We start from the raw sequence: 57,671 nt of genomic DNA, 5'->3' as shown, positions 1-57,671 counted from the left end.
CCTCCGACTGCTGAAAAACCACCTGCGGGTGGTTTTTTTATGTCCGGCTCCCGTACAGTCATGACCTCCAGCCCACTCGGAGCACGCTGTCATGATGCGCCCTGCCAACGCCCATGATGTGGCCGCCATCGAAGCCATCGTTGAGGCCGCCTACTCGCCTTACATCACGCGTATCGGCCGCCAACCCGGTCCTATGCTGGAAAACTATCAGGCGCTTGTCGCGGCGGGAGGCGTACACGTGCTGGACAATGCCGGGCAGATACAGGGCTTCATTATCCTGCTGGATGCTCCCGACGCGCTGTTGCTGGACAACCTGGCCGTCGCCCCGCAAGCCCAGGGCCTGGGGTTGGGGCGCCAACTCATGGACTTTGCCGAACAACAGGCGCGCGACGCGGGCTACACGGCCATCCAGCTCTACACCAACGTGGCAATGACTGAAAACATTGCGCTGTACACCCGTCGAGGTTATGTCGAGACCCATCGGGCCGAAGCACACGGCCTGCACCGGGTGTACATGCGCAAACCCCTTTAGGAGCGTCCATGGAAAACACCTGGCTGGCCCAGGCCAAACGCTTGCAGGCGTTGGCCTCCACGGGGCTGCATTTTTGCACTGACGATTTTGAGCGCGAGCGCCTGGAGGAAATCGCCGAGATTGCCCACAGCATGCTGGCGCAATTGGGCAACGTGCCGCTGGAGCGCATCACCGGGTTGGTGCCGGACTTTGCCAAGCGCTATTCCACGCCGATGATCGACGTGCGGGGCGCGGTGATCGAGGGCGACCGAATACTGCTGGTGCGCGAATTGACCGATGGCTGCTGGGCACTGCCGGGCGGCTATGCCGATATTGGCCTGTCGGCGGCGGAAAACATCGTCAAGGAGATCCGCGAAGAGGCCGGGTTGACCGTCACGGCGCAGGCGCTGTACAGCGTCACCCACAAGGCCAAGGGCATGTATCGCCCGGATGTGCGGGATTTCTACAAGCTGTACTTTTTGTGTGAACGTGTCGATCAATTGGCGCCCATGGCCGGGTTCGAAACCACCGAAGTGGGCTTTTTCAGCCTGGATGACCTGCCGCCGCTTTCCCGTGGACGCACCATCGAAAGTGACCTGGAAGCCGCGTTCGCCTTTCATCGCGGCGAGACCACCCAGACACTGTTCGACTGACCCAGACTGAACGCCTGATTGCTTTTTGCCCAAGAGGAACTTGCCCATGCACATCATCAACGCCCGCCTGCGCAACCGTGAAGGCCTGCATGATCTGCACCTGGAACATGGCCGGATCGCCAGCATCACCGCGCAAACCACGGCGCCCGTACTGGCGGACGACGACCTGGACGCTGCCGGCAACCTGGTGATCCCGCCCTTTGTCGAGCCTCACATCCACCTCGATGCCACCCTCACGGCCGGCGAGCCGCGCTGGAACATGAGCGGCACGCTGTTCGAAGGCATCGAGTGCTGGGGCGAGCGCAAAGCCACCATCACCCAGGCAGACACCAAGGCCCGCGCCAAGAAAACCATCGAGGCCCTGGCGGCCCACGGTATCCAGCATGTACGCACCCACGTCGACGTCACCGACCCAGACCTCACCGCGCTTAAAGCGATGCTGGACGTGCGCGAAGAAAGCGCGCACCTGATCGACCTGCAAATTGTCGCGTTCCCCCAGGAGGGCATCGAGTCCTACCGCAATGGCCGCGAACTGATGGAAGAAGCCATTCGCCTGGGCGCCGATGTGGTCGGTGGCATTCCGCATTTCGAATACACCCGCGACCAGGGCGTTAGCTCGGTCAAGTTTCTGATGGACCTGGCCGAACGCACCGGTTGCCTGGTGGACGTGCACTGCGACGAAACCGACGACCCGCACTCACGCTTTCTCGAAGTGCTCGCCGAAGAGGCCCGCAGCCGTGGCATGGGCGCGCGCGTCACCGCCAGCCATACGACCGCCATGGGCTCCTACGACAATGCCTACTGCGCCAAGCTGTTCCGCCTGCTGGGGCATTCGGGCATCAGTTTTGTCTCCTGTCCCACCGAAAGCATCCACCTGCAGGGCCGCTTCGACAGTTTCCCGAAACGCCGGGGCGTCACCCGCGTCAACGAACTGCTGGAAGCGGGCATGAACGTCTGCTTCGGCCAGGACTCCATCGTCGACCCGTGGTACCCGCTGGGCAACGGCAACATCCTGCGCGTGCTAGAAGCCGGTTTGCACATCTGCCACATGCTCGGTTATCGCAACCTGCAAAGCGCGCTGGACCTGGTCACCGACAACAGCGCAAAGGCCATGGCCTTGGGCGACCGCTACGGCCTAGAGCCGGGGCGCCCGGCGAACCTGCTGATCCTGTCGGCAGACAGCGACTACGAGGTGATCCGCAGCCAGGGCCTGGCGCTGTATTCGATCCGCCATGGCAAAGTGCTGATGAAGCGGCAGCCAGCGCAGGTGACGTTTTTATAACGAGCCTGGATGCTGCTTCAGGTTTGTGGCCGCGCCGTGCCAAACAGGCTGACGCTCAGCAAGGTGTCGCCCTGTGTCAACAAGCGCACGGGGGCTGTGCCACCCGGCATCACCACCGCGACTTCGCCACCGCCCACCCAGCCTGCTCGCCACGCCGCGCAGGCCACGGCGCTGGCGCTGGTTCCCGAAGATGCCGTGGGCCCCTCCCCGCGTTCGAACACCCGCGCCAGCACTTGATTGCCCTGCCCACGGGCAGCCCACTGCAAATTGACACCCGCTGCACACGGGACACCACCGCCCACCGGTGGCGCGAATGCAATGGCTTTCAAGGGTTCGAACAGCGCAGGTTGATGCATGCGGGCATTATCCGGCAGCAGCGCAGGGTCTTCGACCAACGTGACGCAATGCGGGTTGCCCACACGCACGAACTGGCTGCACGACCATTGCGGCTCAAGCGCCGTCAGTGAGGCCACCTGGCTGAATTCACGGTTCGCTGCTTTCACGCTGTCCACGTCACGGGCGCCGACCGCCTGCGGCCCGAACTCAGGCAAACCCAGTGCCAGCCAGAACCCCGCCACGTCCTCGTAGAAAGCAGGCTCCACCCGGGTGCTGACCGGCGATTGCGCATCAGATTTGTCGTGATGCACCCGCAACTCGCCCCCCTGGCTCAGCAAGCCTTGGTCGGTCAGGGCCTGGGCGAAGATGGTCAGGCCATTGCCGCTGCGCTCGGCGAGGGAGCCATCGGTGTTGACGATCAGCACATCGAACGGTGCCTCGGCCTGGAACGGCCCGACCAATAGCCCGTCGCATCGATGGGCCTTGGCATCCGCAGGGTGTGGCAAGGAGCCCCAGCCACACTCGGCGGCGATGGCTGAAGACGCCCAAGCCTTACGGGTATTCGCAGCCTCGGCGGCGCTGTCAGGAAGATTGATGCCCTGGCGTCTTAATAGGGCCGGGCTGACCACGCCATAAATATTGCCGCGGGCATCGTAGAAGTGGGTCATAGCGTGATTCACCCCAGCAGTCGCAGGCTGTCCAAGAAAAAAGAGCCACGCGATTGTGTGGGAAACCACCTGCCGAGTTCAATTCAGAGGTGATCTGGAGGGTAGCAACTCGCGTAAAAGCTCTGGGGTTCATCAGCCCTCACGAGGATTACACACCGTCCAGACCACATCTGACAAAGCCTGTGTGGCCGGCAGGCCGCCTCAGGTTCCATGTTTGTAAAAATAAAATTCAAGACCGCCGCGCCAATCCGCTTTCCCATGGAACCCGGCTCGCTCGATGCGGCCTGATGTGCAAGGATATCGCGCCGGACATCGTTCTTTGAACGCAAAACCAAGGATTCTTCATGACTGCCATCCCCACCCCAGCGCCCGTGGTTCCCGGGCGGCTGGAACAAATGTCGACCCGCATCGCTTTCTTTATTGCAGGTTTCGGTATCGCCGCGTGGGCGCCACTGGTGCCTTATGCCAAGGCACGCGCGCAACTCAATGAGGGCACCCTGGGCCTGTTGTTGCTGTGCCTGGGCGTGGGGTCGATTATCGCCATGCCCGTGGCAGGCGCCCTGGCGTCGCGCTATGGCTGCCGACGCGTGTTGACCGCTGGGACGATCCTGATCTGCGTGGCGCTGCCGATGCTGGCAACCGTCAGTTCGATTCCCTTGCTGATAGCCGCGCTGTTCCTGTTTGGCGCAGGCCTGGGCACCGTGGATTCCACGGTCAACCTGCAAGCGGTGATCGTTGAACGCGCCAGCGGCAAGACCATGATGTCGGGCTTCCATGGGTTGTTCAGCCTGGGCGGCATCGTCGGTGCAGCCGGCGTGGCCGGGCTGTTGGGGCTGGGCCTTTCGCCGTTGCAGGCAACCCTCGTGGTGATCGCCGTGATGGCCGCAGCCTTGCTCAAGGCCGGGCCGCACCTGCTGCCCTATGGCAGTGAAAGTTCAGGGCCCGCCTTTGCGATCCCCCATGGTGTCGTGCTGTTTATCGGCTGCCTGTGTTTTATCGTGTTTCTGGCTGAAGGTGCGGTGCTTGACTGGAGCGCGGTGTTCCTCAGCGCCGAGCGCGGCCTTGACGAAGCCTACGCTGGCCTGGGCTATGCCGCTTTCGCCTTGACCATGACGGCCGGTCGCCTGACAGGTGACGCCATTGTGCGCAAGCTGGGTGCCACCCGCGTGATCATGATCGGCGGCGCACTCGCCACTGCCGGCATGCTATTGGCCACGCTGTCCCCCGCCTGGCAAACCGCGTTGCTGGGGTATGCACTGGTGGGCGCCGGTTGCTCCAACATCGTGCCGGTGCTGTACACCGCGGTGGGCAAACAAAAGGTCATGCCGGAACATATCGCGGTGCCGGCCATCACCACCCTGGGGTATGCCGGCATTCTGGCCGGCCCCGCCGTGATCGGTTTTATCGCCCATGGCAGCAGCCTGAGCACGGCCTTCGTACTGATCGCCACACTGCTGGCGGCGGTGGCTATCAGTGGCAAGATCCTCAAGGTCTAACCCCGTCACTTCGTTTTGTGAGCCTCATCCTGCTCCAGCCAGCGATCGAGGCTCTTGTTGCTCAGCCAGCCTTCCTGGTAAGGCGGGCCGAACAGCCGGGCGCCATTGGCGCGCTCCAGCGAACGCAACAGGCCCGGGCGTTCGATGATGTTCTTTGCGGTATAGACACACAGCTCGCTGTATTTCGGCCGGGGCATGCCAGTCGACGGTTCCAGCACGGCCTCGCCTTGTGGATCGACGTCGTAAGGGTCTTGCATCACTGCCTTGAGCGTGACAATTTCGACGAACTGGTGGGGCTCGAAAAAATAGGTGCGATCCTTGGTCTTGTCTCTCAACTGCTCGAACAAACCTTGAAACGCCTGGACCACCTGGGCATTCCCTTGGGCATGGAAGGGATCCTGGCTGTACACGCTTGGAGAGCTGTTACCTTGCAACGCGGTAGCGGCCCGAAGGCTGTCGCGGGTGATATCGCCCTCGCTGCTCAAGATTGCATCGCTCAACCGTGGGCGCTGGAGAATCTCCCTGGCGACCTGGATCACCCGATCCAACGCATCGTTGTCACCCAGGCTCAGGGCGGCAACCTGCTGCAGCGAAGACCGGGTCAAGCGCCCGTCTTTCAGAAACGGATGCAACATGTCATAGCCTTTTTCCAACGTGGCGGCCAATTGCTTGTCCGTCGAGAGGGCTCCAGGTTGCGAACAGTTCGCCCGCGCGACCGCAGGGTTCTGCAGCGCACGCAGGTGTCGAGTCGACAAGGCTGTGCGCAACAGCGCTGGCTTGCGAGGTGCGCTATCCCCGGCAAGGTCTTGAACCCAGGTGGCCCCGGCTGCGTCGTTCCAACTGCCAACTGGGGCCGTGGGGGGAGGCTCGGCAGGTCTTGGCACCGAACCGCCCAGGACGGCTGGCCAAACGTGAGGCAGTGAACCCTCGATAGTCATGCGGTTTCTCCAACTTTTCTCTTATGCGTACTGACCCGATGAGCGCCATCGAAATGGCTGGGATCAGGAAATCGGTCCCGTGGGTCGAGCTGCAATGTATGTGGTTGGCTAAACCCGACAGTTCCGGATAACGCACGAATACCAATTTCAATATGTAAAAAATCGGGCCGTGGGGTTAACCCCACCGGTGTCCACGCCACCAGGCCGCCAAGCCACTGATCAGCGTTGCCAACGCAAAACCTGCGGGTTTCGGCGGTTTGCTGCGAGACGTGCAAGGTTGCCCGGTGGGCAGCATGCCCCGGGAGAAGTCATCTGCGACCGGGGCCTGGAATTTGCGCTGCCCGACAAAGGCTTTCATTCGACGGGCCTGGGCAGCATGTTCACTGGGCAGCACCAGGGGCGCCGGCAGGGCGACATCTCCCTTGGCCGTGGGCGTGTCTGCTGCACCGACCCCGCACAAAGGCTCACGACAGATCCTCTGCGAGGATTGAAACGAGGTAGCAGTCATCGGTTGGACCTGACTCTGAGTCTGAAAGACAGCCGGCAGCATCAAGCCGGTGGATGTGACCTCTGTGGCATTTCGTCATAAACCGTTCCAAGGCCAAAAGACACGCAAAAAAAATCGCAGCCCCGAGGGCTGCGATTGTTCACGTCGATGACGGATCAGAACCCGACGCTGGCCTGCACAAAGAACGTGCGCGGCTGGCCCAGGTACAACCCGGCGTTGTTGTCGCTGGAACGGGTGTAGTGCTGCTGGTCGAAGACGTTTTTCACACCGACGCCCAGTTTCAGGTTCGACAGTTGCGCACCGAAGTCGTACCCACTGCGCACGTTGACCGAGACATAACCCGGGATATCACCGTACTGGCCATCGGCAGTGCCCTGGGTGATGTAGGTGGTGCCGGTGCCTGGCGCACGTTGGGCGGACTGGGCAAACACATCCAGGTTGTGGGTCCAGTGATTCACGTCATAACGCAGGCCCAGGGTTGCCACTTCACGGGAGTACAGCGGCAGGTCGCGGCCCTTGAACGGTACGTCGCCCTCGGAGGTGGCCTTGGTGTAGGTGAAACCGGCGCTGGCGGTGAGGCCGTCCAGGCGAGGGTCGAGGTTCGACAGGTCATAGTGGGCCGAGGTCTCGATCCCCTGGTGCTTGGTGGCGCCCAGGTTGGTCCAGCCCACGTCGTTGCTGACGTATTGCAGTTCATCCGAGAAGTCGATGTAGAACAGCGTCACTTCGCCGCCCCAGACGCTGTCGTTGTAGCGCGTGCCGATCTCGTAGGTCTTGGCTTTCTCCGGGTTCAGGCCGTTGGCGGTCTGGTCGCCGGTGCCGCCCTGCCCCAGCTGGAAGTACTGCAGGCTGCCAAACGAGGTTTCATAGTTGGCGAACAGTTTCCAGGCATCGGAGACGTGGTACATCACGCTCAGGGCCGGCAGCGGTTCGTTGTTGTGAACTTCGCGGCGTTTTTCCTGGGTGCGCGTGCCGTTCAGGGCCACCACCGGGCGGTCATGCCATTCGGTACGGATGTCTTCGAAGCGAATGCCCGGGGTGATGGTCCACTTGCCGATATCGACTTTGTTATCGATATAGAACGCGTTGGCTTCGGTGCCACCGGTGCGGTCCTGGTAGACATGGCCATCGCTCTGGCCGCCCGGGGTCGGCACATTGTTGACCAGGTTCAGGCTGCTGGCCTGCTCGTGCATGCCCTCCTTGAGGTAGCGATAACCGAGGCTGACTTCCTGGGTGCTCGGGCCCACGTCGAACACATGGGACACACGCGGCTCGATGCCGAAGGTGTAGTAGGTGCGCGGGTAGGAGCCGATGGTTTTCAGGTCGCGGTTGGCGATGTTGCTGCCACGGAAGCTGTCGGAGTAGTAGGTCAGCACTTCGGCCTGGGTACGGTCGTCGATCTGGCGGATGTACTTGAAGGACATGTCTTTGCGGCGGCCACTGAAGTTGTCCCAGTCACGCACCGATTGGTACGGGTTGGCGTCGAACTGCTTCTGGGTCAGGCCGCCGGGCATGTCGGCGCTGGCGTCGTAGTAGTGGAAGTTGAGCGAGAAATCGTCTTGATCGGTCGGCGCCCAGTGGGTCTTGAAGATCACGTCGTCGATGTCGTTGGAGTTGTTGCTGCTGCGATAACCGTTGCCCTTCACACCGGAGTAGAGCAACGCCGCGCCAATACCGTTATCGGCCGTGCCGCCAACGAAGGCATTTTCGATGTGCTTCCAGCCGCCGTGGGCCGAAGTTTCCAGGGTGGTGCCGACGTCGCCGGAGAATTTCTCGGGAATCGCACGGGTCACGAAGTTGATCACGCCACCGACGTTTTGCGGCCCATAACGCACGGAACCGGCGCCACGCACCACGTCGATGCTGTCCAGGTTGCCGGCAGAGATCGGCGCCATCGACAGTTGCGGCTGGCCATAGGGGGCAAACGCGGCCGGCACGCCGTCAATCAGCACGGTGGAACGTGGCGACAGGCGCGACGTCAGGCCACGCACACCGACGTTGAGGGAAATGTCGCTGCCGCCGGTGCCGTTGGACTCTTGCACCTGCACACCCGGTACACGACGCAACACGTCGCCGACGTTCATCGCGCCCTGCTCCACCATCGCCTCGCGACGGATCACGGTACGGGCGCCCGGGTGGTTCTGCACCACTTCGGCGTTGGCATCACCCAGCCAGTCGCCGACCACCTTGATGTCGGTGACGCCCAGCTCCAGGGGCGAGCCGGCTTCACCGGTGCCGCTGCTCAGCGGGCGCAGGGTCACGGAGCCCGCATCGATCTGGTAGTCCAGACCGCTGCCTTGCAGCAATTGGCGCAAGGCTTGTTCAGGCGAGAGGTTGCCGTCGACCGCAGGCGCTTGCTTGCCGGCGACCATGTCGGGGCTGAAGAACACTTGCAGGGAGGTTTGCTGGCCCAGTTGGCTCAGCGCTGCGCCCAGGGGTTGGGCGCGGATGTGAATCCCGTCATCGGCATAGGCTTCGGGCAACGCGGCACTGACGGCCAATGCAAGGGCCAGGGGCGCCCAGCGGGAGACTTTATTGTTTTTCACGGCGAGTTTTTTCACGTCGAACCTAGTCCTGTGATCGCAAGAGTGTGCGGCTGTTAATGCAAACCAGTTGCAGTTGCAGGAGAAGACGAAGAACTCGGAAAAAACCTGAATGTCAGCGTGAAATAATTTCCTGGCTGCCATCCGGCAAGGTGCGCAAGGCCACCGGCAGGATGTGCGGCAGGGCTTTGAGCAAGGCGTCGGTGTCGCTGGACTTGAACACGCTGGTCAAACGCAGGTTACTCACCGCGGCCGTGCTGACCCGCAATGGCTGCTCGCGATAGCGCGACACTTCCCGTGCCACCTCACCGAGGCTGGCGTTGTTGAACACCAGCTTGCCCGTACGCCAGGCGGTCAGCTCATCGGCATTTACGGCGTACGCTGCGGCGACTTGCCCTTGTGCATCGATATGCGTGCCCCGGCCTGCCGTCAGCGTCACGCTCTGGTCCGCAGAACGCCCCTGTACCTTGACCGTACCGGCCTCCACCACCACGCGGGTCTGGTCGTCATCCCGGCGCACGTCAAACCGCGTGCCGGTGACCGTCACCTGCCCTGCCCCGGCCGCCACGACGAATGGGCGGCTGGTGTCATGTTCAACGCTGAACATCGCTTCGCCCTGTTTGAGCTCCACACCGCGCCGGCCTTTTTCATAGTGCACGGCGACCACGCTGCGGCTGTTGAGGTCCATCACTGAGCCGTCGGGCAGCGCCACCTGGCGATGCTCGCCCAGGCGCGTGCTGAATTCGGCGCTGTAGGGTTTGGGATGATCCAGGCCGCTGAACAGGCCCAGCCCGAGGGCGACGGCCACCACACTCGCGGCCACCGCATAACGCAGGAGGGCACGGCGTTTGGGGCGCTCGACCGGCGCTTCGCACAGGGCCTGCAACCGGGCCTTGGGCAGCAAATCGGTGGCGCTCCACAGCCCTTGCAGCACATCGAATTCATATTGATGCGCAGGCTGCTCCGCGCGCCAGGCATCAAACCGTTGGCGCTCTTCACCGCTCAACGGGCCGTCTTGCAGGCGTACAAACCATTGCGCGGCTTCGTCGCGGGCACGGCTATCCATCATGGAAGGTCCTGTTTCAGGGCGAGCTGGGTTCATGGGGCGATCGCGTCCAGGCGGTCACGCAGATGCCGCAGGGTGCGGATCATATACTTTTCCACCATGTTCTTGGACAGGCCCAGGCGCACGGCGATTTCCTGCTGGGTGAGGCCCTCGATTTTCTGCCAAATGAAAATCTTGCGGCAGTTGAGCGGCAACTCGGCCAAGGCCCGCTCGATGGAGTCCGCCAACTGGATCGCGTGCATGAAATGCTCCGGGTCGCCGCTGTGGGGCGAACTCTGCTCTAGGGCTTCCAGCGCCAGCGTCTCGCGACGGTCTTCGCGGCGGTAGGCGTCAACGGCGATATTGCGCGCCGTCTGATGCAGATAGGCACGCGGTTGCTCAACCTCGGTCGAACGCGACTCGAGCACCCGCACAAAGGTGTCGTGGGCCAGGTCTTCGGCCTGCTGACGGTTTCTCAGGCGGCGCGTCCAGGTTCCGATCAACTCTTCGTAATGCTCGAAAAAGCCTGTTCTGCGGGGCGGCTGAGGAATCATCGCGGGTGCACTGGGAAGGCGGGGGCGTGAATAGTAATGCTTCCTATTAAGTTGAGCAATTGCTACCTGTCGCCCTACCAGAGTTCTCGTTTGGGGCCAGCTTCAGGAGGAACCGTCTGCCCGCCTGCACTCAGCCGCAGTTCATTCACCCAATGTTCCAACGCTTGATGAACTCACAAAGGCTTTCAATCCTTGCGTTCAAATCGAGCGGCGAATAGTCAGGTCGGTAAGCAGCTACATAAGTGGATGCGACCTTTACCTTGTTCGCGGACTGGCTCTTGCGAGCATTCGCTTTTTTGTAGTGAAGCCGATTTGCCCACATGCTCGCCCCACCTGTTCGTACAGCCGAAGGGTGAACGGCTCTGACAGTCGCCTCTAATTGCTGGGCATCCAAATAGTTTTCCACCTCACGCCCCTCAGTCACCCAGACAAACCGCTCCGGGTGATGACTGAATGCTGTGACTATGCGCTGCTTCGTTGCATTGATTTCTTTAAAGGGGCTGTCTTTATCACTGTCGAGCAAAATGGCCGAGTGACGATTCAACCTGACCAGACTTATCAAGTCCTCGATGTTGCCATCGTCGTCCTCATCGCCCGCGAGATGGCTGAGCAATCGCCCACCGTAAAACATAATTGAATAGTGAATGCCCTCACGCAACCCGGGCGACATGCCAGTAATCCAGTGGTTCAGATAAATGCGATCCGAAGGTCCTTCGACCCAAATCACACAGTTTGCCTGCAAGATATCCGACGCCATGTATCCCATGCGATCGAGCACCTCGCTCAGGTCAGGCTTACAGTCAATGTAAGTGCCGTAGCTCTGAAAAATCTTCAACCCTTCCTTGCTCGCACTATTGATGAGTGAGGCAGAGTGAGTACTGATAAACAGTTGCTGTGATCGCTCACGGGAAACCTGGATCAGCGTTTCCATCAAATAACGCATCAGGGTCGGGTGCAGATGGATCTCAGGCTCTTCTATCAAACACACGGCACCTTCCGGGCACTTCCTCAGCCAACTCACGATCCAGGCAAAGGTCTTCCAGCCAGACGGCAGCCAATGCCCCTGGAGTTCATTGGACATGCGATGGTCATCATCGAGCCAGACGCCGATGACGCCCTCTTTACTCAGGTGAAATGAAATGTCGTTGAGCATCTCATGCCCCATTTCGTCGGCTCGCGGGACCAACGCCAAGCCACAGAGGTACTGACGGATGTTATTCAGTTCCCGGACAAAATCCGCATCAAAAATCTCTGTCTGTTGGGGCACCCCTCGATAACAAATATTGGCGCAACTGAAAAAGCGCGGCAGCGGGCTGAAGGGAGCGTCTTTATAGAGCTCACCCAACACTGTCAGTTGCCGGAGCGAGCCTCTCCCCTGAGCAGATGACTGATACCACCTGCCGCTTAACATCCGAGGGGGAGTCAAGAGTTGCCTGCAACGCACATGACGCAAAGCCTCACTGGAATGGTCAGTTGCACCTGACGCGAAGAGATAACTCCAGCGCTCGCCATTGGAGAACTCGACACTAAACGTTGGAAAACTCTGCATGGGAGGATTCTCCCGGGGAAGCGACGCTAAAACCTCCGGATACCGCAACGCCCTGATCATGTCGATGATCGTTGATTTTCCAGCCCCGTTCTCACCCAGCATGACGTTTACGGACCCAGGCTCCAACGCAGGCGTCTCAAAGAGAACGGTGAGGTATTCCTCGACGGATAACCCTTGCGGCTGATGTTGCGAAGGTGTGTTGAGGGTGCGGATGCCGGAAAACCAAATACGAGAAATATTCATACGCCAAGGATATCGAGGGATTTCCCAACGTATCGGCCTTACCGACGAACACTGAAGATCCAGAAACTCAGGCGGGATATGCCGTTTGAACCGGGCGGTGAACTTCCACGGCGCCGCACCAGTCAGCTGAAAGGACTCTCATAAAACGGTGGGTGGGCGATGCAGATTTCGTTGCAGCAACAAGTGGCCCTGGTCACCGGCGCCAGTTCCGGCATCGGCGCAGGCGCGGCCAAGGCCCTGGCCGAAGCCGGCGCGGCGGTGGTGCTCAATTACAACTCCCAGGCAGCGCCGGCAGAAGCCCTGGCGGCGCAGATCAACGCCAGCGGCGGGCGGGCAATCGCCCTTGGTGGCGACGTGTCCAAAGAGGCCGACGTCGAACGCCTGTTCGCTCAAACCCTCGATGCCTTCGGCCACCTGGATATCCTGGTGGCCAATTCCGGCCTGCAGAAAGACGCCAACCTGGTCGACATGACGCTCGACGACTGGAACACCGTGATCGGCGTCAACCTCACCGGCCAGTTCCTGTGCGCCCGCGCCGCCGTGCGTATCTTCAATCGCCAGGGTGTGCGTGACGGTGTGTCGCGGGCGGCCGGCAAGATCATCCACATGAGTTCGGTGCACCAGGTGATCCCCTGGGCCGGGCACGTGAATTACGCGGCGTCCAAAGGCGGCGTGGAAATGTTGATGCGCACCCTCGCCCAGGAAGTCAGCGAACAACGTATCCGCATCAACGGCATTGCGCCCGGGGCGATCCGTACCGCAATCAACCGCGCCGCCACCGAAGGCGCAGCCGAAAAAGAACTGCTCAAGCTGATCCCCTACGGTCGTGTGGGCGATGTCGAAGACGTCGCCAACGCGGTGGTCTGGCTGGCCAGCGATGCTTCTGATTATGTGGTGGGCAGCACCCTGTTCATCGATGGCGGCATGAGCCTGTATCCGGAGTTCCGTGGCAATGGTTGATTTCAACAACGAACCTCAGAGTGCCATCGATGCCCACGGCATCATCGGCGACATGCGCAGTGCCGCGCTGGTCAACGACAAGGGCAGCATCGACTTCTTCTGCTGGCCGGAATTCGACAGCCCGTCGATCTTCTGTTCGCTGCTGGACACGCCTCAGGCCGGTGCCTTCCAGCTCACCCCTGACCTGCCCAACGCTCGCCGCGAGCAGATCTACCTGCCCGACACCAACGTGCTGCAAACCCGTTGGCTCAGCGATGCAGCCGTGGTGGAAATCACCGACTTGCTGGTGATCAGCGAGGACATCGACGACCTGCCGCTGCTGGTGCGGCGGGTACGGGTGGTCAGCGGCAAGGCGACGATCCACCTGCGTTGCGCCGTGCGTCATGACTATGCGCGCACGCCTACCCAAGCCAGCGCCGTGGACGCCAAGGTGCTGTTCACTGCCGACAGCCAACCCGGCCTCCTCCTCGCCAGCAGCCAGCCGTTGCAGATCGAAGACGACGCAGCCGTCGCCACCTTCACCCTGGCCCAGGACGAAGGCGCCGAGTTTGTGCTCGGCGGTGAAGACGACGAACGCGTCGACAGCCGCTGCACCGACCTCGCCCTGGCGCACACCTTGAAGTTCTGGCGCGGCTGGATCGCCCAATCCAACTACCGTGGGCGTTGGCGTGAAATGGTCAACCGCTCGGCCCTGGCGCTCAAGCTGCTGACCTCGCGCAAGCACGGCGCGATCATCGCCGCTGCCACGTTCGGCCTGCCCGAGACGCCCGGCGGCGAGCGCAATTGGGACTACCGCTACACCTGGATCCGCGACGCCTCATTCACGGTGTATGCGTTCATGCGCCTGGGCTTTGTCGAGGAAGCCAACGCCTATATGCGCTGGCTCAAGGGCCGGGTCAGCGACTGCTGTGGCCAGCCGACCAAAATCAACATCCTCTACGGCATCGACGGCCGCCAGGAGCTGCCCGAAGCCACGCTTGCGCACCTGAGTGGCCACGGCGGCGCCCAGCCGGTACGCATCGGCAATGAGGCGTTCGACCAGATCCAACTCGATATCTACGGCGAGCTGATGGACGCGGTGTACCTGGTCAACAAGTACGGCGAAGCCATCTCCCACCAGGGCTGGAAACACACGGTGGAAGTCGCCGACCAGGTCTGCGAGATCTGGAACACACAGGACGTGGGCATCTGGGAAATGCGCGGCGAACAGCATCACTTCCTGCACTCGCGACTGATGTGCTGGGTGGCGCTGGACCGTGCGATCCGCCTGGCGTCCAAACGCTCGCTGCCCGCCCCTTTCGCCCGCTGGGATGAAACGCGCCAAGCCATCTATGCCGACATTTGGAGCAATTTCTGGAATGAAGAACGCGGCCACTTCGTGCAGCACATCGGCAGCACGGCGCTAGACGGTTCGATGTTGCTGATGCCGTTGGTGCGCTTTGTCGCAGCCACCGACCCGCGTTGGTTGAGCACACTGGAAGCGATCCAGAAAAGCCTGGTGCGCGACGGCATGGTCTACCGCTACCGCAACGACGACAGCCAGATCGACGGCCTGCAAGGCACCGAAGGCGCGTTTGCCGCCTGCTCGTTCTGGTACGTCGAATGCCTGGCCCGCGCCGGGCAAGTGGAAAAGGCTCACCTGGAGTTCGAGCAGTTGCTGCGCTACGCCAACCCCTTGGGCTTGTACGCCGAAGAGTTCGACAGCCAGGCCCGGCACCTGGGCAACACGCCCCAGGCCTTGAGCCATTTGGCATTGATCAGCGCGGCGACCTTTCTGGACCGCAAACTCAGCGGGGAGAAGACCACCTGGCAACCCTGAGGCGGCCTGTGCACAATGGGCAGCCCCTCGGGCCGCCCTAAGGAGCTGCAATGCGCCAGGTACTGCTGATCATCGACGTGCAACCGTCCTTCAATCCGCCCGCGTGGCTAATCGACGGCATCAACGCCCTGCTCGGCCACTTGCCGTCGGTGGCCACCGTGGAACGTCACGACGAAAGCATCACCCCCTTCGCCCGCCAACTGGGCTGGCAGCCCGCACCGGACGACCACAGCCTGATTGCGGCGGATCGCATCTTCATCAAGCACGGTTATGCGCCCACACCCGAGACGATCGCCTACCTCAAAAGCCTGGCGCCTGAACGTGTGTTGGTGTGTGGCATCCAGACCGACACCTGTGTGCTGGCGGCGGGTTTTGCGTTGTTTGATGCCGGGTTGCAGCCGACGTTGATCAGTGATTTGACGGTGGGGTCGTCGCTGGATCGGTCGGGAAAATTGGGGGTGGATTTGTGGCGGCATCATTTTGGAAAGGTGGTGGATCGCGATCAGGTCATCGCAGCGATAACCCCATGAGCCCTTTTCCCACGCTTTCGACGCAACGCCTGTCTCTGCGGGAATTGGTGGCGAGCGACGCGCCAGCCTTGTTTGCCATTCACAGTGATAGCGACCACATGCGCTGGTTCGGCGCAGAGCCCATGACCCACCCTGCCCAAGCCCAGGCCCTGATCGAGACCTTTGCCCAATGGCGCACCCAGCCCACCCCCGGCACACGATGGGGAATCGAGCATGCGGGCAACTTGATCGGCAGCTGCGGCCTCTTCAAATGGAACCGCAGTTGGAACAGCTGCGCCCTGTCCTTCGAACTGGCGCCTGCAGCCCGTGGCCAGGGTTTGATGAGCGAAGCGCTGCGGGCGATCCTCGATTGGGGGGTCTCTCACCTGCAATTGCATCGTGTGGAAGCCCTGGTGCATCCACAAAACATAGCCTCCCTCGCCTTATTGCAAGGCCTGGGCTTCGCCCTTGAAGGAACATTGCGAGAAGCCGGTTTCTGGCAAGGCCAGCGACATGACCTCATGGTGTTGGGGCTGTTGGGGCGTGAGTGGCTAGACAAAAAATAGGCTGTACATAAGGATAGCGATGCCATTCACCGCGCCCGGCATTCGAAGGAAAGAACATGACCGCTCGAATTCAAGTAGATGTCCACCTACCCTTCCGGCCAACGCAGGCACTATTCGGTTGATGCCCATTATTTCTGTGCTGATCCATGTCCCTGACTGGAGTACGGCAACCGCGTGGTATGCAGGTGCCTTTCCCTCGGCCAAGCGTATTTATCACGAGCCCGATGACTTTGGTCATCTGGACGTGGAAGGCGTAGCGCTCGAGATTGTCAATGCCGACAGCAAGGTGGCGTGCGGAGCGGCGGGATCGGTGGTGTATTGGCAAGTGGAAGACCTGCCCCTGGCGGTACAACGGTTACAGGGCCTGGGCGCGACGCTGTATCGCGGCCCGCTTGCCATCGAGGGCGGCGATTGGATATGCCAAGTGCGCGACCCTTGGGGTAATTGCATCGGATTACGCCAAGTGGGCCTAGACAAGTAACCCCCCTGCCTTAAACCGCACCACGCGCCGTCATTGGTTTGGGCTAAAGTCTGTACACCTTCGGCTACTGCGTTCGAGCCCACCATGAGTCCAACTGCTTCGCGGCTTTATGTCCGTACCCCGATGCTCAATGTGGCGTATGAGGCCCACGGTCCCGCCAGTGGCGAGCCGGTGATCCTGCTGCATGGTTTTCCCTATGACCCGCGTGGCTATGACGAGATCACGCCGGTGCTGGCCGAGCGTGGCTACCGGGTGCTGGTGCCGTACTTGCGCGGGTATGGCCCGACGCGGTTTGTCAGTGAGCAGGTCATGCGCTCCGGGCAACAGGCGGCGCTGGCCACGGATTTGCTGGATTTCATGGATGCACTGTCGATCCCCCAAGCCACCCTTGTCGGCTTTGACTGGGGTGGGCGTGCGGCGTGCATCGTCGCGGCGCTGTGGCCGCAGCGGGTGCGTGCGCTGGTGACCGGGGACGGCTACAACATCCAGGACATTGCCAAGTCACTCAAGCCCAGGGCGCCGGAGACGGAGCATCGGCTGTGGTACCAGTTCTACTTTCATACACAGCGCGGCGTGGACGGCTTGACCGCCAACCGCCGCGAGTTGTGTGAGCTGTTGTGGCGCTTGTGGTCGCCGACCTGGGCCGAGGGCCCGGGGTTGTATGCCAAGACGGCGCCGTCGTTCGATAACCCGGATTTTGTCGAGGTGGTGATTCATTCGTACCGCCACCGTTTCATGTACGCCCCGGGCGACCCGGCCTTGGAGCCCATTGAACAAGCCCTGGCGCTGAAACCGCCGATTACGGTGCCAAGCATTTCCTTGTGCGGCGCCGACGATGGCGTGGGCCCTGCGCCGGTGGAAGATGACGACGTGGACCACTTCACCGGCTTTTATCGCCGCCAGGTGCTGCCCGGCGTTGGCCACAATGTGTTCCAGGAAGCGCCGCAGATCACCCTTGAAGCGCTGCAGGCATTACGTGCCTACGCCACCGGTGAAAAACGCTCGCGGTAGGCCTGGGGCGTCACCGACAAGGTCCGCAGAAAGCTGCGGCGCAAGGTTTCTTCACAGCCGAAACCGCACTGCACGGCGATGCGTTTGATCGAGGCGCTGCTGTCCGCCAATTGCCGGCGTGCAGTTTCCACGCGGATCAGCTCGACGGCCCGTGCCGGGGTCTGGCCGGTCTCGGCGCGGTAGTGGCGCACAAAGCTGCGCTCACTCATGCCCGCCTGGGCGGCCAGGGTGGCGATGTTGAGGTCGAGGGTGAGGTTTTCTGCCATCCAGGCGTGCAGCTGGGCAAAACGGCTGTCGCCCTTTTGCAGGGACAGCGCCACGCTGAATTGCGATTGGCCACCTGGGCGCTTGAGAAACACCACCAGGTGCCGCGCCACTTCCAGGGCGATGGCGCGTCCCATGTCCTCTTCCACCAGCGCCAGGCACAGGTCAATGCCTGCGGTGACACCGGCTGACGTCCAGATGGCGCCTTGCCGGATGAAGATCGGGTTGGACTCCACCGTCAGCAACGGAAACTTGCGCGCCAGTTCTTCGCAGCGCGTCCAGTGGGTGGCCACGCGGCAACCGTCGAGCAAACCACTGGCCGCCAGCAGGAACGCACCGGTGCACACCGACGCCATGCGCCGGGTATGCCGGGCCTTTTCGCGTACCCAGTCGACCAGCGCCGTGTCTTCGGCAGCGCCGTACACGCCCCAGCCACCGGCGATCACCAGGGTGTCACAAGGCTGGTCGACGGCGGGTAGCGGCTCGGCCACCAGGGCAAGGCCAGCCGAGGTTTTCACCGGCTCTGATTGAGCGGCGATCACCGACACCGCGTAGGGCAGCGGCAACCCGCGTTGGCGTGCCAGGTCATTGGTGGAGGCGAACACTTGCAGGGGCCCGGTTACGTCGAGCACCTGGGCATTGTCGAAAGCGAGTACGTGGATGAGTCGGGGCATGATTGGCGTGATTTGTGGGTTCAATGGCGTATTCGCCAAAGCCTAGGCCTCTACAGTAAAGCCGTCCACCCCTTTATCGGAGCTTCATTCATGACCTTGCAGATCGGCTTTCTGTTGTTTCCCGGTATCCAGCAACTCGACCTCACCGGCCCGTATGACGTGCTCGGCTCATTGCCCGACGTGAAGCTGCACCTGGTGTGGAAGGACCTGGCGCCCGTCACGTCCAGCACCGGGTTGGTGTTCACCCCGACGATGACCTATGCCGAGAGCCCAAACTTGGACGTGATCTGCGTACCGGGTGGTTCCGGCGTGGGTGCGCTGATGGAAGACCCGCACACCCTGGACTTCCTCAAGGCCCAGGCACAGACCGCGCGCTACGTGACTTCGGTGTGCACCGGTTCGCTGGTGCTGGGTGCAGCAGGTTTGCTGCGCGGTCGCAAAGCCACCACCCATTGGGCTTACCACGACCTGCTCGCCCCGCTCGGCGCGATCCCGGTGCAGGCGCGCGTGGTGCGTGACGGCAACCTGCTGACCGGCGGCGGCATCACCGCCGGGATCGATTTTGCCCTGACCCTGGCGGCCGAGCTGTACAGCGAAGCGGCCGCGCAACTGGTGCAATTGCAGATTGAATACGCACCGGCGCCGCCGTTCGATTCGGGCAGCCCTGAGACCGCGCCCAAGCATGTGCTGGAAGAAGCACGCAAACGCACCGCCGAATCGCGCAAGACCCGTGGCGAAATCGTCGCACGGGCCGCTGCGCGTCTGGGCTGACAACACCTGTAGGAGCCGGCTTGCCGGCGATGGCGTAACGTCAGCGAGCCTCTCTGAAACTGATATACCGCGATCGCCGGCAAGCCGGCTCCTACAGGGGGGTCGCGGCGGCCAGGTTTTGCCGGGTCAGGTTGGGCGGGACATCAACGCCAATCGCGCCGCGAGCACCATCAGCACGGTCGCCAGCCCCCATTTTTGCAGCCAGGCGCTTTGGGAGCGGCTGGAAAAGAACCGGCTCAACGCGCCACCGAACATGCCCAACACGCTGTGAAACACCGTGGCAATCAACGTCAGCACCCCGCCGAGCATCAACAATTGCAGGGCAATGGGCCCCGCCTGCGGTTGCACGAACTGGGGCAGGAACACCACAAAAAACAACAACGCCTTCGGGTTGAGCAGGCTGTTGAGCGTGGCGTGCATAAACACCCGCCCAAGTGGCACAGGGTTGACCTGATCAGTACCCGGCGCAGGGCTTTTCTGCAAGGTCTTGAACACCAGCCACAGCAAGTAGACCACTCCCGCATACCGGATCAGATCAAAGGACGGCGGCCAACTTGCCACCAGCGCCGTCACGCCCGTGGCGGTCAACGCCGTCAGCAGCAGGTCGGCCACGCTGATGCCCAGGGCCGCGGCCATGCCACCGCGCCAGCCGTGGGAAACACCGTGGCTGATCACAAAGGCCATGTTCGGCCCCGGCGATAACAGCAGCAACAAGACTGCACCGCAAAACACCGCCAGGGTCGCCAGGTCGATCATGCTCAAGCCCTCCACCGAGAAACCCCGGAGATTAATCCGCACACGTGGGGCAAACAAAAAATTGTGCTGGATACATTGTTCATGGCTGATTGCTCATTGCCATAAGTCACGCTTAGAATGCGAAACATTATCAATTAAGCCTGTTGTGCCAGGACCTCCATGTCGAGCGACCACCCTCTGGATCATGCCGCCATCGGCCAGCTCTACCATACCCACCACACCTGGCTGCGCGGATGGTTGAGTCGTCGCACCGGCTGCCGTGAACACGCCGCCGACCTGGCCCAGGAAACCTTCGTGCGCCTGCTTAACGCACGCAAACAACAGACGTTGCAGCAGCCGCGCGCCTACCTGAGCAGCATCGCGCGCTGCCTGATGATCGATCAGTATCGTCGTCGCGAGCTGGAACGAGCCTACCTCGAGAGCCTCGCCCACTTCCCGGAAGTCGAGGTGCCCTCGGAAGAAACCCGGTTGCTGATCCTCGACAGCCTGGAGCGCATCGACCGCCTGCTCGACCAGCTCAAGCCACGGGTGCGCGAAGCGTTTTTGCTGGCGCAACTGGACGGCCTGACCTGCGCGCAAATCTCCCTGCGCCTGGGCGTGTCCAGGGCGACGGTGGAACGTGACTTGTCCAAGGCACTGCACGCCTGCTATCGGTTGCGCTATGCCGAATGCTGACCCGCGCCTGGTAGACCAGGCTATCCAGTGGATGATCACGCTGCGTTTCAACATTGCCGATGACGCCAGCACCGCCGCATTCGAACAATGGCTGCAAACCAGCGTCGAGCACCAGCGGGTGTGGCAACGCGTGGCGACAATGAATGATGATTTCAGCCGTCTGCCCGCGCAGCTTGGTCGGCACACCCTCGATGGCGCACGCCAACGCATCAGCCGCCGCGAGGGCCTGAAGCTGCTGGGCCTGTTTGCCGGTGCGACGGGGCTGGCGTGGTTCGGTCGCGACTACACGCCCCTGCCCGCCCTGATGGCCGACCATCGCACCGCAACCGGCGAGCAACGCTGGGTAGCATTAAGCGATGGCAGCAATATCCTGCTCAACAGCGCCACGGCCATCGACACGACGTTCAACGCGCAACGGCGACAGGTACACCTGCGCCAGGGCGAGATGCTGGTACACACCGGCACCGATAGCCGACCGTTCTGGGTTCAGACACGCGACGGATACCTGCGCGCCCTCAGCAGTCGCTTCCTGGTGCGCGAGGAATCCAAAGGCACCCTGCTCGCCGTGCAACAGGGCGAGGTGGCGGTGTACGCCCACAGCAACAGCCCCCATGCCCGCCAACTACTCAAACCAGGCGAACACATCCTGTTCAACCCGAACGGCCTCTACGCCCCCCTCGCCAACGGCCTGGACCCTTGGGCCTGGAGCGATGGCGTGATCAGCGCACACAACATGCGCCTGGACGACTTCCTCACCGAACTGGCCCGCTACCGCAACGGCTTGGTGCGCTGCAGTGAGGCGGTCGCCGGGTTGCGGGTGTCGGGCACCTACCAACTGGCGGACACCGACCAAGTGCTGACACTGGTGGCGCAATCGCTGCCGGTGAGCCTCAACTATCGCAGCCGTTTCTGGGTCACCGTTACACCCCGGGTTTAATGTCCAAAAAATAAATGAGGTGAATTCGCATTGCCGTTCGACCTGTAAGGAAAGGCCGATTAACAGGCCGGTTCCATCCCCTTCTTTCAGGAGCACCCCGCGGTCATGCAAGCGTTCCCCTCCCCACGTTCCCCTCTCAAGCGCGCCGTGCAGGCCGCCTTGCTCGGCGCCTGCCTGGGCGCCTGCGCCCTGCCCCCGGCCGTAATGGCCCAGGCCTCGGCCACGGATAACCAGGCGCGCGATTGGCACATTGCCCCCGGCCCCTTGGCCAGCGCCCTTGACCAGTTCGCCCGCCAGGCCGGCATCAGCCTGTCGTATGACGCCACCAGCGTTGCCGGTAAAACCAGCCAGGGCCTCGACGGCAGCTTCGACCGCGAACAGGCCTTGGGCCAACTGCTGCGCGGCCAGGGGTTGCAAGCCCAGCGCCAAGGCAGCACCACCTGGCTGTTGTTGCCGCAACTGGCCGAATCCGGCGCCTTGAACCTGGGGGCCACCACCGTGACCGGCGACCGCTTGGGCGCCCTTACTGACGGCACCGGTTCCTACACCACGGGCGCCGTCACCCTCGGCAAAGGCGAACACAGCCTGCGGGAAACACCGCAGTCGGTGAGTGTGATGACCCGCCAGTTGATGGACGACCAAAACGTCACCACCATCGACGACGTGATGGAGCGCACCCCGGGTATCACCACTTATGAATCGCCCATGGGAGGGAAATATTTCTACTCCCGCGGTTTCAAGATGCTCGGCCAGTACCAGTACGACGGCGTGCCGCTGGACATCGGCAAGGACTACGTCCAAGCCGACAGTTTCACCGCCAACATGGCCATCTACGACCGGGTCGAAGTCCTCAAGGGCGCAGCCGGCATGCTCAAGGGTGCAGGCACCGCCAGTGGCGCGGTGAACTTCGTGCGCAAGCGCCCCCAGGCAAAACCCACCACCAGCCTGTCCCTGTCGGCCGGCACCTGGGACAACTATCGCGCCGACGTCGACACCGGTGGCCCGCTCAATGAAAGCGGTACCGTGCGCGGCCGCGCGGCGGTGAGCCAACAGAATCGCGGCTCTTATATGGACATCCACAAGCGCCAGGACCAGGCCTTCTACGGCGCCCTGGACATGGACCTCACCCCCGACACTACCCTGGGCCTGGGCGCCAGCTATGAAGATGTCGACGCCACACCCTGCTGGGGCGGCCTGCCCCGCTACAGCGACGGCAAGAGCGCCCACCTGAGCCGCTCCACCTGCCTGGGCCAGGCCTGGAACGACTGGCAAAGCCGGCGCGCCACGTTCTTCGCCGACCTCACCCATCACTTCAACGATGACTGGAAAATCAAAGTCGCTGCGGTGCACAGCCGCAACCTGCAAGACACCAAGTATGCCGCCAGCGAAGGCACGATCGCCTACGGCAACCCGGTCCCTACCGCCAACTCGTATGCGGCATTGATGGATTACGACCACCGGGATTTCGGCCTCGATGCCTATGTGGATGGCAAGTTCGAAGCCTTTGGCCTCGAGCACGAGTTGATCATCGGCGCCAACGGCAGCCGAGGCACCCAGGACGATGTGTACGCGATCCAGAACCTGCCCACCCGCCAGAGCATCTACCAGCCCGATCACCACTTCCCGGAACCGGCCAACGACACGTTCTGGCCCAACATGTACCGCGGCGGCACGGTTAAGGAAACCGCCACCCAATACGGTACCTACGCTACCTTGCGCCTGCGCCTGGCCGAACCGCTGATGGTGATCCTCGGCAGCCGCGTGAGCTGGTACGAGAACCGGCGCCAGTCCAATAACCTGGCCTGGGGCGAGTGGGCCGTGCAGGATGCGCGCACCCGGGAAACCGGTGAGGTCACCCCGTTCGGAGCGGTGATCTACGACCTCAACGAACACCTTTCGGTGTACGCCAGCTACGCGGATATCTTCCAGCCGCAAAGCTCCTATGCCACGGTCGATGGCGCGGCGCTCAAGCCGAAGATCGGTGACAACTATGAGCTGGGCATCAAGGGCGAATGGTTCGATGGGCGTCTCAACAGCTCCCTGGCGCTGTTCCGTGCCGTCGAGAAAAACGGCGCCGAAACCGACTACACCACCCAATGCGGCAGTTCGGCCGACGGCTTTTGCTACACCGATAAAGGCAAAGTACGTGCGCAGGGCGTCGAGGCCGAGGTCAGTGGCGAATTGCTCGATCGCCTGCAGGTTTCCGGTGGCTACACCTACACCCAGACCAAATCGCTGAAGAATATCGACAGCGCCGTGGAGGGTGGTGTGTCCAACAGCTACGTGCCACGGCACATGCTGCGGATGTGGGGCGACTACCAGCTCGACGGCGCCCTGTCGAAGTGGAGTGTCGGCACCGGTGTGAATGCCCAGAGCAGCAATTACCGCTTGCAGGGCATCAAGCTCGAACAGCCCGGCTACGCCATATGGAGTGCACGATTGGCCTACCGTGTGGACGACACTTGGACCTTGGCGTTGAATGGCAACAACCTGTTCGATAAAAATTATTACCAAACCGTGGGCACCGCTTCCTGGGGCAACTTCTACGGTGAACCGCGTAATTTCACCGTGAGTTTAAAAGGCAACTTCTGATCCCGCGAAAGCCCCAGTGGCAGGGCACTTAGTGCGCCCTGCCACCCCTTCTTTGTCCCCCTTTCCTACGTCTATTCGAAAAAGGTTTTCCGGTTAAACAGGAAAATTCTCACATTTGTTCCTACACTCAAAATCACACCCCATCACCGAGTGTCCGGACAAGGAAAGTCAATAAAATGCCGCAAAAAAGATTAATTAATGTGTCTAGCACGCCACCTCCGCACCATCGTCAATTCGTTGACTGAGCAATAAAAAGGAACACTCCTTAAGTCACTACCCCGCAGGTTTCCTCCGTCCAGGATGGAGTAATTGCGTTTTACCCAGAGTAGCCGTAGTTCGACTCGCGCTCTAAAGCAGTTCGCTGCCTTATTGAACAAACAGCCGAACAGAGAGCCTGGAGTGCAATGAGGGATGTTTTATGCGAGAGAAGTCGTCAGTCGATAGCCTGTTTTTGACGCGCGCCGGTTTTGTTGAGTTCTTTGTTGTTTTCGTCAAATTGATCCATGGCCTGACGGCCATCTTGCCACCGCTGGTCCTGGTGTATTTCCTCGACCCGATGGACCCCGAAATGCGCCCTCATTTCCTCGGTCTGCTGCTGTTTTTCGCGGTCATGACCATCATTATGTTCCAGGCCATGGGCATCTATTCCGAAGAGCTGTTCAGCAATCGCCTGCGCCTGCGCACCAAAGTGGTGGCCTGGACCGCGGCGTTTTGCATCCTGCTGTTCATGTACCAGATCCTGCAGATGTTCCCGCAACTCAACCCCCATAACCTGGCCGCCTGGTACTTCGCCAGTCTGGGTTTGCTGTGCGTTGAGCGCCTGGTGATGCTGCGCCTGTACCGCAACCTGATGCGCAAGGGCAAATACCTGCAACGCACGGTGATCCTGGGTTTCACCGACACCGCCGTGCACGTCGCCGACCACCTGCAACGCAACGGCGATATCCGCTCCGGCCTGATCGGCTTTATCGATGACCGCACCGAACGCATTCCCAAGGAGCTGAGCAACCTGCCGCTGCTGGGTAATACCCGCGACTTGGAAAAGCTGATCCGCTCCGAAGAGGTCAACCAGGTGATGATCTGCCTGCCCTGGGCCGCCGAGCAGCGCATCCATGGGCTGGTCAACCGCCTGCGGCAGATGTCGGTCAACGTGATGCTGGTGCCCGACATGGCGGCCCTGCGCTACGGCCACAGCCGTATCACCGACGTGGGCGGCATCCTGATGTTCAACACCTCGCAGTTGCCGCTGCGGGGTTGGTCGCCGTTTATCAAGCGTTGTGAAGACTTGCTGCTGGCCAGCCTGGCACTGGTGGCGCTGTCCCCGGTGATGCTGGCGACGGCGATCGCGATCAAGCTCGACTCCAAAGGCCCGGTGCTGTTCCGCCAGAACCGTTATGGCTACAACGACAACGAGATCCGCGTGTTCAAATTCCGCTCGATGTTCACCGACCAGAGCGACTTCACCGCCGAGCAGCAGACCACCCGCCAAGACCCGCGCATCACCCGCGTGGGCCGCATCATCCGCAAGACCAGCATCGACGAGCTGCCGCAGCTGTTCAACGTGCTGCTGGGCAACATGTCCATGGTCGGCCCGCGCCCCCATGCCACGGCGACCAAGGCCGCCGGCATTCCGTTCGAAGTGGCGGTGAGCGAGTACAGCTCGCGGCATCGGGTCAAGCCGGGCATCACCGGCTGGGCGCAGATCAACGGCTACCGGGGTGAGACCGATACCCTGTTCAAAATCCAGAAACGTGTCGAGTACGACCTGGAGTACATCTCCAAGTGGTCGGTGTGGTTTGACTTGTACATCGTCTTCATGACGGTCCCCGCCGTCCTGTCCACCAAGGAGGTCTATTGATGAATACCCTCAACGGATTGATTCCCTGCATTATTTCCGGTGGTTCGGGGACTCGGCTGTGGCCGGTGTCCCGGCAGAACATGCCCAAGCCGTTCATGCGCATGCGCGACGGCCAGAGCCTGCTGCAAAAGACTTTCCAGCGCGCCGCCAAGTTGCCGGGCGTGGAAAGCGTGCTCACGGTGACCAACCGCGACCTGCTGTTTCGCACCCTGGATGACTACCGTGGGGTGAACAAGGCCCACCTGCCCCTGGACCTGTTGCTGGAGCCGTTCGGCCGCAACACCGCGGCGGCCATCGCGGTTGCGGCGTTGCACGTGCAGGAGCATTTCGGCGACCAGGCCCAGCTGCTGGTGATGCCCGCCGACCACCTGATCCTCAATGAAGTGGCGTTCGCCCACGCCGTGACCCAGGCCCGCGACCTCGCCGAGGCTGGCTACCTGGTGACCTTCGGCATCCAGCCCGACCACCCGGAAACCGGCTTTGGCTACATCGAAAAAGGTGACGCGCTGGGCACCGGCAACCGGGTCAAGCGCTTTGTCGAAAAGCCCGACCTGGCCACCGCTCAGGCCTACCTCGACGGCGGCAAGCACCTGTGGAACGCCGGCATGTTCTGCTTCAAGGCCAGTACGCTGGTGGATGAACTGGCCACCCATGCGCCGGACGTGCTCAGTGCCGCAAAAGCAGCGCTGGAACACAGCCAGAGCCTGCAGAGCAAGACCTCGCGCCAGCGTGAGCTGGAGGCCGAAGCCTTTGGCAGCGCACCGGACATCTCCATCGACGTGGCACTGATGGAAAAATCCAAACAAGTGGCGGTAGTGCCGTGCGACATCGGCTGGAGCGACATTGGTTCCTGGGAAGCCCTGCGCCAGCTCACCCCGAGCGACGCCCATGGCAACCAGGTCAATGGCGAGGCGATTTTGCATGATGTGCACAACTGCTACATCGACTCGCCCAAGCGCGTACTCGGCGCCGTCGGTGTGCGTGACCTGATCATCGTCGACACCCCCGACGCCCTGCTCATCGCCGATGCCAACCGCAGCCAGGATGTGCGTTACATCGTGGCCGAACTCAAACGCCAGAACCACCCGGCGTTCAGCCTGCACCGCACCGTCACCCGGCCGTGGGGCACCTACACCGTGCTGGAGGAAAGCAGCCGCTTCAAGATCAAGCGCATCGTGGTCAAGCCCCAGGCGTCGTTGTCGCTGCAGATGCATCACCACCGCAGCGAACACTGGGTGGTGGTCAGCGGCGCTGCGCAGATCACCAATGGTGAGCGCGAATTCTTGATCAACGCCAACGAGTCCACCTACATCCCGGCCGGGCACAAGCACCGCCTGACCAACCCCGGCATCATCGACCTGGTGATGATCGAGGTGCAGAGCGGCGAGTACCTGGGCGAAGACGACATCGTGCGCTTCGATGACATCTACGGGCGTGCGCCCCTCGACGTGAAAAAATAATATGCGCACCTCGTTGATCATCCCGACCCGCAATGCGTCCAGTCACCTGGCGCGGCTGCTGCCTGCGCTGCACATGCAGCGCCTGCAACCGGACGAGATGCTGGTGGTCGACAGCGCCTCCAGCGATGACACCGTGGCGCGCTTTCGCGAATTTGGCGCGCGGGTCGAAGTGATCGATGCCCGTGACTTCAACCACGGCGGCACGCGGCGCTGGGCCAGCGAGCAGGTCGATGGCGAGGCCTTGATCGTGATGACCCAGGATGCGATCCCGGCCGACCCCGACACCTTCGCCAACCTGCTCGACGAACTGCAGCAAGACCCGCTCAACGGCGTGGCTTACGGCCGTCAGTTGCCGCACCCGGGTGCCGGGGTGCTGGGCGCGCAATCGCGGCACTTCAACTACCCGGACCAGAGCCGCAGCAAAAGCCTGGCCGACGCACCGGAACTGGGGATCAAGACCTGCTTCAGCTCTGACTCGTTTTCGGTGTACCGGCGCAGCGCCTTGCAGGCGGTGGGTGGTTTTCCTGCCGATGTGATCGGCAGCGAAGACGCCTACGTGGCCGCACGCATGCTGCTTGAAGGCTACAAGGTGCGCTACGCCGCTTCGGCGCGGGTGTACCACTCCCACGATTACCGACTCATGGATGAGTTTCACCGCTACTTCGACATTGGCGTGTTCTACGGTCGCGAGCCATGGATCCGCCAGGCCTTTGGCGACGCGGGCGGTGAAGGTAAACGCTATGTACTGGCTGAGCTCGCGGCGTTACGCGCAGCCGGTGCATTGCACCGCGTACCCGAAGTACTGGTGCGCAGCGCGTTCAAGTTGCTCGGCTACCGGCTGGGCCATCTGGAACGCCGGCTCCCCCTCGCCCTCAAGCGGCGCATCAGCATGTTCCCCGGTTATTGGAGGTGAGCATCATGACCAACAGGAAGTCCCAATTGATGAAACGAACCCTGCTCGTCCTGGCCATGATTGCCTTGGCCGCCTGCAATACCCCTGCGCGCATCGTCCGGCCGGATGGCCAGGCCGTCGAGGACGGCAAGCGCGCCCTCGAACAGTTGGCACAACTGCCCCAGGCCGTGGAGCGCATCCGCGTCGGCGACCAGCTGCGCATCGTGCGTGATGCCGGGGAGATGCCGACGCTGTCGGCGTTCAACGTCAGCACCATCTACGAGCTGACGCTGTACACGGTGCAAACCGACGGCAAGATCAACTACCCGTTCCTGGGGCCGATCCAGGTGGCCGGGCGCCAGCCTTCGGAGCTGGCGGCGGAGCTGAGCAACAAGCTTGCCCCGGTCTACCGCGAACCGCGGGTGACGGTAAACATCAACCAGGCACCGGGTAACTCGGTGATCGTCGGCGGCGCGGTGAACAACCCGACGGCGGTGCAGATCGGCACGGCCAACACCCTGGAGCAGGCCATCATTGGCGCCGGTGGGGTGAACCCTGCGGGCGATGCCAGCATGGTCGCCTTGCTGCGCGAAGATGCCCAGGGCGCCTACCACGCCTATTTCCTGGACTTCAGCCAGTACCTCAGGCCCGGCCCCAACGGGCGCAAACCGGTACGCCTGCAACGGGGCGACGTGGTGTTCGTGCCTAAATCCAATGTGGGCGAACGCATCCAGGGAGTGGATACCTACTTGAACCAATTGATCCCATTCACCAAGTCCATCGGGGTCGGCTACAACTACACCCGAACCAGCGGCGGCAATAACTAAAGGAGCGACATCCCATGATCGAGATCCGTTCTTTTCGTGATCTTCTGCGCTTGTTCTTCATCTTCCGGCACGAGTTCAAACTGGCGGCGATTGCCGCGCTGGTGATCATCCTGCTGGGGGCGTTCCTGCTGCCGGCCAAGTACGAATCCACCGCGCGCCTGCTGGTCAAGCCAGGCCGTGACTCGACCCTGCCGATCGAGATCAGCAACCGCCAGGCGCTGGTCATGCCCAGCACCCAGCGTGACCCGATTGTCGACGAAGAGCGCCTGCTGACCGGGCGCCCGATCGTGCGCGCAGTGGCCGAGCACTACCTGGAAATCATCGAAAACGCCCCACCACCCGAGGGCTTCTGGAAGCGCACCAAGTACTACGTCAAGGCCGGTATCGGTGGCGTGTTCGATGGCTTGCGCGTGGTGCTGGAAACCGTCGGCATCGTCGAGAAGACCACGCCCGTGGAACGCTTGGCCGCCAGCCTTGAGAAGAACTTCGAGGTCAGCCACGCCGCAGGCTCCACGGTGATGGACATCAGCTTCAAGTGGGGCGACCCGGAAATCGCCCAGGCCGTGGTCAAGAACTGGGTCGAAACCTACATCGCCGAACGCACCGAGGCGTTGGGCCGCAAGAGCCTGTACGCGTTCTACGAAGGCCAGGTGAACACCAGCGCCAACGAGATCAAGAGCTACAAGCAGCAGATCCTCACGCACCTCAATGAGATCGGCGCGGCGAGCATCACCGACCGCCTGGAAGACCTGTCCGAGCGCATCAACGTGCTGCGTGGCGAAACCTTCAACACCACGCGTTTGATCGCCTCCTCCGACAGCGCCATCGCCAGCACCCGCGAGCAGCTCAAGGGCCAGCCCAAGGAAGTGACCACGGTTCGCCAGATCGCCCTCAACCCGCAGCAGCAAGACCTGCGTCGCCTGCTCAACCAGAAGCTGCTGGAAAAGGCCGACATGATGCGCACCTACACGGATAACGCGCCGCCGGTCAAAGCCCTGGATGCGTCGATCCAGGCCATGCGGGTGCAGGTTGCCAGTGAAAGCAACACCGTGCAGAGCTCGGAAAACCGTGCGCCGAACACCCTGGAAATCCACTTGCAGCGCGTGCTGCTGGATGAAACCAGCAACAACCTGGCGCTGCGCACCCAGTTGGTTCAACAACAGAAACAACTGGTGAACCTGGAATCGCAACGCAAGGAGGCGCTGGAGATTGAACCGGAGCTGGCCCGCCTCTCCCGCGAGCTGAATACCACCGAGCGCAACTACGCGCTGTACGTGGACAACCTGGAAAAATCGCGCATCGACCGTGAGCTGGACAACAGCCAGATCAGCAACATCGCCGTGATCGAAGAAGCCACCCTGAACCCGGGCCGCATCTTCCCGAAAACCCTGGTGATGCTGGTGCTGGCGATCCCGTTTGCCATCGTCGTCGGGCTGCTGGTGATCTACCTGTGCTACCTGCTGGACCAGCGTATTCACGACGGTGGCCTGGTGGAGCGCAAGTTCGGCCTGCCGCTGTGGACCACCCTGCCGGAACTGGACACCACCACCGCGCAGAGCACCAACGCGTTCAACGCCAGCATCTATCGGCTGTACAGCCTGCTGCAGCCTGATCGCATTGCCGACCATGGCCTGACACTCGGGCTGACCTCAGCACGCCACGGCGAAGGCGTGACCTTCGTGGTCGAGCAACTGCGCCTGTTGCTGCAAGAGAACGGCATCAATGTGCGTGTTGGCGGCTCGGCGCCGGCCGAACCGGGTGAGGTGGTGCTGCTGGATGCTTCAGCGTTACTGGACAACCGCGAAGCGTTTATCACCCTGCGCCGTGCCGACCTGATCGGCCTGGTGGTGGAAGCCCAGAAGAGCACGGTGCCGGTGGTGGAACATGCGCTGTCGATCCTCAACACCGCGTTCGGCAAGGTGGACGGCATCATCATCAACCGTCGCAAATTCGAAGTACCGGCCAAGGTACTTCGGACCATCGCCAAGTACCGGGGGGCGTTCTGATGCGCATCGCCCTGCTCGCCCCTCTGCCGCCGGAAAAAAACGGGATCGCCGATTACGCGAACCATTTCAAGGCGGCCCTGGAGCAAGTGGGCGTGACGGTGGCGACACCGTTGACGGGCGTCGAAGGCAGCACCGAGGCGATCAAGCGCGCCATCGACGGGTTCGACTGGCAGAGCGTGGACCTGGTCCACGCCGAGCTAGGCGGCGGGCGGCTCGGCGAGTTCCTGGCCCTGCGCGAGCTGCGCAAGGCCTACCCCAACCTGCCGCTGACCGCCACCGTGCATGACCCGGAGCGCATTGTGTGGCGGCGCGAACACCTGCCCTTCCCGCTGAACCTGCTGGAACGCCTGCCCAGCCCGCTGCCCCAGGCAGCGGTGGTGTTGGCCGACCCGCTGACGTTGCGCGAAGAGCGCCAGGTCGCCAAAGGCCTCACGCGGCTGATCACCCTCACTCGCCTGGGCGCCGATTGCCTGAGCGAACGCATGCAACTGCCGGCCGGCAAGGTGGCGGTAATCAACCACGCCAACCTGGCCATTCCTCCGGCACCGCTGCCTTCGCTGGACACCTTGCACCTGCTGTATTTTGGTTTTATCTACCGTGGCAAAGGCATTGAAGACCTGTTGCAGGCATTGGCCGACGTCTTCAAGAGCGCCCCCGAATTGCGTGACCGTGTGCGCCTGACCCTGGCCGGGGGCACCGCCCCTGAAATGGCGTTCGGCGCGGGCGGCAACTACCTGGAGCAGCTGAACAGCCAGATCGCCGAATTGGGCCTGACGGGTGTGATCGACTGGCGTTTGAACCTGCCCGCCGATGAAATTGCCCAGACGATCCAGGCGCACCATGTGATGGTGCTGCCGTACCGTGAATCGAAAAAGCTCGGCCTGCTGGGCCGCCAGCGTGGCACCAGTGGCGCGTTGTCCTGGGCCACCGCCTGCGGGCGCGGCGCGATCACCTCCAACGCCCGCGCGTTTGCCGAAGAGGTGGCAAGCGGCAACGGTGCGATCTTCCCCGAGGGCGATGTGGCGGCATTGAGCGAACAGTTATTGCGCCTGGCGCGCACGCCGTTGCTGGCTCGGGACTGGGCGGAACGCGCCGGGGAAATCGGCCGCGAACGCCTGTGGCCCCTGACCGCGCAAAAGTTCAAGCAGCTGTTCGAGCAAGCGATTGCGGGAGTTCCCTATGGCGCGTAAACGCACCTATCTGGCCACCCTTGCCGTCATCGCCGCCCTGGGCCTGACCGCCTTCCTGTGGGGGCGCCAGGCCGACGCTGAGAACCATGTGCTCAAAGGCAGCAAGGTGGTGGTGTGGAAAGACTTCCTGGGGGTGAACGCGCAGTTCCTGTGGTTCAGCCCCACGCTCTACCAGAAGCAGATCGACCGTCTCAAGGCGCTGGGCCTGGAGTGGGTGCGCCTGGACCTGCATTGGGATCAGCTGGAACCTGCGCAGGGCCAGTACCAGATCGCCACGCTGGACCAACTGGTGGGCAACCTGCAAACCAACCAGCTCAAGTCGGTGTTCTACCTGGTGGGCTCGGCGCCCTTCGCCACCACCGCGCCGGTGGGTGCGCCCTATCAGGACCAGTACCCGCCCAAGGATCCGAACCTGTTTGCCAACCGCATGGCGTTGCTGTCCCAGCGCTACCCCAGCGTGAATGCCTGGCAGGTGTGGAACGAGCCCAATTTGCTCGGCTTCTGGCGCCCGGTGGCCGACCCGGCCGGTTACGCCACCCTGCTCACCGCCACTGCCGCCGCGTTGCGCGCCGTAGACGCAAACAAACCGGTGGTGGCGGCGGGCATGGCGTTTTTCAGCGAGATGCCCAACGGCCAGACGATGCTCAGCGCCCTCGGCGCGCTCGGTGTGGCGAGCCTGAATACCATCATCTCGTATCACCCCTACACCCAACTGCCCGAAGGCAACGACCCGTCCAACCTGGATTTCATCAGCAAGACCACCACGCTCAACCAGGAGTTGCGCAACGGCGGCGTGCAAACCCTGTGGAGCACCGAATGGGGCTGGTCGACCTACCCGGGGCCCAAGGACGCCCAGGACCTGATCACCCAGCAGGGCCAGGCCGACTACATCGTGCGGCGCGTGGCGCTTATGAGTGCGATGGATTACGACAAGATCTTCCTGTTCACCCTCAGCGACCTCGACCAGCGCGCCAGCGTGCGTGACCAGTATTACGGCTTGCTGGATATCGACGCGAACCCCAAGCCGGCCTACACCGCGCTGAAGAACTTCCTCGATGTGAGTGGCCCGCAACTCACCCCCGGCGACCCGCCCACCGCCGACAGCTTGCCCGACGGCCTGTTCAGCATTGGCTGGACCCGCGCCGATGGGCACAAGCTGTGGTTCTTCTGGTCGGCCGAAGGCGGCAGCGCGCACTTGCCCAACTTGACCAATGCCACCCTCTACGACCCGTTGCGCGGCACGCAAACCCCGGTGAGTGGCACCAGCGGCCTGACCGTACCGGTCAAGTCGAACCTGCAAATTCTGTTATGGGATTGAAGCCCGCCATGCGCATTCTATGGATCCTGCCCTATTCCCCCTGGCCCGCCACCAGCGGTGGCAAGACGCGCCAGTTCCACCTGCTGCGCAGCCTGGCCGCCCGTGGGCATCGGATCACCTTGCTGCTGCATGACAAACACCCGGTGTCGCTCACTGATCGCCAGGTGCTGGAAGCGTTTCTCGAACAACTGATCATCCTGCCGCGCCGCCCACTGCGCAGCTTCAAGACCCTGGTGGCCGGGTTGTTTGCGCCCTACCCGCTGCTGGCCAGCGTGAACGGTTTGTCGGGCCCCTTGCAGGACACCTTCAACCAGTTGCTCAACGAGCATTGGGACGTGGTGCAGATCGAACACAGCTACACCTTCCAGCCCTATGAAGACACGCTGCTGCGCAAATCCCAGCCGTTCGTGCTGACCGAACACAACGTGGAGTCGGCCCTCGGCGCCGCCACCTACGACCGTTTGCCGGGCTGGGCGTTGCCGTTCATTCGCTACGATCAATGGCGCTATGCCCGCTGGGAACGCCGGGTGATGCGCCAGGCGGCGCAGGTGGTGGCGGTCACCGACACGGACGCCCAGGTGCTGGAAAAGATCGCCGGCAAACCGGTGCCGGTGGTGGTCAATGGGGTGGATTGCGATCACTTTGCTGCGGCCCGTCCCGACCCGACGACACGCCGCGTATTGTTTCTGGGCAACTATGAATATGCGCCGAACGTGGATGCTATCGAATGGGCCCTGGACGAGATCCTACCCAAGGTCTGGGAGCGCTGCCCGGAGGCGCGCATGAGCGTGTGTGGTTTCGGCATGCCGGGCAGCTGGCGCGAGCGCTGGAAGGACCCGCGCATCGAGTGGCAAGGCTTTGTGCCGAACCTGCTGAACCTGCAATCGAGCTGCTCGGTGTTCCTGGCCCCGTTGCGCCATGGCGGCGGTTCCAAATTGAAAGTGCTGGAAGCCCTGGCCGCCGGCCTGCCGCTGGCGAGTACCGACCAAGGCGTGTCCGGCCTGGACCTGGTCGAAGGCCTGGACTACCTCGGCGGCCAGAGCGCCACCAGCCTCGCGGAATCGGTGGTGCGCCTGCTGCAATTTCCCGACGCCGCCGCGCCCATGGGCGAAGCCGGGCGCGCCTATGTGCGCCGGGCCCATGACTGGAGTGTGGCGGCCAGCCAGCTGGAACAGGTGTACGCCAGCCTGTCGCCGCTCGAGCAAAAGGAGCCCGCATGCGTGTAGGCCTGGATTACCGCACCGTCGGCACGTCGCCGCAATCAGGGATCAGCCGCCAGGTGTATGCCCTGGAGGATGCCCTGCGTGCGTTGCCAGAGATCGAGCTGGCGCGGTTCACCGTGGCGCCCCTGGGCGATGAAACCCGGTTGCAGGCCCATTGCCCGGCCTGGGGCTGCGCGAAGACTGCCATGCACCAACCGCACAATCGCCTGCGTTTCGAGGCAGGCTTCCTGCCGCGTGCGTTGCGCGAGCAGCACATCGACTTGTACATCAGCACCTTCAACATGGGCCTGCCGTTGCCGCCCAAGCCCAAAGGCTTGCGCACGGTGGTGCTGTTGCATGACCTGTTCCAGATCACGTTGAACAACTACCACGCCAACCGCTTGAAGGCGTTGATCTACAAGACCAGCGATCGCCTGTCGATTGCCTACGCGGTGCACAGCGCCGACCGGGTGTGGACACCGTCGCAGTACAGCGCCGATGAAACCGCGCGGTTGTTTCCCAAGGCCGCCGGCAAGATCCGTGTGCTGCCCAATCAGGTCGATGGCTTTGTCGAATTGGCAGCCGACCTCACCGCGCGCCAACTGCCCGAACGCTATTGGTTGCTGGTGGGCACCCGTGAATTACGCAAGAACGTGCCGTTCCTGGTGGACGCCTGGCAGCAGGCGCGTCGCCAATCGCCGGCGGTACCAGAGTTGGTGCTGGTGGGCAGCCTCGACCATTTGCCTGAAGCCCAGCGCAGCCTGCCGGGCATACGCGCCTTGAGCGGTGTGTCGGACGCCGAGCTGCACGCGCTCTACCGCCAGGCCTCACGCCTGTGGCAGCCCTCCTACGCCGAAGGTTTTGGCTTGCCGGTGATCGAGGCCCTCAGTGTCGGCACGCCGGTGGCGGTGGCCAGTGGCACGTCGTTGGATGAAATCACCCCACCGTCGGCACCGCGCTTTTCGCCCACCGACGGCCCGGCCCTGGTGCAACTGATGGTGGATGTGTGCGAGAGGCCTGATGAAGAGTCGCCCGAGCAACGACGCCAATGGGCCGAACGTTTCAACCGCCAGGCGTACCGTCGGCGCCTGGCCGAACTGATCGAGGAATTGAAGTGAGACTATCCCTGGCAAGCCTCGTCGCGATCCTGTTCGGCCTGCTGTTTGGCGGCCTCGCCCTGGCGCTGTCACCGGCCAAGGCGTTCCTGGCGGTGATCGGCCTGGCGGCAGCGGTGACCATCCTGCGCTTTCCATTGTGGGGCCTGTTGCTGTTTGCCGGGGTGGCCACCTTCATGCCCTATTCCACGGTCAACCTGGGCATTCGCAGTACGGTCAGCGAGGCGATCCTGGCCCTGACCTGGGGCGCGGTGCTGTGGCACAACTTCCTGGCGCGCCTGCCCGATACACCGAGCCTCACCCGTCGCCCCACCGACCAGATGCTGTTGTGGCTGATGCTGTTCAGCGTGTTCCCGTTCATCGTCGGCCAAGTAACCATCCACGCCGACACCAGCGGCGTGGCCAACTGGCTGCGTTGGCTGCTGAGCCTGTCGGCAGTGTTCCTCTGCGCGAAGTTGCTGACCGAGCACAAACAGCGCGAATCGTTGGTGATCGCCTTGTTGCTGGGTTCCCTGGCGATGCTGGTGCTGTCGATCGCCGTGTTCGTGCGCACGCGCTCAGGGGCGGGCATTGCGCCGATCCTGGCGGTGTTCAACTACGGCAACTTCGACATGCTCAAATTCGGCCTTGAAGCGATGTCATCGCGCATGGGCTCGCCGTGGATGCACCCGAACGCCATCGGCGGGATCATGGCGTTGCTGCTGCCGCTGGCGTTCTGCTTCGGCATGACCGAGCAGGGCTGGAAGCGCGCGCTGGGCCTGGGCGTGGCGTGCCTCGGTGCCGCCGCCTTGCTATTGGCCAGTAGTCGTGGCGCGATGGTCAGCCTGGCCTTGGTGCTGATGTGGATGGCCACGCGACGTGTGCCGTACACCGGGCGTTTGTTGATGATCGGCGCGGCGCTGACCGTGGCGCTGGTGATGGCGTATCCACCCTTGCAGGACCGGCTGGCGACGATTTTCTCCTCGAGCAACGCCAGTACCGAAGTGCGTTTTGACGAATACCGCATGTTCCCCCAAGCCATGGCGGCCTATCCGTTCGGCATTGGCTTCAAGGTCGACCCTCCGGTGCCCGGCACGCACTTTTTGGGGATCTCCAACCTCTGGCTGAACTTCATCTACAAGACCGGCATCGCCGGCATGCTGTTTTTTGTCGCGGTGACCGTGCGTTGGTGGCGTGAAGCGCGCCCGGAAAAAGGCCCGATCCGCCTGACCAAGGACAATGCGCTGTGGCTGGGCAGTACCGCAGGGATTCTGTCGGCGCTGGTCAGTGGGTTGTTCGACCACTACTTCAGTTTTGCCGTGGTGATGGTGGCGCTGTTCTGGCTGATGGTGGGCATCAATGTGCTGGAGGCTCGCCGGTTGTTTCCGGCACGCCTGCCGCAGGTCAAGACCGTGGTGCCGGGCAAATCACTTCTAGACGGCGTGCGGCCTTAGCCATGCTCGGCTCTGCCGTCTGGCTGACCCTGGCAACCCTGCTGGGCCTGTGCCTGGGGTTCGCCCGTGAATGGCTGCTGGTGGCGGCCTGGGGTGCGGGGGAGCGCAGCGATGCGTTCCTGATCGCGCTGTTCTTGCCCGAAGCGTTACGCATGTCATTGGCCGGTGGTGTGCTCAGCGCCGCCGCGTTGCCGTTGTACCTGGAACGCAAGGACGGCGATCGCCTGGATTGGCTGGCGGTGCTGTTCCCGGCGTTGATGCTGATTGCCCTGGTCACAGGCCTGCTGCTGACGGTGTTGGCGCCCTGGCTGGTGCAGTTACTCGGCCCCGGTTTGGCGGCCAGCGCCACGGCCCTGGCCAGTAGCAACCTGCAGATCGTGGCCTGGTGCGTGCCGGGGTTGATGCTGCATGCGCTGTTCAGTATTCCGTTGCAGGCCAGCGAACGCTTTGTGCTGGCGGGGTTGGGCTCGCTGCTCTTCAACCTGCCGCCGGTGACCTACCTCGCCCTGGCTGGCACCGCCACGCAACCGCACTCTCTGGCATTGGCGTGCCTGGCCGGCAGCGTGTTGATGCCCTTGGCACTGCTGCCGTCGATCTGGCGCCAGGGCTGGCGGCCGTGGCGCTGGCAGCTGTCCTTTACACCGCTGCGGGAGTTGGGCCAACGCATCGGCCCATTGTTGCTGAGCAACGGCGCCAGCCAGGGCTTGGCGTTGATCGAGCGGCTGGTGGCGTCGTTGCTCGGTGAAGGTGCGGTGACGTGGGTCAACCTGGCGCGCAAGCTGATGAACCTGCCGCTGATTGCGTTGATGAGCCTCAACCAAGTGCTGCTGGGCATGATGAGCCGGCGCCAGGGCGATGAGCGCCTGGCCCTGCTCAAGCGCGGCCTGGAAACCGCCAGCGTACTGACCCTGCCGGCCGGTGTGGGCCTGGTGGCCGCTGCGCCGAGCCTGGTGGCCTTGCTGCTGCCCAAGCAATCGGTGGATTCACCGCTGCCGTTGCTGCTGGCCTGGTTTGCGGTGCCGCTGGTGTTTGGTGCCTGGAACGCGCTGCTGGCGCGTTATGCCTACGCGGCCGGCGACACGCGCCAGCCATTGCGTTGCGAGCTGCTCGGCAGTTTGGTCAACGTGGTATTGCTGGGCGCCCTGCCCTTTGTGTTCGGCTTGCCGGGTATTCCGCTGGCGGCACTGGCCGGGGTGATCTGCACCGCGCTGCTGTTGATGCAGCGTCAATCGCTGCTCGGCGCCCTGCCCTGGGCGCGGCAATGGGGGCTCAGTGCGCTGGTGATGGGGTTGGCGGCGCTGGCGTTGTTTCGGATTGATGGCGTGTGGCTGCAACTGGGGCTGAGCACCCTGGCGGGGGCGGTGGTGTTGCTTGGGATGGGGCTGTGGTTGAAGCCGTGGCGCAAGGCGTGAGGCGCGCTACGGGGTTTATAGAGAGGGAGAGGTCACGTGAAGCATCGTTGGATTCAAATGGACATTGCCAAGGGCATCGGCATCTTGATGATCGTGTACGGTCACAGTTGGTTCGTGGCGAATTCGCTGGAACTGCAGTACCCGATTATTGCCTCGTTCATCTTGCCGCTGTTTTTTTTCCTGTCCGGTGTGTTCTTCAAGCCCGAGCAGCCGTTTGTGGAGATGGCGGTGCGCAAGGCCGACGGTCTGCTCAAGCCGTTTTTCTTCACCATGCTGGTGTATGTGATCGTACGCGACGTACTGCGCGGCCAACCCCTGCTGCCGGATATCGGCGGCGTTCTGTATGCCTCGGTGGACACCATTCCCTGGCAGGCACTGTGGTTTCTGCCGCACTTCTGGGTCGCGATCCTGTTCAGTTGGGTGATGCTGCGCCTGATCCAACGCCTGAAGCTGTCACTGCCGGTGAGCTGCCTGCTGATGGTGCCACAGCTGTTGATCGGCATCTGGGTACTGCCGTGGTTCTGGCAAGTACCGGTGAGCGTCGGCGGCCAGACCTGGGTGGTGCCCGGCCTGCCCTTCGGGCTTGAAATCACCCTGATCAGCAGCACCTACTTCATCTGCGGCTACCTGCTGCGCGACTGGCTGCGTCGGCACGAAGGATCGTGGCTGGCGCTGGTGATTTCGGTGGCGCTATTCGCCGCCGTGTTCATCGGCAGCCACGCCACCATGGACCTGGCGCAGCGGCGCTATGACCACTGGCTGTGGACCAGCCTGCTAGCGGTGCTCGGCGTGTACGCGTGCTGGTCACTGGCGCGGGTGCTGATGGTGTCGACCGTCATCACACGGGCGATGACTTACATTGGCCAGAACACTTTGATCCTGCTGATCTTCCACGGTGAGATCCAGCACAAGACGGTTGACCTGCTGGAGCGGCTGGGGCTGCACGCGTTTGTCGCGGCGTGCGTGGGTTTTGTGGTGGCGGTAGTGGTGCCGTTGTTGATCGGGGAAGTGATCAAGCGGGTGGCGTTCTTGCGGTTTTTCTACTTTCCGTTTCCGGTGCGTAAACCGGCCGGGAATAAGGCGACAAGTTAAGGAACACTGGAGACCCAATGTGGGAGCCGGGCTTGCCCGCGATGGCGGTGGTTCAGCTAAGTCTTTGGTAGCTGACACGACGTCATCGCGGGCAAGCCCGGCTCCCACAGGGTGTTATGTGTTTCAGTCGTCGAGTTGTTGCGGGGCTGGTTTGCTGCCGGCTTTTTCCGGCTTGGCCGGTTTGGCAGGCTTGGCCCCTTTGGCGGGAGGCGTCGCAGCAGGCTCGGGCTCGGCCGGTGCGGCCAGGTCTTTTTCAGCCTGGGGCATCTGGTCGATGGCGCTGAAGAATTCCTTCAGGTCGAGGGTATCCGGTGGCACGGTCTTCTCGACTTTCTTCTCGCCGTCCTTGCCCACCAGAATCACCTTGGTACCACTGCCGGCACCCAGCTTGAGGGCGCGGATCAGGGCGTTGGTTTCCGGTGGCGTGAGCTTCTTGCTGTCCTTGGGGTCCTTGGCGAACTTCTCGCCTTCGGCACCGATGCTGCCGAATGACACGGTGTAGAACACCATGTTGCGTTCTTCGAAGGACTGCTTGGTGGCGGGCTCGTTCAATTGCTTCTTGAGGGTGGCCAGGGTCGGGTTGCCGGAGTCCAGCTCCACCACCACCAGCGGGCGTGATTTGCCCAAATCCTGCTTGAGCGGGTTGATATCATCAGCGGCCAACAGCGGCCCCGTAAAAGCCATCAAGGTAGCCAGGGTCAGCGACCGGATGAGCATGCGCACCTCCTTCCAATTCCATGCAGGGTTCTTGAGTTTCATGTCTGCGACAGTCAAATTCAAGGATGATTCCTACACCACTTTAAGAAAGCGTAGGTCAGGACGCCCGCTACGCAAGGGGTTGGGCTGGGTCTGCGGTGATTGTTTCCACTGATTACGGAAACATCATGAGACCTTCCACTCCGGCCAATGCCGCGCAAACACGGGGGCCACGACAGGGTCGGCGTCCACCTGCGCCAGGGTTTGTGCAAAGCCCGGGGCGAGGCCGTTCAACGCCTCCCGTGATTCGTCCCAACGCGACACCGCCGCCGCCATCAGGCCCAGCGCATTCGGCTCTCCGCCTGGAGAAAACAACTGCTCGGCAAACTGGTCGGCGAACACCACCCAGGCCTGGTGCAGGTAGCGCCGGGTGCCGGTGACCAGTTGCGCCTGCACCGTTTCATTGACATTGCCCAGCCAGCGTTGCGGGTAGTCGATGATGCCGATGGCCGAGTAGCAATTGGCGGCGATGTACACCAGGCCGCGGATAACCTGGGCACGGTTGCCGCCCAGCAGGTCGGCGGCGGGAAACTCCAGGCCGAGGTGGATGAGAATCGCGGCACTTTCCGTCAGCACCTGGCCATCCGGCGTGACCAGGGTGGGCACTTGCTTGAGTGGGTTGATGCGCGCCAGTTCATCACTGCCCTCGCCCTCTGCCCACGAGGCCGCGTCGACCCGTCGCCACGGCACCGCGCAGCGCTGCAGGGCGATTTCGATCATGCAGGAGCCGGATTCGTCGATGCCATAGAGCGTGTACATGGGCCTTTCCTCCTAGCGTTGCAGTTTGGCCTGCAAACCGGCCTTCACCTGCGGCCATTCCGAGTCGATGATGCTGAAGCGTACCGAGTTGCGCTTGCGCCCGTCGGGCATGATGCGTTCGTGGCGCACGATGCCTTCCTGCACGGCACCCAGGCGCAGGATCGCGGCGCGGGATTTTCCGTTAAGTTCGTCGGTGGTGAATTGCACGCGCACGCAGTCGAGCACTTCGAAGGCGTAGGTCAGCAACAGCAGTTTGGCTTCGGTGTTGACCGCACTTTTTTGCGTGGATTGCGCCAGCCAGGTGTGGCCGATTTCCAGCTTGCGGTTGACCCGGTCGACTTTCCAGAACCGCGTACTGACGACCATCTGGCCGCTGTCACGGCGCACGATGGTGAACGGGATGACGGTGCCGGCATCACGCCCAGCCAGGGCGGTGTCGATGTACTTATCAACCGTGTCCGGCCCCGGGACGTTGGTGACCTTGAGGTTCCACAGTTCGCCATCGGCGGCGGCGTCGAGCAAGGCGGCCTTGTGGTCGCGGAGCAGGGGCTGAAGTTCGACCGTGGTGCCGGTCAGGGTGATCTGGGTCATGGAGGCGCTGCCGTCTGAGGGTCGTCAGAGACAGAGAGTGCAGGCTGGCGCCCGCACGAATCAAGCGTTTTAAAACAGGCCCATCTGCCCCCCCACCAAGGTGCTGAAATCGTCGTCCACGAACGGCAGGATCGCGTCGGCCACCGGTTGCAATTGCCGCGTGACGTAGTGGTCGTAGTCGATGGGCGCCTGGCGCACTTCCAGCGGTTCGGGGCCATTGACGCTGATCACGTAGCTGATCCAGCCACCGCGCTGGTACTGCCGTGGACGCCCCAGGCGGTCGTTGTAGTCATCCGCCAGGCGCGCGGCACGCACATGGGGCGGCACATTGCGCTCGTAGTCGTCGAGTTTGCGGCGCAGGCGTTTGCGGTAGATCAGCAGGTCGTCCAGTTCGCCGCTCAGGGTTCGCCGCACATAGTCACGCACGTAGTCCTGATGGGGCTGGCGATGGAAGATGCGCTGATAAAGCTCCTGCTGGAACTGCCGCGCCAGGGGCGACCAGTCGCTGCGCACGGTTTCCAGGCCTTTGTAGACCATTTCTTCGCTGCCATCGCCGCGCACCACCAGGCCGGCGTAGCGCTTTTTGCTGCCCTCCTCCGCGCCACGAATGGTCGGCATGAGGAAGCGGCTGAAATGGGTTTCGTACTGCAATTCCAAGGCGCTTTGCAGACCGAACTCACTGCGCAAGTGCTCGCGCCACCAGTCGTTGACGTGCTGCACCAACGCCTGGCCGATGCGACTGGCGTCGTCCTGGGAATGGGCACTGCCCAGCCACACAAACGTCGAGTCGGTGTCGCCGTAGATCACCTCATATCCCTGGGCTTCTACCAGCGCGCGGGTCTGGCGCATGATCTGGTGGCCGCGCATCGTGATCGAGGACGCCAGGCGTGTATCGAAGAAACGACAGCCGCTGGAACCCAGCACACCGTAGAAGGCGTTCATGATGATTTTGAGGGCCTGGGACAACGGCGCGTTGTGTTCGCGCTTGGCCACTTCGCGCCCTTCGGAAACCCGCGCGACGATGGACGGCAGACAGTGCCGGGTGCGGGAGAAACGCGCACCGCGAAAGCCTTCCACCGACTCGCTGTCATCGGGGTGCTTGAGGCCTTCGACCAGGCCCACCGGGTCGATGAGAAAGCTGCGGATGATCGACGGGTAGAGGCTTTTGTAGTCGAGCACCAACACTGATTCGTAGAGGCCGGGGCGCGAGTCCATGACAAACCCACCGGGGCTGGCCTGAGGCGGTTTGTCGCCCAGGTTTGGCGCGACGAAGCCCTGGCGGTGCATCAGCGGCATGTACAGGTGGGTGAACGCGGCGACGGAACCGCCGCTGCGGTCGGCCGGCAAGCCGGTGACGCTGGCCCGTTCCAGCAGGAACTTGAGCAGTTCGGTCTTCTCGAAAATCCGCGTGACCAGCTCGCAGTCCTTGAGGTTGTAGCGTGCCAGCGCGGGCTTGTCCTCGGCGAACATGCGGTTGATTTCGTCCATGCGCTGGTACGGCGTGGAGATGTCCTTGCCCTCGCCGAGCAAGGTTTGCGCGACGTTTTCCAGGCTGAAGGATTCAAAACTCCAGGTGGCCGAACGCAGGGCTTCGATGCCGTCGATGATCAGCCGCCCCGCCGCCGCCGCAAAGAAATGCGTGCGGCTGCCGTGCTCGCGCCAGGCCATGGGCTCGTCGCCCCGGCCGAGCATCAACGGCACCTTGAGGCGCTGGGCATGTTCGTGCAGCACGCGCAGGTCAAACTGCACCAGGTTCCAGCCGATGATTGCATCGGGGTCATGCTGGGCCAGCCATTGGTTAAGGCGTTCGAGCAACTGGGCACGGGTGTCGCAGTAATCGAGCTTGAAGTCGACCGCGTCGACCTTGTTGGGCGGGCCGAGCATGTACACCTGGCGCTCGCCGCAGCCTTCGAGGGCGATGGAATAGAGGTCGCCCTGGGCGGTGGTCTCGATGTCCAGGGACACCAGCTTGAGCGGCGGACGGTAGTCGGGGGCGGGCTTCATCTGCGCCTCGGACAGCGCACCGTTGGCGTCAGGGGTGCCGCCGAACCACACCGGGGCGGTGATGAAGCGCTCCATCATGTAGCGCTCGGGCGGGCGCACGTCGCCTTCATAGACATCGACACCGGCTGCGCGCAGGCGCTTTTCCACGTCCATGGCCTGGCGGTGCTGGCGGGTGTAGAGGCCCAACACCGGGCGATGATGAAAGTCCTGCAACTGCAGCGGGCGCAGCTCGATGTCGCGCTCGCCCTTGAGCAACCAGTCCAGCGGCTTGCGGTGGGCCTCGGGGATAAACATCACCGACGTCTGCATGGGAAGTCGGATAAACCTCGGGCCGGCGTCGGTGGCCAGCCAGAAGCTGACCTCCGTGCCCGTCGGGGTATCGCGCCAATGCCGGGTCAGGACAAAACCCTGCTGTAAATCCACCGTACCGCACCTCTGGAATTGCTTTCAGGGCGTGATTCTACTCGGCATCTGTACAAACGCGGCACGTTAACGCGCACGCAGACTGCAATCCGACAAATTTGTTGCAAAACATTAATAACAATCACTATCATTTGCACCGGAGTCGTATCCGCGCAGCGAGGACGCGCAACGTTGTTGCCCTATTCCTCACAGTGACGGTTCGCCGTCAGGATCGACCATGCCCACCCGTACCCGACTTTCTGTGCCGTTTCGCCCCACCCTGCTCGCCCTTTGCTGCTCCCTGAGCCTTGGCGCTCACGCTGCCGCCCCCGTCACCCCGCAGGATGCGAACAACAGTCAGGACGGCAACACCCTGGAATTGGGCGCCACCAACATCAACGCCGACGCGCCAGCACCCGGCGCCCTGCCCCCGGTCTACGCCGGTGGCCAAGTGGCACGCGGTGGCCAGTTGGGTGTGCTGGGCAACCAGGACATCATGGACGTGCCGTTCAGCCTGTCTTCCTACACCGAAAAACTGATTCGCGACCAGCAGGCGCAAACCGTCGGCGATGTGTTGCTCAATGACTCCTCGGTGCGCCAGGCGTCGGGATATGCCAACCAGTCCCAGGCCTTTGTGATTCGCGGCCTGCCGCTCAATGGCGACGATATCTCGTTCAACGGCCTGTACGGCATCGTACCGCGCCAGCTCATGTCCACCGACGCGCTGGAACGGGTTGAAGTGTTCAAGGGCCCCAATGCCTTCATCAATGGCGTAACCCCAGGCGGTTCAGGCATTGGTGGCGGTGTGAACCTGCAACCCAAGCGCGCCGACGACGTGCCGCTGCGCCGCTTCAGCACCGACATCAGCAACGACGGCCGGGTGGGCGAACACCTGGACATCGGCCAGCGCTTCGGCGAAGACAACCGTTTCGGCGCGCGGGTGAACCTTTCCCAGCGCGAAGGCGATACCGGCGTGGACGACGAGAGCCAGCGTTCGAAGCTGTTCTCGGTGGGCCTGGACTACCGTGGTGATGCCCTGCGCTTGTCGGGGGACTTCGTGTACCAGAAGCAGCAGGTCAACGGCGGGCGCAACTCGGTGTTCCTCGGCAAGACACTGACCCACATTCCTGACGCGCCTTCGGCCGACACCAACTATGCGCCAAGCTGGGCGACCACCAGCCTCGAAGACACCTTCGGCATGCTGCGTGGCGAGTACGACCTCAACGACAACTGGACCGCCTACCTTGCAGCCGGCGCCAAGCACACCAACGAGATCGGGCGTTACTCCTCGACCACCGTGAACGACACGCTGGGCAACGCCACCGTGACCGGCTCGCGCATCGCCCACCAGGAAGACAACACCAGCCTGATGGCCGGCCTCAACGGCAAGTTCCAGACCGGCGCGGTCAGCCACAAGCTGAACGTCGGTTTGACCGGGATCTGGACCCAGTCTCGCAATGCCTACGACTTCGACTTCACCGAGCACGCCAGCAATATCTACAACCCGGTCGACGTGGCGCAGCCGGTCAAGGGCAGCTTCACGGGCGGCGACATGAACGACCCGGGCATTACCGCCAAGACCTTCGCCCGCAGTGCCGCAGTATCGGACACCTTTGGTTTCCTGGATGACCGCGTGCTGTTCACCGCCGGCCTGCGTCGCCAGGAACTGGTGGTACAGGGATATGCCTACGGTACCGGCGAACGCACGGCCAACTACAACAAGGGCATCACCACGCCGGTGTACGGCCTGGTGTTCAAGCCGTGGGACCATGTGTCGTTCTACGCCAACCACATCGAAGGCCTCGCGTCCGGGCCGACTGCACCGACGGTGTTTGGTAGCGCCAACGTGACCAACAAGAACCAGACCTTCGCACCCGCCCGCTCGAAACAGACCGAGGCCGGGGTGAAGGTGGACATGGGCAGCTATGGCGCGACGCTGGGCGTGTACCGCATCGAACAACCGACCCAGGGTTACTCCGAGCTGAACGGGGATGGCACCGCAACGTTTGTGTTCCAGGGTGAGCAGGTCAACAAGGGCGTCGAGTTGAACGTCTTCGGCGAGCCCGTTGCCGGCCTGCGCCTGCTGGGCGGCGCGACGATCATCCACACCGAAGTCAGCGGTACCGCGGGCGGCGCCAATGACGGCAACCGTGCGGTCGGCGTGCCGTCGTTCCAGCTCAACGCCGGGGTGGATTGGGATGTACCAGGCCTGCAAGGCGTGACGGTCAACGGCCGCATGCTGCGCACCGGTGGCCAGTACGCCGACGCCGCCAACAACTTGAGCCTGCCAACGTGGAACCGTTTCGATGTGGGGGCACGCTACAGCTTCAAGGTGGAACAGCGTGATGTAACGCTGGGCGCGACCGTGGAAAACGTCGCCAATACCAAGTACTGGGAATCGGCGCTGGGCGGTTACCTGACCCAGGGCGATCCACGTGTGGCCAAGCTGTCGGCGACGGTGGATTTCTGATCGTTTGACTGGATGGCGAGCCGGTGCAGTTGCGCATCGCTGGCTCGCCACTAGACTCAGGGCTTCACTCACAGGGAAGTCCACTCAATGAAAGCAATTCGCACGCTTCGCCAGGCCATTGCCCTGGCCACACTCCTGGCAGCTGGCAACCTTGTCTACGCCGCCGATATCCCGCTGTCCAAATCCCTTGAAGCTGATGAAGTGACCACCAAGGTGTTGTCGGTGGATGCCGCCAAGCATCAAGTGGTGCTTGCTGGCGCCCAAGGCAACCCGGTGCATGTGCAGCTCAGCGAGGATGCCAAGGACCTGGGCAATCTCAAGGTGGGGGATCAGGTAAAAGTGCTGACCACCCATTCGGTCGCCGCCGTGCTCGACACCGACGTCGACAAAAGCGCCCCGGATGCCAGCGAAAAAACCGGTGTGATCCGCGCGACCGCCGACAATCCGAACCCGGGCGGTGCGGCGTTCCGCCAGGTGCAGGTGCAGTTGAAGATCACCCATATCGATTTGAAGAAAAACCAGGTCACCCTGGAAAACCCGACGGGGGCGACCAAGGTGCTGAATGTGGAAAAACCGGAGATTCGCGCGGGGCTTAAAGACCTGAAGGTGGGGCAGAGTGTGCTGGTGACGTTTACCGACACACTGGAAATCACCACGGCACACGAAGGCTGACAGCTTGTAGTGAGCGGGCTTGCCCCGCGAGGCGGTGTGTCTGGTAAGTATGATGCGCCTGACACGCCGCCGCGCGGGGCAAGCCCGCTCACTACAGTGTGTAGGGGGAGGTCAGGCTTGGTTGAGGTAGGTTTCGATGTTGCCCATTTGTTCGTCCCAGCCTCGGGAGTTCATCTTGAAGGCTTTTTGGCGACGGGCTTCGGGCACCGCATTAAACCCCGATTCCACCACACGGAGCAGAATGCCAGGGGCACGGTCTTCGAGGGTGAATTCGACCAGCGTGGGCGTCTCCTTGTCGTAATCGACCTCCTTCTCGACCGCGTAAGGGTGCCACCAGAAAGAAAACAGGGTTTGCGGCAGGATGCGTTCGATCCTGGCCTTCCAGACCACGTGCTCGTAACCCGGATAAGTGATCGGCGCTTCGAGGGTTTCCCCCGCCGCGAAGGCCTTGCCCTTGAGGGCGATACCGAACCAGCTGCCAAACTGTTCGGCATCGGTGAGTGCCTCCCACACCTGTTTGCGTGAAGCATTGAGCAGGACTTTTCGTTCGATGCGATCTAGTACGTGCATAAGTCACCTCCTCCATTGACAGTAGGCGACATCGACCAATGCGCAACCTTTTCGGCCGCGCACTGGCAGTGCTAGACCTTCAGAATTTCCACTTGGCGTTGACCATCGCGTTGCGCGGCTCGCCGTAGGAGCCGGAGTTGAACGTGCCCATGCCGTCGTAGTATTTCTTGTCAAACAGGTTGTTGACGTTCAGCCCCACGGACAGGTGCTCGTCCACCTGGTAGTTGGCCAAAAGGCCCACCACGGCGAACGGGTCTTGCACGGCCTTGTAGTAAGGCCCGGTGTAGTTGATTTGCGAGGTGGCATACATCTCGCTTTGCCAGGTGACATTGCCGCCCACGGTCAGACGGTTCAGCGCGCCAGGCAGGCGATAGGAGGTGCCGAGCTTAAACAAGTTGATCGGCTGGTTGACCTGCACACGCTCGCCGTCCTTGGAATGGGACTCGCGGTAGGTATAACCGCCAAACACGTTCCAGCCTGCGGCGATCTCACCGGAAATCTCGGTTTCGACACCCCGCGTGGTGGTGCCGGCGATGGCTTTGTACACGGTTTTCCCGCTGGCATCGTTACCCGAATCGGCCGCCGTGTTCTTCTGCTCGATGTCGAACAGGGCGATGCTCGCGTTCAGCGCGCCGTCGAAGAATTCACCCTTGAGGCCGATCTCGTAGTTGTCCCCTTCCAGCGGTGCCAGCGAGCTACCGCTGGCGGTTTTGTAGAAGGTCTGCGGCAGGAAGATGCTGGTATAGCTGGCGTAGACCGAGTAGGTGTCGTTGAGGTCATAGATAATGCCGGCGTAGGGTGTGACGACCCCGCTCTTCTTGGTTTTGTCGGTGGTTTGCGAGTAAGGCGCGTAGTTCGTCACCTCATCGAGCTGCTTCCACCAGCTGACGCGGGTGCCGAGAATGAGGGTCAGCGGGTCCAGCGGTTTCAAACGCAGCGCGCCGTACACACCGCTCTGTTGCAGCGTGGTCACCGCCCCCCCGACTTCGTTGTAGGAACGGCGTCCAAACTGCCGGCCATCCCAACTGAAGATATTGTCGACATCACCGTAATCACCGTCCTGCCCGGCCAGGGTACTGCTGTAGTTGGGGAAATTCAGGTGGGTGTGCGACGAGCTCGCGCCCACCACCAACTCGTGCTCACGACCGCCCAGCTGGAACGGGCCATTGGCGTAGACATCCAGCGTGTCCTGGGTCTGGTAGCTGTCGAGGCGATAGATGAACGCGCCGGCGCCTTGGCCGGTGACCGGGTCCGGGTAGCCGCCACTGGCGGACGCGCCCTGCCCTTTGCGATAGGAATACTGATGGCTGTAGGCAGTTTTCAGGCTCCAGTCGTTGTCCAGTTTATGGTCCAGCATCGTGGTGAAGGTGTAGCTGGTGTTGTCCATGTAGCTGGAACGTGAAGCCGGGTTGAATGAGCGGGAAAAGTTCGTCTGCCTGCCATTGTTGTAGAACAACGGGATATGCCCGTAGCTGCTGCCGTTGGCGTCGTTGTTCTGGTAATCCAGGCTGGTGCGCAGGGTGGTGGTGTCGTTCAGGTCGATATCGAGCGCGCCATACATCACGCGCTTGTCTTCCTTGTACCAGTCCACGAAGGAGCGCTGCTTCTGGTACGCCGCGACAAAGCGGCCGCGCACATTGCCGGTTTCGGTCAGTGGGCCGGACACATCCACTTCAGAGCGGTAACGGTCCCATGCGCCCGCCTCTCCCGAAAGGTGGGCCTGGAAGTCTTTGGTCGGACGCTTGCGCACCAGGTTGATGACGGCGGAGGGCGTGCCGGCACCGCTCATCAAGCCGGTGGCTCCGCGCACCACCTCGACACGGTCGTAGATCGCCATGTCCGAGAGCGGGCCGATGTACTGCTGGGATTCGTTGGCGATCTGGGACGGGATACCGTCGTACTGGTAGTTCTGGATCTCGAAGCCACGGGAGTAAAACGAGTAGCGCTCGCTGTCGCGGTGGTTGCTGCTGATGCCCGGCGTAAACGCCAGCACTTCGTTGAGCGTGGACAGGTGCTGGTCATCCATCAGTTGGCGAGTGACCACGCTGACCGACTGTGGCGTTTCGCGCAGGGACAGCGGCAGTTTGGTCGCAGTGCTGGTGGCACCGGTGGTGTAGGAACCGGTGCTTTCGGTGGTCAGGCCCAGCCCTTCGGCGTTGATGCTGGTGGCGCCCAGAGTCAAGGCACCACCACTGGTTTGTGGCGCCAGGCCATAGCTGCCGTCGTTATTGGCTGCCAGGGCCAGATTGCTGCCGGCCAACAGTCGGGCAAACCCTTGTTCGACGCTGTAAGTCCCCTGCAGCCCGGCGCTCTGCTTGCCTGCCGTGAGGCCGGAGTCGAACGACAACACCACGCCGGCGTCGCTGGCAAAGCGGCTCAGCACCGAACCCAGTGGGCCGGGCGCAATCGCAAAAGTTTTTTGCTGGCTCGCGGCAACGGCACTGGAACCGCTGGCAAACAACGGGGCCAGCAGCCCGGCTTGTACCATCAGCGACACGCCGAACAACGCGACCTGCAAAGGTTTTTTGCGAAATGACCGAAGGGGTGGGTTGGCGGCTGAAGTAGGCCCTGCGCGCATGTTGACTCCTGGGGGTTTGAAACGAATGAAAGGGGGTTTGCAGGAGGAGTCGAACGAGGCGCAGCAAATCGACAACGGTGGTTGATAATTGTTTTCAGTTTCAGGCGCGCGGGACCACTGTCGTCCAATAGCGAGTGCGTGAAGTGAGGCGTACCGGCAAGGCGTGGGTCAGCGCGTTGAGGGTCAGGTCGATGTCGTCCAGGGAGTAGGCACCCGAGACGGTCAGGTGGCTGATTTCAGTGGCACACCCCAGGTAGCCCGGGCGATAGCGTGCCAGTTCGGCCACCAGGCGATCCAGCCGCCAATTGTCGACGATCAGCCGCCCCTGCGCCCAAGCGCCCTCACCCGGGTCGTTAGCTCGAAGGGAGAGCATGCGCTGGCTGTCGAAGGTGACGGCCTGGCCGGCGGTGATGACGGTCTCTGCCGGCTCGACGCCCGGGCGCACGGCCACGGCATGCTCCAGGACGCTTATGGCCGTGTAGCCATCAAACTGGCGCACATCAAAGCGTGTGCCGAGGGCACGCATCTCTCCCTGCGCGCTGCGTACCAGGAAAGGACGCGGGTCAGGGGCGGTTTCTACGAAGATTTCTCCGCCGCGCAAGATCAGCAGGCGCTGTTCGGCGGTGTAGCGGATATCCACCGCACTGGCGGTGTTAAGGGACAAGCGGGTGCCATCATCCAGGCGCAGGCTGTGGCGCTCGCCCGTGGTGGTGCGTTGGTCGGCCATCCATTGCGGCGCCTGCCGGTAGCCGGACCAACCGATGGCGCTCACGCCGGCACCCATCATCACCCCCTTGAGCAATGCCCGACGACCGAAGCGCTGGGATTGGTGGTCAGCGGCGTCCATTGCGTTGACCGCTACCGCGCCGGGCAAGCATTGGAGTTGGTGCTGGAGAGCTTCCACGCGCTGCCACGCCCATTGGTTCAGCGAGGTTTCGTCACGCCAGGTGCGCCAGACTGCGTGCAACTCAGGATCACCGGGCTCGGCCGCCAGGCGCGCCACCCAGTGGGCGGCCGCGCTGAGGGCTTGACGTTGTGGATCGCTGGGCACGGTCATTGTTCCAGCGCGAAGATCAGGCAATGCTCAGTGGCCTTGGCGATGTATTTGGTTACGGAACTGACGGATACCTGTAGCGCTTCGGCAATGTCTTTGTAGGGCATCCCCTGCAATTGCGAGAGCAGGAAGGCGCGCTTGGCCTTGCGGCCTAAGCCATCAAGCATGGCATCCAGGCGTTGCAGGGTTTCGATGATCAATAACCGCTCTTCCGGCGAAATGGCGTAACCCTGCGGTTGTTCCGCCAAGGCCTGCAGGTAAGCCTGCTCAAGGGCTTTGCGGCGGAAACTGTCGATCATCACGCGCTTGGCAATCGTCACCAGAAAGTGCCGGGGCTCTTTCAATTCAGCGGCCACCGGCTGGGTGCGCTCGGCCAGCAACAAGCGGACAAAAGTGTCTTGAGCCAGGTCCGCTGCCTGTTGTGAGCAACCCAGGCGTGCACGCAGCCAACTGACCAGCCAGCGGTGATGATCACCGTAGAGCTGCCCAACGGGTTCACGAGAAGTGTGAGGCACAGCAGACAGAGGCATAATGACATTGCGCGCGAATGAGAACGCTTCGCAATTTAGAGCAATGTCAAGATAAGGGCAATGCCTTGTATCACTCTAATGCGCAGTGTGGCGGCAAAAGGTAGATTGTCCCCCTCCCCCCTTGAGGTAAAGCACGATGAATCAACAGCTCCACGGAAGTTGTTTCTGCAAGGCGGTGCAGTATCAACTCGACGGCCTGGATATGCCTATCAGCCACTGCCACTGTGAGAGCTGCCGCAAGGTGCATGCAGCGGCGTTCGTATCCACCGCCGGAGTGATGCGTGAGCACTTTCGCTGGACGCAGGGTGAGACGCTTTTATCCTCGTATGAATCTTCGCCGGGCAAGTTCAGGCATTTCTGCTCTCGCTGTGGCTCACATCTGATGGCCGAGCGAGGGCATCAACCCCATGTGATTGTGCGGGTGGCGACGCTGGACGATGATCCTGGCGTTCGGCCCACCTCGCACATCTGGACGGCCCACGAAGTGCCTTGGCTGGCACATGAAGGTGTGGAGCAGTGGGACGAGTGGAAGGTGTGACTCAGACGTGCGGATCACCGGGCGCCTTGGCGGGTGTCGCATATTGCGGCTTCAGATGACCGTCCTGATCCAGTAGCCAGGCGTCCATGATCTGCCGGACCACCGGGCCCGCCACGCGGCCACCGGCTTCGCCGTTCTCAATCATTACAGAGATCACGATCTTCGGATGTTCCGCCGGCGCGAAGCCCACGAACAAGGCGTTGTCACGGTGGCGCTCCAGCGTCTTGTTACGGTCGTAGCGTTCGCCCTGCTTGATCGCGACCACCTGCGCCGTACCACTCTTGCCGGCGATACGGTACTGCGCACCCTGTGCGGCCGCCCGCGCGATACCACGCGGATCATGCATAACCAGTTGCATGCCGTGATTGACCTGTTCCCAGTCGCGCGGGTCCTTGAGGACCACGTTCGGCATCGGGTTCTGATCCACTGGCGGCACGCCATTGATCGTCTTGGCCAGGTGCGGCCGGTTCCACACACCTTTGTTGGCGATCAGCGCAGTGGCTTGGGCCAATTGCAAAGGGGTGACCTGCATGTAGCCCTGGCCGATGCCGAGGATCACGGTTTCACCCGGGAACCAGGGCTGGCGGCGGGTTGCGCGCTTCCAGGCTTGGGATGGCATCAGGCCTGCTGACTCTTCGAACATGTCCAGGGACACTTTCTGGCCAAGGCCGAATTCAGCCAGGTAATCGTGCAGGCGATCGATGCCGAGCTTGTGGGCCAGGTCATAAAAGTAGGTGTCGTTGGACCGCATGATCGCAGCGTCCATGTCCACCCAGCCGTCGCCGCTGTGGTTCCAGTTACGGTATTTGTGGTCAAAATCGGGCAACTGGTAGTAACCGGGGTCGAACACACGGGTTTGCGCCGTGACCACACCGCTGTCGAGGCCGGCGATGGCCACCTCGGGCTTGATGGTCGAACCCGGCGCGTACAGCCCGCGCAGTACGCGGTTGAACAGCGGGCGGTCGATGGAATCGTGCAGGGCGGCGTATTCCTTGAAGCTGATCCCGGTCACAAAACTGTTGGGGTCGAAGCTCGGCTTGCTGACCATGGCCAGTACTTCGCCGGTTTGCGGGTCGAGGGCAACCACCGAACCGCGACGATCGCCCAAGGCTTCTTCAGCGGCTTCCTGGAGGTGGACGTCGAGGCTCAATACGATGTTTTTACCGGGAATCGGGTCGGTGTGCTTGAGCACGCGCAGCACACGGCCTTGGGCGTTGGTCTCGACCTCTTCATAGCCGACGTGGCCGTGCAATTCGGATTCGTAGAAGCGTTCGATACCGGTCTTGCCGATGGACTGAGTGCCGCGGTACTCCACCGAATCGAGGGCCTTGGATTCTTTCTCGTTGATGCGGCCGACGTAGCCAATGGAGTGGGCGAAATGCGCACCCAATGGATAGTGGCGGACAAATTGCGGCTCGACGTCTACGCCAGGCAAACGGAATTCGTTCACCGCCAATACGGCGATCTGTTCTTCGGTCAGCTCATAGAACAGCGTGACGGGCACGAAAGGATGGCGGGCCTGCTTGAGCGCCTTGTCAAACACGGCGCGGTCTTCGGCCGGCAGGTGCAACAGGCTGACGATAGCGTCCAGTTCGCCCTTGAGGTCGGTGGTGCGCTCGCGGGTGATGGTCAGGTTGTAACTGGGGCGGTTGTCAGCGAGGACGACGCCATTGCGGTCATAAATCAGCCCGCGGGTCGGCGTGATCGGCAATACGTGGACACGGTTGTTTTCAGAAATCGTGGAGTGGTAGTCGTACTGCACTACCTGCAGGAAATACATGCGCCCGACCAGGGCGCAGGTGATGCCGATCACCAGCAGCGCGCAGGCAAGCAGGCGCTTGTTGACCAGGCGGTTTTCTTTTTCGTGATCCTTGATCGGTATCGGTTCAGGCATTTCTACAGCATCTCGTTGAAGAAGGTCGACGCCGCGTCCTGCGGATAAAAGATCAATCCTTGTGAAAATGTGCTGCACCATACCAAAAATGCAGAAACACTTTGCATCGATTTCCCCAACGGCATGCTGTTTTGTCAGGACAGGATGGATTTTGGCTCCAGAAATGCCTCCAAACCGAACGTCCCGCACTCGCGGCCGATACCTGACTGTTTGAACCCACCAAAAGGTGCGAGAGGTTCGTGAGCCAACGTATTGATGAGCACACGGCCCGCCTCGATGCGCTTGGCCAGTGCGTGGGCCTTTGGCAGATCCGAAGACAGGATGTACGCCTGGAGGCCGTAGGCCGTGTCATTGGCTATCGCCAGCGCTTCTTCCTCGTCGTTGTAGGTGATGATCGACAGGACGGGGCCGAAGATCTCTTCACGGGCGATGGTCATCTGGTTCGACACGCGGCTGAAAACCGTCGGCCTCACAAACCAACCGGCCGCGACGTCCTCTGGCAATCCGGGACCACCGGCCAATAAGTGGGCGCCCTCTTCCATGCCGATGTGTATGTATCGCTGGACGCGTTGCCATTGCTTGAGACTCACCATAGGGCCAACGCTGGTGGCAGGGTCATTGGGGTCACCTGCCTGGACTTTCGCCACTTCCTCGACCATCAACGCTTCGACTTCTGCCAGGCGGTGCGCGGGTACAAGAATGCGGGTGCCGGCGATACAGGCTTGGCCGCTGTTCATGAAACCGGCTTGAATCGCCATGGGTACAGCGGTAGCGAGATCGGCATCCTCGAGAATCAGTACCGGAGATTTCCCACCCAATTCGAGCGTGATTCGCTTCAAGGTTTCAGCGCCGGCACGCAAGATTTGTTTGCCGATGGCGGTAGACCCGGTGAACGAGACTTTTGCAATATCTGGGTGCGTGCTCAGCACGGCACCGACGGTTTCACCTCGGCCCGTGACAATGTTGAACACCCCGGGCGGCAAACCCGCTTCATGCAATGCGCGCGTGACGATGGAGGTTTGCAGGGCGCTCATTTCGCTGGGTTTGATCACGGCCGTACACCCGGCGGCTAACGCCGCGGCCAGCTTGCCGCAGATGAAACCGGCATTGCTGTTCCAGGGTGTGATGAGCCCGGCAACGCCCAGGGGCTGCATGGTCACTTCGGCGATACCGATGCGCCGCGTAAACTCGTAATCATCCAACACCTTTGCGGCGTCCAGCAGGACGCTCGCGGCATGCTTGGCCATCCACTGTGCACGCGATAACGGCGCGCCGTACTCAAGGATGATGGCGGCCGTGAGTTCCGCTTCAGCAGAGGCAACAGCGGCGTGCATGCGCTTGAGGTAATCAACGCGTGTCGCTTTGGGCGTGCGGGAAAACTCGGGAAATGCCCGCTTGGCGGCGCTGATCGCGCTGATCGCGTCGTGCTCGTCAGCCAGGCGGACCTGAGCAATGGGCTCAGCCGTTGCTGGGTTGAACAGATCGAATCGTTCTTCACCGTGGGGCGTCACGAACTGACCATTGATGTAGATCTGGTTGATCTGAAGCATGGAGCCTCCGAAGGCACTCAATTGGTATGCCCTACGGTAAGCCACTATGATTGATCTGATAATCCGCACAAACCGAAACGACTTGATGAGCGATTCAGGACAATGAACACATCGGGATTGAACGAGCTGGAAGCAATCTTGGCAGTCGCCCGGCATCGCAGCTTTCGGGCTGCAGCAACAGAGTTGAATGTGTCGACGTCGGCACTGAGTCACTCGGTCGCCGCGCTTGAGGCACGAATGGGTGTGCGATTGTTCAATCGCACGACGCGCAGCGTGTCCCTTTCGGAGATTGGCGCGGAGTTTGTGCGCACGGTGACGCCCGCCTTGTCGACCATCCGCATGGCGCTTGAACAAGCGGGCAACAGTCAGGCCGCGCCTAGCGGTACTTTGCGCCTCAATACTTCAGCAGGTGCCGCCAAGCAGGTGATGCCACTGCTGCTGGAGTACATGCAACGCTATCCACAAATGAAGGTGGATATCGTCACCGAAGGGCGCCTGGTCGATATTGTGGCTCAAGGGTTCGATGCGGGGATCCGCCTGGGCGATAGCGTTGCGCAAGATATGATCGCCGTCGATATCAGCCGCCCTCAGCGGTTCGCCGTATTGGGCAGCCCTGCTTACTTTGCGAGGCACGCTGCGCCTTTAAGCCCCATGGACCTGAGCGCACATGAGTGCATACGCAGTCGAATGCCAAGCGGTGCGATCTATCGCTGGGAGTTTGAGCGCCACGGCGAGGCGATTGCGGTGGATGTACAAGGTGCACTGACGCTTGATAACCCCACATTGATGCTTCAAGCCGCCAGGGCGGGAATGGGGCTGACTTATCTGACGGAATGGAATGCCGCGATGGACCTTGCTGAAGGAACGCTGGTGCGCGTCCTGGAGGAGTGGACGCCCTCTTACGACAAGCTGCGCCTTTACTTTCCTGGAAGGCGCCATGTGCCTGCCGGGTTGAGAGCGCTTATTGAGTTGATCAAGGAGAAGGGGTTTTGATGTGAGGGTGTTTGGGCTTATTGGCAGGAACTGCTGGCTTTTCGACCGCCCAAAACAAAACCCCATCTGCTTTCGCAAATGGGGTTTCGGAATTTAATCTTGACGATGACCTACTCTCACATGGGGAAACCCCACACTACCATCGGCGATGCATCGTTTCACTG

48 protein-coding genes are annotated in these 57,671 nt (G+C 62.1%); 30 read left to right on the top strand and 18 right to left on the bottom strand.

The window, feature by feature from the left end:
* The first annotated feature begins 91 nt into the window (after nucleotides 1-91).
* From AC07OV_RS19865 to codA, 3 genes are read left to right on the top strand one after another with little or no spacing between them, the layout of a single operon-like run.
* Entirely contained in the window at nucleotides 92-532 is a 441-nt protein-coding gene (locus AC07OV_RS19865; protein ID WP_176999313.1) for a GNAT family N-acetyltransferase, read from the top strand.
* Nucleotides 533-540: 8 nt separating this feature from the next.
* Complete coding sequence (locus AC07OV_RS19860; RefSeq protein ID WP_176999314.1) at nucleotides 541-1,164, top strand: NUDIX hydrolase; 624 nt, start codon at nucleotides 541-543, stop codon at nucleotides 1,162-1,164.
* A gap of 46 nt (nucleotides 1,165-1,210) precedes the next feature.
* On the top strand, nucleotides 1,211-2,446 hold the full coding sequence (gene codA, locus AC07OV_RS19855) for a cytosine deaminase (RefSeq protein WP_495092827.1): 1,236 nt from the start codon (nucleotides 1,211-1,213) through the stop codon (nucleotides 2,444-2,446).
* Between the two features lie 17 nt (nucleotides 2,447-2,463).
* On the opposite strand, the gene AC07OV_RS19850 is transcribed toward codA, so the two are convergent.
* Nucleotides 2,464-3,450 (bottom strand): diaminopimelate epimerase, encoded by a 987-nt coding sequence (locus tag AC07OV_RS19850; RefSeq protein ID WP_495092826.1) that lies wholly within the window; start codon nucleotides 3,448-3,450, stop codon nucleotides 2,464-2,466.
* A 344-nt stretch (nucleotides 3,451-3,794) separates the two neighbouring features.
* On the opposite strand from AC07OV_RS19850, the gene AC07OV_RS19845 reads away from it, so the two are divergent.
* A complete protein-coding gene (locus AC07OV_RS19845; protein ID WP_495092825.1) occupies nucleotides 3,795-4,946 on the top strand; it encodes an MFS transporter in 1,152 nt (383 codons plus the stop codon).
* Between the two features lie 5 nt (nucleotides 4,947-4,951).
* Here AC07OV_RS19845 and AC07OV_RS19840 read toward each other — a convergent pair whose 3' ends face one another.
* From AC07OV_RS19840 to AC07OV_RS19820, 5 genes are all read right to left on the bottom strand, one after another.
* Nucleotides 4,952-5,581, bottom strand: a complete 630-nt coding sequence (locus tag AC07OV_RS19840; protein WP_256349917.1) for a type III secretion effector protein — start codon at nucleotides 5,579-5,581, stop codon at nucleotides 4,952-4,954.
* A gap of 966 nt (nucleotides 5,582-6,547) precedes the next feature.
* Nucleotides 6,548-8,953 carry a TonB-dependent siderophore receptor gene (locus AC07OV_RS19835; RefSeq protein WP_494997034.1) on the bottom strand — a complete coding sequence of 802 codons (2,406 nt, stop codon included), beginning with the start codon at nucleotides 8,951-8,953 and terminating at the stop codon, nucleotides 6,548-6,550.
* A 97-nt stretch (nucleotides 8,954-9,050) separates the two neighbouring features.
* Nucleotides 9,051-10,001 (bottom strand): FecR family protein, encoded by a 951-nt coding sequence (locus tag AC07OV_RS19830; RefSeq protein ID WP_494997033.1) that lies wholly within the window; start codon nucleotides 9,999-10,001, stop codon nucleotides 9,051-9,053.
* Between the two features lie 32 nt (nucleotides 10,002-10,033).
* Complete coding sequence (locus tag AC07OV_RS19825) at nucleotides 10,034-10,534, bottom strand: sigma-70 family RNA polymerase sigma factor (RefSeq protein ID WP_176999320.1); 501 nt, start codon at nucleotides 10,532-10,534, stop codon at nucleotides 10,034-10,036.
* Between the two features lie 145 nt (nucleotides 10,535-10,679).
* Entirely contained in the window at nucleotides 10,680-12,326 is a 1,647-nt protein-coding gene (locus AC07OV_RS19820) for an ATP-dependent nuclease (protein WP_494997032.1), read from the bottom strand.
* Between the two features lie 159 nt (nucleotides 12,327-12,485).
* Here AC07OV_RS19820 and AC07OV_RS19815 point away from each other — a divergent pair, with 159 nt between their 5' ends.
* From AC07OV_RS19815 to AC07OV_RS19790, 6 genes are all read left to right on the top strand, one after another.
* Nucleotides 12,486-13,286, top strand: coding sequence for a glucose 1-dehydrogenase (locus AC07OV_RS19815; protein ID WP_494997031.1), 801 nt, complete (start codon nucleotides 12,486-12,488; stop codon nucleotides 13,284-13,286).
* A complete protein-coding gene (locus AC07OV_RS19810) occupies nucleotides 13,279-15,105 on the top strand; it encodes a glycoside hydrolase family 15 protein (RefSeq protein ID WP_494997030.1) in 1,827 nt (608 codons plus the stop codon). Before AC07OV_RS19815 ends, AC07OV_RS19810 begins: the two co-directional genes overlap by 8 nt.
* Before the next feature lie 50 nt (nucleotides 15,106-15,155).
* Entirely contained in the window at nucleotides 15,156-15,635 is a 480-nt protein-coding gene (locus tag AC07OV_RS19805; RefSeq protein ID WP_495092824.1) for a cysteine hydrolase family protein, read from the top strand.
* A complete protein-coding gene (locus tag AC07OV_RS19800) occupies nucleotides 15,632-16,180 on the top strand; it encodes a GNAT family N-acetyltransferase (RefSeq protein WP_495092823.1) in 549 nt (182 codons plus the stop codon). The genes AC07OV_RS19805 and AC07OV_RS19800 overlap by 4 nt, the downstream gene beginning before the upstream one ends.
* A gap of 121 nt (nucleotides 16,181-16,301) precedes the next feature.
* On the top strand, nucleotides 16,302-16,661 hold the full coding sequence (locus AC07OV_RS19795) for a VOC family protein (RefSeq protein WP_495092822.1): 360 nt from the start codon (nucleotides 16,302-16,304) through the stop codon (nucleotides 16,659-16,661).
* A gap of 84 nt (nucleotides 16,662-16,745) precedes the next feature.
* On the top strand, nucleotides 16,746-17,672 hold the full coding sequence (locus AC07OV_RS19790; RefSeq protein ID WP_495092821.1) for an alpha/beta fold hydrolase: 927 nt from the start codon (nucleotides 16,746-16,748) through the stop codon (nucleotides 17,670-17,672).
* Here AC07OV_RS19790 and AC07OV_RS19785 read toward each other — a convergent pair.
* Nucleotides 17,642-18,610 carry a GlxA family transcriptional regulator gene (locus AC07OV_RS19785; RefSeq protein ID WP_495092820.1) on the bottom strand — a complete coding sequence of 323 codons (969 nt, stop codon included), beginning with the start codon at nucleotides 18,608-18,610 and terminating at the stop codon, nucleotides 17,642-17,644. The two genes, AC07OV_RS19790 and AC07OV_RS19785, sit on opposite strands and share 31 nt — an antisense overlap.
* 90 nt (nucleotides 18,611-18,700) lie before the next feature.
* Between AC07OV_RS19785 and inhA the strand changes: the two genes are divergently transcribed.
* Nucleotides 18,701-19,381 carry an isonitrile hydratase gene (gene inhA, locus AC07OV_RS19780; RefSeq protein ID WP_495092819.1) on the top strand — a complete coding sequence of 227 codons (681 nt, stop codon included), beginning with the start codon at nucleotides 18,701-18,703 and terminating at the stop codon, nucleotides 19,379-19,381.
* A gap of 126 nt (nucleotides 19,382-19,507) precedes the next feature.
* Here the strand turns inward: inhA and AC07OV_RS19775 are convergent, their stop codons facing one another.
* A complete protein-coding gene (locus AC07OV_RS19775) occupies nucleotides 19,508-20,137 on the bottom strand; it encodes a LysE family translocator (protein WP_495092818.1) in 630 nt (209 codons plus the stop codon).
* Nucleotides 20,138-20,296: 159 nt separating this feature from the next.
* Here AC07OV_RS19775 and AC07OV_RS19770 point away from each other — a divergent pair, with 159 nt between their 5' ends.
* From AC07OV_RS19770 to AC07OV_RS19700, 15 genes are all read left to right on the top strand, one after another.
* Nucleotides 20,297-20,812 (top strand): sigma-70 family RNA polymerase sigma factor, encoded by a 516-nt coding sequence (locus AC07OV_RS19770; protein ID WP_495092817.1) that lies wholly within the window; start codon nucleotides 20,297-20,299, stop codon nucleotides 20,810-20,812.
* A complete protein-coding gene (locus AC07OV_RS19765) occupies nucleotides 20,799-21,749 on the top strand; it encodes a FecR domain-containing protein (RefSeq protein WP_495092816.1) in 951 nt (316 codons plus the stop codon). The genes AC07OV_RS19770 and AC07OV_RS19765 overlap by 14 nt, the downstream gene beginning before the upstream one ends.
* 105 nt (nucleotides 21,750-21,854) lie before the next feature.
* Entirely contained in the window at nucleotides 21,855-24,341 is a 2,487-nt protein-coding gene (locus AC07OV_RS19760; RefSeq protein WP_495092815.1) for a TonB-dependent siderophore receptor, read from the top strand.
* A 418-nt stretch (nucleotides 24,342-24,759) separates the two neighbouring features.
* Nucleotides 24,760-26,199, top strand: coding sequence for an undecaprenyl-phosphate glucose phosphotransferase (locus AC07OV_RS19755; RefSeq protein ID WP_176999337.1), 1,440 nt, complete (start codon nucleotides 24,760-24,762; stop codon nucleotides 26,197-26,199).
* Nucleotides 26,199-27,659: a mannose-1-phosphate guanylyltransferase/mannose-6-phosphate isomerase gene (locus tag AC07OV_RS19750; protein ID WP_495092814.1), complete on the top strand. Its 1,461-nt coding sequence runs from the start codon at nucleotides 26,199-26,201 to the stop codon at nucleotides 27,657-27,659. The genes AC07OV_RS19755 and AC07OV_RS19750 overlap by 1 nt, the downstream gene beginning before the upstream one ends.
* A gap of 1 nt (nucleotide 27,660) precedes the next feature.
* Nucleotides 27,661-28,572 carry a glycosyltransferase family 2 protein gene (locus AC07OV_RS19745; protein WP_495092813.1) on the top strand — a complete coding sequence of 304 codons (912 nt, stop codon included), beginning with the start codon at nucleotides 27,661-27,663 and terminating at the stop codon, nucleotides 28,570-28,572.
* Nucleotides 28,573-28,601: 29 nt separating this feature from the next.
* Nucleotides 28,602-29,378 carry a polysaccharide biosynthesis/export family protein gene (locus tag AC07OV_RS19740; RefSeq protein WP_176999340.1) on the top strand — a complete coding sequence of 259 codons (777 nt, stop codon included), beginning with the start codon at nucleotides 28,602-28,604 and terminating at the stop codon, nucleotides 29,376-29,378.
* Nucleotides 29,379-29,392: 14 nt separating this feature from the next.
* Nucleotides 29,393-31,384: a GumC family protein gene (locus AC07OV_RS19735; protein WP_495092812.1), complete on the top strand. Its 1,992-nt coding sequence runs from the start codon at nucleotides 29,393-29,395 to the stop codon at nucleotides 31,382-31,384.
* A complete protein-coding gene (locus AC07OV_RS19730) occupies nucleotides 31,384-32,574 on the top strand; it encodes a glycosyltransferase (protein ID WP_495092811.1) in 1,191 nt (396 codons plus the stop codon). Before AC07OV_RS19735 ends, AC07OV_RS19730 begins: the two co-directional genes overlap by 1 nt.
* Nucleotides 32,564-33,892 carry a cellulase family glycosylhydrolase gene (locus AC07OV_RS19725; RefSeq protein WP_495092810.1) on the top strand — a complete coding sequence of 443 codons (1,329 nt, stop codon included), beginning with the start codon at nucleotides 32,564-32,566 and terminating at the stop codon, nucleotides 33,890-33,892. The genes AC07OV_RS19730 and AC07OV_RS19725 overlap by 11 nt, the downstream gene beginning before the upstream one ends.
* Nucleotides 33,893-33,900: 8 nt before the next feature.
* A complete protein-coding gene (locus tag AC07OV_RS19720; protein WP_495092809.1) occupies nucleotides 33,901-35,118 on the top strand; it encodes a glycosyltransferase family 4 protein in 1,218 nt (405 codons plus the stop codon).
* On the top strand, nucleotides 35,109-36,212 hold the full coding sequence (locus AC07OV_RS19715) for a glycosyltransferase family 4 protein (RefSeq protein ID WP_495092808.1): 1,104 nt from the start codon (nucleotides 35,109-35,111) through the stop codon (nucleotides 36,210-36,212). Before AC07OV_RS19720 ends, AC07OV_RS19715 begins: the two co-directional genes overlap by 10 nt.
* The gene (locus tag AC07OV_RS19710) at nucleotides 36,209-37,642 is read left to right on the top strand and encodes an O-antigen ligase family protein (protein WP_495092807.1); all 1,434 of its coding nucleotides are present in this window, start codon (nucleotides 36,209-36,211) and stop codon (nucleotides 37,640-37,642) included. Before AC07OV_RS19715 ends, AC07OV_RS19710 begins: the two co-directional genes overlap by 4 nt.
* Before the next feature lie 2 nt (nucleotides 37,643-37,644).
* Entirely contained in the window at nucleotides 37,645-39,054 is a 1,410-nt protein-coding gene (murJ, locus tag AC07OV_RS19705) for a murein biosynthesis integral membrane protein MurJ (RefSeq protein ID WP_495092806.1), read from the top strand.
* A 36-nt stretch (nucleotides 39,055-39,090) separates the two neighbouring features.
* Entirely contained in the window at nucleotides 39,091-40,146 is a 1,056-nt protein-coding gene (locus AC07OV_RS19700; RefSeq protein ID WP_495092805.1) for an acyltransferase family protein, read from the top strand.
* Nucleotides 40,147-40,269: 123 nt separating this feature from the next.
* On the opposite strand, the gene AC07OV_RS19695 is transcribed toward AC07OV_RS19700, so the two are convergent.
* The 4 genes from AC07OV_RS19695 to AC07OV_RS19680 all read right to left on the bottom strand — a co-directional run bounded on the left by AC07OV_RS19695 (nucleotide 40,270) and on the right by AC07OV_RS19680 (nucleotide 44,679).
* A complete protein-coding gene (locus AC07OV_RS19695) occupies nucleotides 40,270-40,863 on the bottom strand; it encodes a DUF4174 domain-containing protein (RefSeq protein ID WP_176999348.1) in 594 nt (197 codons plus the stop codon).
* 165 nt (nucleotides 40,864-41,028) lie between these two features.
* Nucleotides 41,029-41,661 carry a glutathione S-transferase N-terminal domain-containing protein gene (locus AC07OV_RS19690; RefSeq protein ID WP_176999349.1) on the bottom strand — a complete coding sequence of 211 codons (633 nt, stop codon included), beginning with the start codon at nucleotides 41,659-41,661 and terminating at the stop codon, nucleotides 41,029-41,031.
* A 12-nt stretch (nucleotides 41,662-41,673) separates the two neighbouring features.
* Nucleotides 41,674-42,252, bottom strand: coding sequence for a GNAT family N-acetyltransferase (locus AC07OV_RS19685; RefSeq protein WP_495092804.1), 579 nt, complete (start codon nucleotides 42,250-42,252; stop codon nucleotides 41,674-41,676).
* A 69-nt stretch (nucleotides 42,253-42,321) separates the two neighbouring features.
* The gene (locus AC07OV_RS19680; protein WP_495092803.1) at nucleotides 42,322-44,679 is read right to left on the bottom strand and encodes a DNA polymerase II; all 2,358 of its coding nucleotides are present in this window, start codon (nucleotides 44,677-44,679) and stop codon (nucleotides 42,322-42,324) included.
* A gap of 217 nt (nucleotides 44,680-44,896) precedes the next feature.
* Between AC07OV_RS19680 and AC07OV_RS19675 the strand changes: the two genes are divergently transcribed.
* A complete protein-coding gene (locus AC07OV_RS19675; protein ID WP_495092802.1) occupies nucleotides 44,897-47,128 on the top strand; it encodes a TonB-dependent receptor in 2,232 nt (743 codons plus the stop codon).
* Nucleotides 47,129-47,215: 87 nt separating this feature from the next.
* On the top strand, nucleotides 47,216-47,800 hold the full coding sequence (locus tag AC07OV_RS19670) for a hypothetical protein (RefSeq protein WP_494997004.1): 585 nt from the start codon (nucleotides 47,216-47,218) through the stop codon (nucleotides 47,798-47,800).
* 111 nt (nucleotides 47,801-47,911) lie between these two features.
* Here the strand turns inward: AC07OV_RS19670 and AC07OV_RS19665 are convergent, their stop codons facing one another.
* From AC07OV_RS19665 to AC07OV_RS19650, 4 genes are all read right to left on the bottom strand, one after another.
* Nucleotides 47,912-48,370 (bottom strand): SRPBCC family protein, encoded by a 459-nt coding sequence (locus tag AC07OV_RS19665; RefSeq protein ID WP_176999354.1) that lies wholly within the window; start codon nucleotides 48,368-48,370, stop codon nucleotides 47,912-47,914.
* A gap of 79 nt (nucleotides 48,371-48,449) precedes the next feature.
* Nucleotides 48,450-50,948 (bottom strand): TonB-dependent siderophore receptor, encoded by a 2,499-nt coding sequence (locus AC07OV_RS19660; protein WP_495092801.1) that lies wholly within the window; start codon nucleotides 50,946-50,948, stop codon nucleotides 48,450-48,452.
* Between the two features lie 100 nt (nucleotides 50,949-51,048).
* Nucleotides 51,049-51,999, bottom strand: coding sequence for a FecR domain-containing protein (locus AC07OV_RS19655; RefSeq protein ID WP_495092800.1), 951 nt, complete (start codon nucleotides 51,997-51,999; stop codon nucleotides 51,049-51,051).
* 2 nt (nucleotides 52,000-52,001) lie between these two features.
* On the bottom strand, nucleotides 52,002-52,532 hold the full coding sequence (locus AC07OV_RS19650) for a sigma-70 family RNA polymerase sigma factor (RefSeq protein ID WP_495092799.1): 531 nt from the start codon (nucleotides 52,530-52,532) through the stop codon (nucleotides 52,002-52,004).
* Nucleotides 52,533-52,668: 136 nt separating this feature from the next.
* Between AC07OV_RS19650 and AC07OV_RS19645 the strand changes: the two genes are divergently transcribed.
* Entirely contained in the window at nucleotides 52,669-53,070 is a 402-nt protein-coding gene (locus tag AC07OV_RS19645) for a GFA family protein (RefSeq protein ID WP_494999229.1), read from the top strand.
* Between the two features lies 1 nt (nucleotide 53,071).
* Here the strand turns inward: AC07OV_RS19645 and mrdA are convergent, their stop codons facing one another.
* Complete coding sequence (mrdA, locus tag AC07OV_RS19640) at nucleotides 53,072-54,964, bottom strand: penicillin-binding protein 2 (RefSeq protein WP_176999359.1); 1,893 nt, start codon at nucleotides 54,962-54,964, stop codon at nucleotides 53,072-53,074.
* Between the two features lie 134 nt (nucleotides 54,965-55,098).
* Nucleotides 55,099-56,514: an aldehyde dehydrogenase family protein gene (locus AC07OV_RS19635; RefSeq protein ID WP_494999228.1), complete on the bottom strand. Its 1,416-nt coding sequence runs from the start codon at nucleotides 56,512-56,514 to the stop codon at nucleotides 55,099-55,101.
* Between the two features lie 102 nt (nucleotides 56,515-56,616).
* Here AC07OV_RS19635 and AC07OV_RS19630 point away from each other — a divergent pair, with 102 nt between their 5' ends.
* Nucleotides 56,617-57,507 carry a LysR family transcriptional regulator gene (locus AC07OV_RS19630; RefSeq protein WP_495092798.1) on the top strand — a complete coding sequence of 297 codons (891 nt, stop codon included), beginning with the start codon at nucleotides 56,617-56,619 and terminating at the stop codon, nucleotides 57,505-57,507.
* Nucleotides 57,508-57,671 lie beyond the last annotated feature (164 nt).

The organism is Pseudomonas sp. GW821-FHT09A09 (assembly GCF_059418405.1).
This window is presented reverse-complemented; position numbering and strand designations above follow the sequence as displayed.

Bases quoted from the DNA above. Each gene is read 5' to 3' on its own strand.
- AC07OV_RS19865 (WP_176999313.1), top strand. From the start codon at position 92: ATGATGCGCCCTGCCAACGCCCATGATGTGGCCGCCATCGAAGCCATC.
- AC07OV_RS19860 (WP_176999314.1), top strand. From the start codon at position 541: ATGGAAAACACCTGGCTGGCCCAGGCCAAACGCTTGCAGGCGTTGGCC.
- codA (WP_495092827.1), top strand. From the start codon at position 1,211: ATGCACATCATCAACGCCCGCCTGCGCAACCGTGAAGGCCTGCATGAT.
- AC07OV_RS19850 (WP_495092826.1), bottom strand. From the start codon at position 3,450: ATGACCCACTTCTACGATGCCCGCGGCAATATTTATGGCGTGGTCAGC.
- AC07OV_RS19845 (WP_495092825.1), top strand. From the start codon at position 3,795: ATGACTGCCATCCCCACCCCAGCGCCCGTGGTTCCCGGGCGGCTGGAA.
- AC07OV_RS19840 (WP_256349917.1), bottom strand. From the start codon at position 5,581: ATGTTGCATCCGTTTCTGAAAGACGGGCGCTTGACCCGGTCTTCGCTG.
- AC07OV_RS19830 (WP_494997033.1), bottom strand. From the start codon at position 10,001: ATGGATAGCCGTGCCCGCGACGAAGCCGCGCAATGGTTTGTACGCCTG.
- AC07OV_RS19825 (WP_176999320.1), bottom strand. From the start codon at position 10,534: ATGATTCCTCAGCCGCCCCGCAGAACAGGCTTTTTCGAGCATTACGAA.
- AC07OV_RS19820 (WP_494997032.1), bottom strand. From the start codon at position 12,326: ATGAATATTTCTCGTATTTGGTTTTCCGGCATCCGCACCCTCAACACA.
- AC07OV_RS19815 (WP_494997031.1), top strand. From the start codon at position 12,486: ATGCAGATTTCGTTGCAGCAACAAGTGGCCCTGGTCACCGGCGCCAGT.
- AC07OV_RS19810 (WP_494997030.1), top strand. From the start codon at position 13,279: ATGGTTGATTTCAACAACGAACCTCAGAGTGCCATCGATGCCCACGGC.
- AC07OV_RS19805 (WP_495092824.1), top strand. From the start codon at position 15,156: ATGCGCCAGGTACTGCTGATCATCGACGTGCAACCGTCCTTCAATCCG.
- AC07OV_RS19800 (WP_495092823.1), top strand. From the start codon at position 15,632: ATGAGCCCTTTTCCCACGCTTTCGACGCAACGCCTGTCTCTGCGGGAA.
- AC07OV_RS19795 (WP_495092822.1), top strand. From the start codon at position 16,302: ATGCCCATTATTTCTGTGCTGATCCATGTCCCTGACTGGAGTACGGCA.
- AC07OV_RS19790 (WP_495092821.1), top strand. From the start codon at position 16,746: ATGAGTCCAACTGCTTCGCGGCTTTATGTCCGTACCCCGATGCTCAAT.
- AC07OV_RS19785 (WP_495092820.1), bottom strand. From the start codon at position 18,610: ATGCCCCGACTCATCCACGTACTCGCTTTCGACAATGCCCAGGTGCTC.
- inhA (WP_495092819.1), top strand. From the start codon at position 18,701: ATGACCTTGCAGATCGGCTTTCTGTTGTTTCCCGGTATCCAGCAACTC.
- AC07OV_RS19775 (WP_495092818.1), bottom strand. From the start codon at position 20,137: ATGATCGACCTGGCGACCCTGGCGGTGTTTTGCGGTGCAGTCTTGTTG.
- AC07OV_RS19770 (WP_495092817.1), top strand. From the start codon at position 20,297: ATGTCGAGCGACCACCCTCTGGATCATGCCGCCATCGGCCAGCTCTAC.
- AC07OV_RS19765 (WP_495092816.1), top strand. From the start codon at position 20,799: ATGCCGAATGCTGACCCGCGCCTGGTAGACCAGGCTATCCAGTGGATG.
- AC07OV_RS19760 (WP_495092815.1), top strand. From the start codon at position 21,855: ATGCAAGCGTTCCCCTCCCCACGTTCCCCTCTCAAGCGCGCCGTGCAG.
- AC07OV_RS19755 (WP_176999337.1), top strand. From the start codon at position 24,760: ATGCGAGAGAAGTCGTCAGTCGATAGCCTGTTTTTGACGCGCGCCGGT.
- AC07OV_RS19750 (WP_495092814.1), top strand. From the start codon at position 26,199: ATGAATACCCTCAACGGATTGATTCCCTGCATTATTTCCGGTGGTTCG.
- AC07OV_RS19745 (WP_495092813.1), top strand. From the start codon at position 27,661: ATGCGCACCTCGTTGATCATCCCGACCCGCAATGCGTCCAGTCACCTG.
- AC07OV_RS19740 (WP_176999340.1), top strand. From the start codon at position 28,602: ATGAAACGAACCCTGCTCGTCCTGGCCATGATTGCCTTGGCCGCCTGC.
- AC07OV_RS19735 (WP_495092812.1), top strand. From the start codon at position 29,393: ATGATCGAGATCCGTTCTTTTCGTGATCTTCTGCGCTTGTTCTTCATC.
- AC07OV_RS19730 (WP_495092811.1), top strand. From the start codon at position 31,384: ATGCGCATCGCCCTGCTCGCCCCTCTGCCGCCGGAAAAAAACGGGATC.
- AC07OV_RS19725 (WP_495092810.1), top strand. From the start codon at position 32,564: ATGGCGCGTAAACGCACCTATCTGGCCACCCTTGCCGTCATCGCCGCC.
- AC07OV_RS19720 (WP_495092809.1), top strand. From the start codon at position 33,901: ATGCGCATTCTATGGATCCTGCCCTATTCCCCCTGGCCCGCCACCAGC.
- AC07OV_RS19715 (WP_495092808.1), top strand. From the start codon at position 35,109: ATGCGTGTAGGCCTGGATTACCGCACCGTCGGCACGTCGCCGCAATCA.
- murJ (WP_495092806.1), top strand. From the start codon at position 37,645: ATGCTCGGCTCTGCCGTCTGGCTGACCCTGGCAACCCTGCTGGGCCTG.
- AC07OV_RS19695 (WP_176999348.1), bottom strand. From the start codon at position 40,863: ATGCTCATCCGGTCGCTGACCCTGGCTACCTTGATGGCTTTTACGGGG.
- AC07OV_RS19690 (WP_176999349.1), bottom strand. From the start codon at position 41,661: ATGTACACGCTCTATGGCATCGACGAATCCGGCTCCTGCATGATCGAA.
- AC07OV_RS19685 (WP_495092804.1), bottom strand. From the start codon at position 42,252: ATGACCCAGATCACCCTGACCGGCACCACGGTCGAACTTCAGCCCCTG.
- AC07OV_RS19675 (WP_495092802.1), top strand. From the start codon at position 44,897: ATGCCCACCCGTACCCGACTTTCTGTGCCGTTTCGCCCCACCCTGCTC.
- AC07OV_RS19670 (WP_494997004.1), top strand. From the start codon at position 47,216: ATGAAAGCAATTCGCACGCTTCGCCAGGCCATTGCCCTGGCCACACTC.
- AC07OV_RS19665 (WP_176999354.1), bottom strand. From the start codon at position 48,370: ATGCACGTACTAGATCGCATCGAACGAAAAGTCCTGCTCAATGCTTCA.
- AC07OV_RS19660 (WP_495092801.1), bottom strand. From the start codon at position 50,948: ATGCGCGCAGGGCCTACTTCAGCCGCCAACCCACCCCTTCGGTCATTT.
- AC07OV_RS19650 (WP_495092799.1), bottom strand. From the start codon at position 52,532: ATGCCTCTGTCTGCTGTGCCTCACACTTCTCGTGAACCCGTTGGGCAG.
- AC07OV_RS19645 (WP_494999229.1), top strand. From the start codon at position 52,669: ATGAATCAACAGCTCCACGGAAGTTGTTTCTGCAAGGCGGTGCAGTAT.
- mrdA (WP_176999359.1), bottom strand. From the start codon at position 54,964: ATGCCTGAACCGATACCGATCAAGGATCACGAAAAAGAAAACCGCCTG.
- AC07OV_RS19635 (WP_494999228.1), bottom strand. From the start codon at position 56,514: ATGCTTCAGATCAACCAGATCTACATCAATGGTCAGTTCGTGACGCCC.
- AC07OV_RS19630 (WP_495092798.1), top strand. From the start codon at position 56,617: ATGAACACATCGGGATTGAACGAGCTGGAAGCAATCTTGGCAGTCGCC.